The sequence below is a fragment of the Streptomyces bungoensis genome (assembly GCF_001514215.1).
In the GTDB taxonomy this organism is placed as follows: Bacteria; Actinomycetota; Actinomycetes; order Streptomycetales; family Streptomycetaceae; genus Streptomyces; species Streptomyces bungoensis.
In genome coordinates, this window is sequence record NZ_KQ948851.1 from 185,166 (window position 1) to 242,836 (window position 57,671).

39 protein-coding genes and 1 pseudogene (1 of these 40 only partly in view) are annotated in these 57,671 nt (G+C 71.4%); 25 read left to right on the forward strand and 15 right to left on the reverse strand.

Translation table 11 applies throughout. The annotated features are described in order from the left end of the window. Window positions 1-59: 59 nt before the first annotated feature. Window positions 60-1,397 carry a glycosyltransferase gene (locus AQJ66_RS00715; protein ID WP_061914775.1) on the reverse strand — a complete coding sequence of 446 codons (1,338 nt, stop codon included), beginning with the start codon at window positions 1,395-1,397 and terminating at the stop codon, window positions 60-62. A 102-nt stretch (window positions 1,398-1,499) separates the two neighbouring features. Here AQJ66_RS00715 and AQJ66_RS00720 point away from each other — a divergent pair, with 102 nt between their 5' ends. Then, on the forward strand, window positions 1,500-3,602 hold the full coding sequence (locus AQJ66_RS00720) for a glycosyltransferase family 4 protein (RefSeq protein ID WP_061914778.1): 2,103 nt from the start codon (window positions 1,500-1,502) through the stop codon (window positions 3,600-3,602). 308 nt (window positions 3,603-3,910) lie between these two features. Here the strand turns inward: AQJ66_RS00720 and AQJ66_RS00725 are convergent, their stop codons facing one another. Further along, window positions 3,911-4,729 (reverse strand): alpha/beta fold hydrolase, encoded by an 819-nt coding sequence (locus tag AQJ66_RS00725; RefSeq protein ID WP_061914781.1) that lies wholly within the window; start codon window positions 4,727-4,729, stop codon window positions 3,911-3,913. 59 nt (window positions 4,730-4,788) lie between these two features. Continuing rightward, window positions 4,789-5,247, reverse strand: coding sequence for a cupin domain-containing protein (locus AQJ66_RS00730; RefSeq protein WP_061916579.1), 459 nt, complete (start codon window positions 5,245-5,247; stop codon window positions 4,789-4,791). A gap of 156 nt (window positions 5,248-5,403) precedes the next feature. Between AQJ66_RS00730 and AQJ66_RS00735 the strand changes: the two genes are divergently transcribed. The 4 genes from AQJ66_RS00735 to AQJ66_RS36765 all read left to right on the forward strand — a co-directional run bounded on the left by AQJ66_RS00735 (window position 5,404) and on the right by AQJ66_RS36765 (window position 11,629). Beyond that, the gene (locus AQJ66_RS00735) at window positions 5,404-6,006 is read left to right on the forward strand and encodes a TetR/AcrR family transcriptional regulator (RefSeq protein WP_061914783.1); all 603 of its coding nucleotides are present in this window, start codon (window positions 5,404-5,406) and stop codon (window positions 6,004-6,006) included. Between the two features lie 159 nt (window positions 6,007-6,165). Then, complete coding sequence (locus AQJ66_RS00740; protein ID WP_061914786.1) at window positions 6,166-7,575, forward strand: non-reducing end alpha-L-arabinofuranosidase family hydrolase; 1,410 nt, start codon at window positions 6,166-6,168, stop codon at window positions 7,573-7,575. A 318-nt stretch (window positions 7,576-7,893) separates the two neighbouring features. Further along, window positions 7,894-10,248, forward strand: a complete 2,355-nt coding sequence (locus tag AQJ66_RS00745) for a SpoIIE family protein phosphatase (protein ID WP_244162704.1) — start codon at window positions 7,894-7,896, stop codon at window positions 10,246-10,248. A 283-nt stretch (window positions 10,249-10,531) separates the two neighbouring features. Continuing rightward, window positions 10,532-11,629 (forward strand): amino acid permease, encoded by a 1,098-nt coding sequence (locus AQJ66_RS36765; RefSeq protein WP_425264252.1) that lies wholly within the window; start codon window positions 10,532-10,534, stop codon window positions 11,627-11,629. 107 nt (window positions 11,630-11,736) lie between these two features. On the opposite strand, the pseudogene AQJ66_RS40910 reads toward AQJ66_RS36765, so the two are convergent. After that, window positions 11,737-12,069, reverse strand: a pseudogene (locus AQJ66_RS40910) (aldose epimerase family protein); the annotation flags it as partial. Between the two features lie 177 nt (window positions 12,070-12,246). On the opposite strand from AQJ66_RS40910, the gene AQJ66_RS00760 reads away from it, so the two are divergent. Then, window positions 12,247-12,819 carry an NADPH-dependent FMN reductase gene (locus AQJ66_RS00760; RefSeq protein ID WP_061914798.1) on the forward strand — a complete coding sequence of 191 codons (573 nt, stop codon included), beginning with the start codon at window positions 12,247-12,249 and terminating at the stop codon, window positions 12,817-12,819. A 33-nt stretch (window positions 12,820-12,852) separates the two neighbouring features. Beyond that, on the forward strand, window positions 12,853-13,527 hold the full coding sequence (locus AQJ66_RS00765; RefSeq protein ID WP_061914801.1) for an HAD family hydrolase: 675 nt from the start codon (window positions 12,853-12,855) through the stop codon (window positions 13,525-13,527). A gap of 289 nt (window positions 13,528-13,816) precedes the next feature. On the opposite strand, the gene AQJ66_RS00770 is transcribed toward AQJ66_RS00765, so the two are convergent. The 6 genes from AQJ66_RS00770 to AQJ66_RS36770 all read right to left on the reverse strand — a co-directional run bounded on the left by AQJ66_RS00770 (window position 13,817) and on the right by AQJ66_RS36770 (window position 19,464). Beyond that, a complete protein-coding gene (locus AQJ66_RS00770) occupies window positions 13,817-14,317 on the reverse strand; it encodes a cupin domain-containing protein (RefSeq protein ID WP_061914804.1) in 501 nt (166 codons plus the stop codon). Window positions 14,318-14,462: 145 nt separating this feature from the next. Then, on the reverse strand, window positions 14,463-15,407 hold the full coding sequence (locus tag AQJ66_RS00775) for an NADP-dependent oxidoreductase (RefSeq protein ID WP_061914807.1): 945 nt from the start codon (window positions 15,405-15,407) through the stop codon (window positions 14,463-14,465). A gap of 801 nt (window positions 15,408-16,208) precedes the next feature. Then, entirely contained in the window at window positions 16,209-17,093 is an 885-nt protein-coding gene (locus tag AQJ66_RS00780; RefSeq protein WP_061914809.1) for a helix-turn-helix transcriptional regulator, read from the reverse strand. A gap of 176 nt (window positions 17,094-17,269) precedes the next feature. After that, window positions 17,270-17,398, reverse strand: coding sequence for a hypothetical protein (locus AQJ66_RS40555; protein ID WP_279617302.1), 129 nt, complete (start codon window positions 17,396-17,398; stop codon window positions 17,270-17,272). A gap of 273 nt (window positions 17,399-17,671) precedes the next feature. Then, the gene (locus AQJ66_RS00785) at window positions 17,672-19,201 is read right to left on the reverse strand and encodes a helix-turn-helix domain-containing protein (RefSeq protein WP_061914811.1); all 1,530 of its coding nucleotides are present in this window, start codon (window positions 19,199-19,201) and stop codon (window positions 17,672-17,674) included. Window positions 19,202-19,266: 65 nt separating this feature from the next. Then, a complete protein-coding gene (locus AQJ66_RS36770; protein WP_079059999.1) occupies window positions 19,267-19,464 on the reverse strand; it encodes a DUF4236 domain-containing protein in 198 nt (65 codons plus the stop codon). Between the two features lie 332 nt (window positions 19,465-19,796). On the opposite strand from AQJ66_RS36770, the gene AQJ66_RS00795 reads away from it, so the two are divergent. Next, entirely contained in the window at window positions 19,797-22,592 is a 2,796-nt protein-coding gene (locus AQJ66_RS00795; protein ID WP_061914817.1) for an aconitate hydratase, read from the forward strand. A gap of 53 nt (window positions 22,593-22,645) precedes the next feature. Here the strand turns inward: AQJ66_RS00795 and AQJ66_RS00800 are convergent, their stop codons facing one another. Beyond that, window positions 22,646-25,351 carry a SpoIIE family protein phosphatase gene (locus AQJ66_RS00800; protein WP_079060000.1) on the reverse strand — a complete coding sequence of 902 codons (2,706 nt, stop codon included), beginning with the start codon at window positions 25,349-25,351 and terminating at the stop codon, window positions 22,646-22,648. Window positions 25,352-25,594: 243 nt separating this feature from the next. Between AQJ66_RS00800 and AQJ66_RS00805 the strand changes: the two genes are divergently transcribed. Further along, window positions 25,595-26,674: a lytic polysaccharide monooxygenase auxiliary activity family 9 protein gene (locus AQJ66_RS00805; RefSeq protein WP_061914818.1), complete on the forward strand. Its 1,080-nt coding sequence runs from the start codon at window positions 25,595-25,597 to the stop codon at window positions 26,672-26,674. 51 nt (window positions 26,675-26,725) lie between these two features. Here the strand turns inward: AQJ66_RS00805 and AQJ66_RS00810 are convergent, their stop codons facing one another. Continuing rightward, entirely contained in the window at window positions 26,726-30,529 is a 3,804-nt protein-coding gene (locus tag AQJ66_RS00810; RefSeq protein ID WP_244162705.1) for a GH92 family glycosyl hydrolase, read from the reverse strand. 341 nt (window positions 30,530-30,870) lie between these two features. On the opposite strand from AQJ66_RS00810, the gene ngcE reads away from it, so the two are divergent. The 9 genes from ngcE (at window position 30,871) to AQJ66_RS00855 (ending at window position 44,177) form a co-directional block, all read left to right on the forward strand. Beyond that, the gene (gene ngcE / locus AQJ66_RS00815; RefSeq protein WP_061914823.1) at window positions 30,871-32,316 is read left to right on the forward strand and encodes an N-acetylglucosamine/diacetylchitobiose ABC transporter substrate-binding protein; all 1,446 of its coding nucleotides are present in this window, start codon (window positions 30,871-30,873) and stop codon (window positions 32,314-32,316) included. A 29-nt stretch (window positions 32,317-32,345) separates the two neighbouring features. Next, window positions 32,346-33,272: a carbohydrate ABC transporter permease gene (locus AQJ66_RS00820; RefSeq protein WP_061914826.1), complete on the forward strand. Its 927-nt coding sequence runs from the start codon at window positions 32,346-32,348 to the stop codon at window positions 33,270-33,272. A 4-nt stretch (window positions 33,273-33,276) separates the two neighbouring features. After that, the gene (locus AQJ66_RS00825) at window positions 33,277-34,206 is read left to right on the forward strand and encodes a carbohydrate ABC transporter permease (protein ID WP_061914828.1); all 930 of its coding nucleotides are present in this window, start codon (window positions 33,277-33,279) and stop codon (window positions 34,204-34,206) included. Between the two features lie 1,370 nt (window positions 34,207-35,576). After that, complete coding sequence (locus tag AQJ66_RS00830; RefSeq protein WP_061914830.1) at window positions 35,577-36,776, forward strand: ROK family transcriptional regulator; 1,200 nt, start codon at window positions 35,577-35,579, stop codon at window positions 36,774-36,776. 122 nt (window positions 36,777-36,898) lie between these two features. Continuing rightward, window positions 36,899-37,999, forward strand: a complete 1,101-nt coding sequence (locus tag AQJ66_RS00835; protein WP_244162706.1) for a sugar ABC transporter substrate-binding protein — start codon at window positions 36,899-36,901, stop codon at window positions 37,997-37,999. 249 nt (window positions 38,000-38,248) lie between these two features. Continuing rightward, window positions 38,249-39,040 (forward strand): ATP-binding cassette domain-containing protein, encoded by a 792-nt coding sequence (locus AQJ66_RS00840; RefSeq protein ID WP_079060003.1) that lies wholly within the window; start codon window positions 38,249-38,251, stop codon window positions 39,038-39,040. Then, entirely contained in the window at window positions 39,037-40,374 is a 1,338-nt protein-coding gene (locus AQJ66_RS00845; RefSeq protein ID WP_061914840.1) for a sugar ABC transporter permease, read from the forward strand. Before AQJ66_RS00840 ends, AQJ66_RS00845 begins: the two co-directional genes overlap by 4 nt. A gap of 199 nt (window positions 40,375-40,573) precedes the next feature. Continuing rightward, window positions 40,574-42,502, forward strand: a complete 1,929-nt coding sequence (gene dxs / locus AQJ66_RS00850) for a 1-deoxy-D-xylulose-5-phosphate synthase (RefSeq protein ID WP_061916584.1) — start codon at window positions 40,574-40,576, stop codon at window positions 42,500-42,502. A 151-nt stretch (window positions 42,503-42,653) separates the two neighbouring features. Further along, complete coding sequence (locus AQJ66_RS00855; protein ID WP_061914843.1) at window positions 42,654-44,177, forward strand: amino acid permease; 1,524 nt, start codon at window positions 42,654-42,656, stop codon at window positions 44,175-44,177. A gap of 28 nt (window positions 44,178-44,205) precedes the next feature. Here the strand turns inward: AQJ66_RS00855 and AQJ66_RS00860 are convergent, their stop codons facing one another. Continuing rightward, window positions 44,206-44,583, reverse strand: coding sequence for an NYN domain-containing protein (locus tag AQJ66_RS00860; RefSeq protein ID WP_061914846.1), 378 nt, complete (start codon window positions 44,581-44,583; stop codon window positions 44,206-44,208). A gap of 186 nt (window positions 44,584-44,769) precedes the next feature. Here AQJ66_RS00860 and AQJ66_RS00865 point away from each other — a divergent pair, with 186 nt between their 5' ends. Next, window positions 44,770-45,891, forward strand: a complete 1,122-nt coding sequence (locus tag AQJ66_RS00865) for a PLL family lectin (RefSeq protein ID WP_061914849.1) — start codon at window positions 44,770-44,772, stop codon at window positions 45,889-45,891. A gap of 63 nt (window positions 45,892-45,954) precedes the next feature. Here the strand turns inward: AQJ66_RS00865 and AQJ66_RS00870 are convergent, their stop codons facing one another. Next, complete coding sequence (locus tag AQJ66_RS00870; protein ID WP_061914851.1) at window positions 45,955-47,058, reverse strand: LCP family protein; 1,104 nt, start codon at window positions 47,056-47,058, stop codon at window positions 45,955-45,957. 461 nt (window positions 47,059-47,519) lie between these two features. Here AQJ66_RS00870 and AQJ66_RS00875 point away from each other — a divergent pair, with 461 nt between their 5' ends. Genes AQJ66_RS00875 through AQJ66_RS00900 form a run of 6 tightly spaced genes read left to right on the forward strand, consistent with a single transcriptional unit; the run spans window position 47,520 to window position 56,964 of the window. After that, a complete protein-coding gene (locus AQJ66_RS00875) occupies window positions 47,520-49,148 on the forward strand; it encodes a stealth family protein (RefSeq protein WP_061914854.1) in 1,629 nt (542 codons plus the stop codon). A 15-nt stretch (window positions 49,149-49,163) separates the two neighbouring features. After that, window positions 49,164-50,801: a sugar phosphotransferase gene (locus AQJ66_RS00880; RefSeq protein WP_061914857.1), complete on the forward strand. Its 1,638-nt coding sequence runs from the start codon at window positions 49,164-49,166 to the stop codon at window positions 50,799-50,801. Further along, window positions 50,798-52,561, forward strand: a complete 1,764-nt coding sequence (locus AQJ66_RS00885) for a stealth family protein (protein WP_061914860.1) — start codon at window positions 50,798-50,800, stop codon at window positions 52,559-52,561. Before AQJ66_RS00880 ends, AQJ66_RS00885 begins: the two co-directional genes overlap by 4 nt. Continuing rightward, entirely contained in the window at window positions 52,558-54,654 is a 2,097-nt protein-coding gene (locus AQJ66_RS00890; RefSeq protein WP_061914862.1) for a glycosyltransferase family 4 protein, read from the forward strand. The genes AQJ66_RS00885 and AQJ66_RS00890 overlap by 4 nt, the downstream gene beginning before the upstream one ends. A gap of 13 nt (window positions 54,655-54,667) precedes the next feature. Further along, window positions 54,668-56,062 (forward strand): GDSL-type esterase/lipase family protein, encoded by a 1,395-nt coding sequence (locus AQJ66_RS00895; RefSeq protein WP_061914865.1) that lies wholly within the window; start codon window positions 54,668-54,670, stop codon window positions 56,060-56,062. 35 nt (window positions 56,063-56,097) lie between these two features. Then, window positions 56,098-56,964 (forward strand): endonuclease/exonuclease/phosphatase family protein, encoded by an 867-nt coding sequence (locus AQJ66_RS00900; protein ID WP_061914869.1) that lies wholly within the window; start codon window positions 56,098-56,100, stop codon window positions 56,962-56,964. A 58-nt stretch (window positions 56,965-57,022) separates the two neighbouring features. On the opposite strand, the gene AQJ66_RS00905 is transcribed toward AQJ66_RS00900, so the two are convergent. Continuing rightward, a protein-coding gene (locus tag AQJ66_RS00905) for a 3-hydroxyacyl-CoA dehydrogenase NAD-binding domain-containing protein (protein WP_061914872.1) crosses the window boundary here: on the reverse strand, window positions 57,023-57,671 show its 3' end. It continues 1,481 nt past the right edge of the window; only the last 649 of its 2,130 coding nucleotides appear in the window; its start codon lies off the right edge, out of view — the gene reads right to left on this strand; it ends in the stop codon at window positions 57,023-57,025.

Genomic DNA, 57,671 nt, shown 5'->3' on the forward strand with positions numbered 1-57,671 from the left:
TTTCCGCCGGGCCGCCCGGCGCACCGACCGGCCGCCCGGCGCACCGACCGGCCGCCCGGTCACCGGGCCGGGGCCCGCTCGCTCATCGCCTCCATCAGCCGGGCGGCACCCCAGCGGGGACCGCGCCCGCGCAGCGCGCGCGCCCTCACCGGCATGCGCGGGCCGACGGCCCGCCGCAGGCCGGTGAGGGCGGCCGGCACGTCCTCGGGCAGCAGCGCGTTCGGGTCCCTGACCAGGGCCGAACCGGTCCGTTCGGCGTCGGCCGCCACGGCGAACTGGTCGCTGGAGAACGGCAGGACCAGCGCGGGCACCCCGGCCCGCAGGCACTCCGTGAACGAGTTGTTGCCGCCGTGGTGCACCATCGCGTCGACGTGTTCGAGCAGCGCCTGCTGCGGCACCGACTCCACCACCACCGCCCGGTCGCCCGCCAGGTCCGCCAGCGCGTCCGTGCGCCCGCCCGCCGCGACGATCACGGCCGTGTCCGCCGTGCCGTCCAGGACACCGGACACCACGGTGCGCAGCACGTCGTCCCGGGCGGACAGGAACGTGCCGAGGGCGACCAGGACGACGCGGTCGGCGTGACCGCGCAGCCGCTCCAGCCGCTGCCGCCAGCCGGTGCCCAGCGGTTTCGGCGGGGCGGCCATGTGCCCCGCGAACAGATGGGCCGGACCCTCGGGGGGCACCGGCAGCCAGGGCAGCGGGGGATAGGCGTACAGGACCGCGTACGGCGAGGTCAGCGCGAACGCCCGGCCCGGCGCGGGCGCGGACGGGGCCCTGTCGCGGGCGAACTTGTCGAACAGCGCGGTGAAGGCGAGGTCGTTCTCCCGCGCGACGGCGTGCAGCCCGTCCAGTTCGTGCGGGTCCGGGCGCAGGGCCCGCGGCCACTCGTAGGGGACGCCGAACCAGGCGCCGGGGCCGGCCGGCACGTACGTCGGGTGCCCCGGGCAGTACGTCGCGTACGGCACGCCGAGGCAGTGCAGGGCCAGTGTGGCCGCGTAGCTGAGCTGGTCGACGACGTACCAGTCGGGCCGCAGCCGTTCGTCGAGGGCACCGAGCGCGTCGTACACGCCGTCCGGGTCGGCGAGCATGTCCGCGCGCCGGTGCCGGGCCTGAGTGACCAGCGTCTCGACGGCTCCCTTGCGGGTGGCCTCCAGGAACTCGGTCAGCCGCGCCGCCTCCGCGGCGTCCTGCCGGGTCGCCTCCGCGACGCCCGTGTTCGCGTTCCGGCTGACGAGCAGCGGCACGAAGCGGACGCGGGCCCGGACCGCCAGTTCCTCGAAGTCGGGCGCGCAGGCGAAGTACACCTCGGCCCCGCGCGCCCGCAGGGCGGCGGCCAGGGCCGACAGGGGAGTGGCGTGCGAGAGGAACGGCGGGCTGACGACGACGATGCGCGGCATGCCCCCTACTTCGCCGCCGGGCGCCCGCACGGATGCGTGCATCCGCCCGCCGCGCGACGGGCGAATCGACGGCGGCACAACCTTCCACAAGGAGGAGACCAGGTGTCCCCTGCCGCTTCCGCCCCGGCCTCGCGGCCCCCGCACGGCGCCGCCGACCGCGACCCGCTCGTCGCCGCGCGCACCGCCTTCTTCACCTGCGCACGGGCGGCCGGACCCCGCGGCGCCGCCCTGCCGCACGTCCCGGGCGGCGCGGACACCGGTGACCTCGCCCTTCTCCTGGAGGCGGAGTACGGGCTGCGGCCCCACGTCGTGACGCGGGGCCGGCCGGCCCGGCTCGGCCGCGAGGACGTGACGGTCGCCTCCCTGCGCCAGGCCTGCCGCCTCGCCGTCCCGTTCACCCCCGAGGCCCTCCTCGCCCACGCGCACGGCGGACCGCGGCTGTCCACGGTCCTGACCGAGATGTGGCCGGAGACGGTGCGCCGGTACGGAGCGGAGCACGCCGAGGACACCCTGCGGCAGGTGTTCCGGCACGGCGCGCCCGGCCCCGCCCGCGTCGCCCTCCTGCTGGAGCTCGCCGAGACGAGCGGACTGCGGCCGCTGAGTGCGCGCCGGGCCGCGCGGCTCGCCGCGGACGCCGACCGCGCCACCCGGCACGCCGTCTGGCGCTACCTGCACCGGCTGCCCTCGGGCGCCGGGCACCTGCCCCCGCCCACCGCGGCCGCCGACCCCTACGAACGCCTGCTCCTGGCCCCACCCGAGCCCCTGGCCGGCACCGCGTGGCCCGCCACCGGACTGCTCGTGGCCCAGACGATGCTGCTCGGCGCACTCGACACCCCGGGACAGGGGCTCAGCGGCGGGCTGTCCGTCCTGCTCGCCGGACTGGGCGACCGGCTGGCCACCGGCGACGGCATCGCCGCCGTGCTCACGGTCGTGCCCGCCGGCCACGAGGACCTGGCCCGCGACCCGCGCCTGCTGGCCGAACGCGGCCCCGGCCACTGGGTGCTCCGGCTGCCCGTCGACGCGCCCGCCGCCCCGCAGCAGGACGCGCTGCACACCCACCGCCCGGCCCTCGCCTGGTGGGCCGCCCGGCTGCTGGGCGGCCTGCCCCGACCGCTGGACCTGCTGCACGCGCGGTACGCCGACGACGGCAGCCTGGCCCTCGCGCAGGCCGCCGAACGGCTGGGCGCCCGCCTGGTCTTCACCGCCACACCGGACCCGCACCGGCACGTGGCCGAGCGCTACGCCGCGCACCCGGACCCCGCCGAGGCCGGGGAGCAGCTGCGCCACGACCTGCACCGCGTCTTCGTCGCCGACCGCCTCGTGGACCGCGCCGACACCGTGATCGGCATACCCGGCCGGACCGGCTCGCAGGACCTCGTCCGCCACTTCCCCGCACTCGGCGCCCGCTACGGCGACGCCGGACCCGCCGCACCGCCCGAGGGGATCGCCCCCTACACCCCCGCGGAGAACGAGCATGAACTCCGCGAGGACCTGCTGGCCGCGCTGTTCGCCGACGGTACCCGCTCCGACTCCCTCGACCCCGGCGACCGTGCGCTGCCCCTGCTCCTCTGCGTCGGCCGCCTGCATCCGGTCAAGCAGCAGCACCTGCTGCTCGGGGCCTGGCTCACCTCGGGCCTGTGGCGCCGCACCACGCTCGTCATCGTCGGGGGCGGCACGGACCGGCCCACCCCGGCCGAGCAGCGGATGAGCGCCGCCCTGCGCGCGCTGGTGGCCGGCCGGGAACCGGCCGCCCGGCGCCTGGCCCTGCTGCCCGCGATGCCCAACGACCGGGTGCGCCGCCTCGAGCGGACCCTCGCGGAGCCGGAACGGGGGATGCGCGCCTGGTACGTGTGCCCCAGTGCCAAGGAGGAGTTCGGCATCGCCGTACTGGAGGCCATGGAGGCCGGGCTGCCCGCCGCCGGGCCACGCCGGGGCGGAGTGCCGCACTACCTGCGCGACGGCGTCAACGGCATCCTGCTGGACACCGGTTCGGCCGGTGGTCTCGCGCGGGGGCTGCGCCGGCTGGTCTCCGTGCCGGAGGAGCAGCGGACACGGCTGGCCCGCGCCGGACGGCACACCGTGACGTCCCGTTACTCGCTGACCACGATGGCCGACACGCTCGCGCACGAGTACCGCGAGACGGTCCGGGCCCACCGGCCGGCCGCCGGACAGCGGCCGGGCGCGGCCGAGGTGTTCGAGGGCTGAGCGGTCCGCGGCAGTTCCCTCGGTCCGCAGGGGCGCGCCCGGGTCGCGCGGGGCCGGCGGCCCGCAACCGGTGATCCTCCAGCAGGAGGCCGGCCGTACGCCGCGGCGACCGCGGCGGCCACCCCGGCCCGGTCCGGCGGCAGACCGGAGACGGCCGTGGTGGCGACGGGCGCGTCGACGAAGCCGAAGCCGGCCCCGAACAGCGCGTACGTCACGGACGGCAGGACGGCAGGACGGCTCAGGCGGCACACGGCGAGGACCGGCACCGGCGACCCCGGCTCCCGGCCGGTCGTCGGGGGGGGCCGGGGTCACCGCATCTGCCGCTCGGCGGCGTGTTTGTCGGCGAAGTCCCAGACGGCCGGGAGGAGTTGCTCCGGTGTCTCGATCTGGGGCATGTGCCCGGTCGCGTGGAGCAGCAGGAACTCGGCGCCGGGGATGGCCTCGGCGTAGGCGCGCCCGTAGTCGAGGTCCACGACCCGGTCGCTCTCGCCCCACACGAGGCGCGTCGGCAGCGTCACCTCGGCCAGGCGCTCGCGCAGGGTGGGGTCGGCCATGAGGTGCGGGCCCGCGTAGGCCGCGATGGCGGCCCGGTTGCCGGCCATGACCGCGCGCTGCTCCTCGGACAGCGTGGCGGGGTCGATGCCGAACTTCGCGGGTTCGTGGTAGGCGAGCCGGGCCAGTTCGCCGGGCGTCAGGGTCAGCGGGTCGGCGACGGGGTGGCCGGGGACGTGGATGCCGGCGGGCCCCACGAGCACCACGCTGCTGATCCGCTCGCTGCCGAGCACCGCCGTCTCGGCGGCGATCCAGCCGCCCACGGAGTTGCCGACGACCGTGACGTCGTCCAGGCCGAGTTCGTCGAGCAGCCGTACGTAGACCTGGGCGAGGGTGGGGACGTCGGTCAGCCAGTCGGGGCGGGCCGTGCCCTGGAAACCGGGGTGGACGGGGGTGAAGACCCTCGCCGGCCGCCGCTCGGCGAGCAGTCCGGCGAACGACGCGACCGTCAGGGGCCCGCCGCCGCCGTGCAGGAGCAGGAACGGCCGGCCCTCGCCCCGTTCGTCGACGGTGAGGGTGAGATCGAGGTCGCCCTGGTCGAGGGAGAGGGTGACGTTGCGGACGGTGGTGGTCATCTGGGTTCTCCTCGGACGGGCTGGGATGAGCTGTGGGTGAGCCGTGCGGGGTTCGTGGCTCAGGCGAAGTCGGTGGCGGGAACGGTGGCGTAGCGGCTCATCACCTCGGCCGTCGCCTCGGGGGTCATCTCCCGGCCGCCGGCGATCATGTCCCGCAGGTCGCGGAAGTACTGCACGTACAGGTCGGGCGTGAAGGTGTTGACCATGACCGCCGGAACGTCGCCGAGGTTCGCGAAGGTGTGCGGGACGCCGGGCGGGATCATCGCGAGGGTGCCGGCCGGTGCCGCGTACGTCGTCCGTCCCACGGTGAAGTGCACGGTGCCGGAGACGACGTAGAAGCCCTCGTCGTGCTGGGCGTGCCGGTGCTGCGGCGGGCCCTCGGTGTGCGGGGCGAGGGTGATCTCGCCGATCCCCAGCCGGTGCCCGGTGGTGCCGCCGTCCTCGAGGATGCGCATCCGCACCCGCCCGAGCTGGATCGTCTCACCGTCGTCCGGACCGACCACGGAAGGCTCGTTCATCGACATCTCTGCGGCATCTCCTCGCCGTGCTTCGTGAGAGCTGACTCTCAGGAGAGTACGGAGGCCTGTCTCGTTATGCAAGTGCACTCTCATGAAGAGAGTGCGACGCTAGGATGGGGGAGCGCGAACAGGAAGACACCGGAGGAGGGCGTGGCGATGACGGCGCAGACCGACACCGAGACGGGCCGCAGCAACCAGAAGAAGCGCACACGCGCGGCGATCGTCGAGGCCGCCCGCCGACTCGTCGAGACGGGCGCCGAGGTGACGATGCCCGCCGTCGCCCGGGCGGCCCTGGTCTCCGAGGCCACCGCCTACCGGTACTTCCCCGACCTGCCGTCCCTGGTCGGGGAGGCCCTGGCCGGCGCCTGGCCCCCGCCCGCCGAGGCGCTGGAGCCGGTCGCGGACAATCCGGACCCCGTCGAACGGGTCGCCTACGCCTGCGAGTTCCTGCTGCGCGGCATCCTCGCCCGCCAGGGCTCCGTCCGCGCCATGATGGCGGCCACCCTCACCCGCCCCGAGGCGGCGGCCGCCCGCCCCGGCGTCCGCTTCGGACTGATCGACCAGGCGCTCCTGCCTCTGCGGGACACCCTGGCGGCGACGGATCCGGAGGCGTTCGCCCAGCTCAAGCGGGACCTCGCCGTGGTCGTGAGTGCCGAGGCCCTCTTCACCCTCACCGACCTGTGCGCCCTCGGTCCCGACGAGGCCGTCGCCAGCGCCGTGCGCACCGCGAGGACGCTGACCCGGGCCGCCCTGGGCTGAGCCTCCGAAGCGAATGTTTCGGTCCCTCTGGCGATTCATGCGAGAGGGATTGACGTCGCTTACCGCTTCCCTATCATTCAGCTGCTCGAACAGTCGACCTTTGTTCGATATCTCGAGCGTCAACTGTGGTGCCCGCTCACTTCAGGATGGGGAAGTGCCATGCGTAGACGAAGTCCCGGCCGCAGGCATGTGTCTGTGGTGCTCGCCGCGCTGGCGGCGATGCTCGTCGCCGGCCCGGCTCAGGCCGCCACCAGCGGCTCCTTACGGAACGTCGGTTCGGGCCGGTGTCTCGACGTGCCGGACGCCAGCCGGACCGACGGCACGTACCTGCAGATCTACGACTGCTGGGGCGGTACCAACCAGCAGTGGACGGCGACGGACGCCGACCAGCTGACCGTGTACGGCAACAAGTGCCTGGACGTTCCGGGCCACGCCACCAAGGCCGGTACCCGGGTGCAGATCTGGACCTGTTCCGGCGGTGCGAACCAGCAGTGGCGAGTGAACTCCGACGGCACGGTCGTCGGCGTGGAGTCCGGACTGTGCCTGGAGGCCACGGGCTCCGGTACGGCCAACGGCACGGCCGTGGAGATCTGGACGTGCAACGGCGGCAGCAACCAGAAGTGGACCGGCCTGTCCGGAACGTCGACCCCGCCGGGGGGCGGCACGTGTTCCCTTCCGTCGACGTACCGGTGGACGTCGACGGGTGCCCTGGCACAGCCCGCGAACGGGTGGGTCTCGCTGAAGGACTTCACCGATGTGGTGTACAACGGCCGGCACCTGGTCTACGCGTCGAACGTGTCGGGATCGTCGTACGGCTCGATGATGTTCAGCCCCTTCACGAACTGGTCGGACATGGCGTCGGCCGGCCAGACCGGGATGAGTCAGGCCGCGGTGGCGCCCACGCTGTTCTACTTCGCGCCCAAGAACATCTGGGTGCTGGCGTACCAGTGGGGTGCGTCGCCCTTCGTCTACCGCACGTCGAGCAACCCGACCGACCCCAACGGGTGGTCCTCACCGCAGCCGCTGTTCACCGGCAGCATCTCCGGCTCCGGCACCGGCCCGATCGACCAGACCCTGATCGGTGACGGCCAGAACATGTACCTCTTCTTCGCCGGTGACAACGGCAAGATCTACCGGGCGAGCATGCCGATCGGGAACTTCCCGGGCAACTTCGGCTCGTCGTACACGACGGTCATGAGCGACTCGACGAGCAACCTGTTCGAGGGAGTGCAGGTCTACAAGGTCCAGGGCCAGAACCAGTACCTCATGATCGTCGAGGCGATGGGTGCGAACGGCCGCTACTTCCGCTCGTTCACGGCCTCCAGCCTGAGCGGCTCCTGGACCCCGCAGGCCGCGAGCGAAGGCAACCCGTTCGCGGGCAAGGCCAACAGCGGTGCCACCTGGACCAACGACATCAGCCACGGTGACCTCGTCCGCGACAACCCCGACCAGACCATGACCATCGACCCGTGCAACCTGCAGTTCCTCTACCAGGGCAAGTCCCCCTCCGCGAGCGGCCCCTACGACCAACTGCCCTGGCGGCCGGGTGTCCTCACCCTGCAGCGCTGACCGTCCGCCGGCGTGCGGAACCCCGGCCGTGCGTCGACCGGGGTTCCCGTCGTCGGCCGCGGGCGGCCGGGGGCGGCCCCCCACCGAGGCCCCGGTCAGTGGCGGCCGAGACCCCCGGTGCGCGGACCCGGCAGGTCGGAACGGCTGGCGCGCCCCGACGGCTGGGGGCAGGCTGGAGGAGTCCGGCACCTGCCGAGCGGTGCGCGAGAGGGGAGGGGGACGGCGGTGCGGCGGCCGCGATCGGTGCGGCGGCGGCAGGGAGCCGGAGCGTGCGGCGGAGGTGATCGGTGCGTGAGGCGGCAAGACCCTCTGTTCGTCGTGAGCGCCGACGGTGTGGTGGTGGAGTGGAGCCGGGAGGCCGAAGGCCTGCTCGGCACGGCTGCCGCCCAGGCCGTGGGGCGCTCCGCCACGACCCTCTTCACCCGAAGAGCGGGGCAGGAGGGTGGCCCTCTGAAAGGGCGGGGATGCGGCGACCCGCACGGCTCCGACGGGGTAGCGGGCCCTGATCTGCGCGTACACCCGCTGATGCGCGCCGATGGGACGGTGGCCTGGGGGGTGTGGCCGGCCGGGAACCGCGGCGCCGGACCCGGCGACGAGGTCGGTTCGGCGCTGCTGGAGGCGTTGTTCACGCAAGCGCCGACCGGGCTGGTGGTCGTGGACGGGGACCTGCGTATCCAGCGCATCAACACCGCCTCCCGCGGCATGCGCGGCATCACGGCCGAAGGTCTGCTCGGTCATCCCGTGACCGACGCCCTGAACATGGCCGACCCCGCGGGCGTGGCGGCGATGACCCGCGGCGTGCTGCGTACCGGCGTACCGGTCCTCGACCGTCTCGTGCGAGGCAGGCCGTCCGCCGAGACCGGCCCCGAGCGCGTCTACTCGGTCTCCGTGTTCCGCCTCCAGGCCAGGAACGGTCGCGTGCTGGGCGCCGTGGCGTCCGTGATCGACGTCACCGAGCGCGAGCGGCGGCGGGGACGCGCGGCCGTGCGGGAAGCGGCCCGAAAGCGGATCGGCAGCTCTCTCGACGTGACCACGACCTGCCGCGAACTCGCGGACGTGGTCGTCCCGGAGTTCGCGGACACGGCGGTGGTGGACGTCCTGGACGCGGTGGTGCGCGGGAACGACCCGCCACTCGGGCCGCTCCTCGGCGACGAGCCCATGCGGCGCGCCGCCTTCAAGTCGGCAACGGGCCGGTCGCGGGCGTTCCCGGGGCGGGACAGCAGCGGGTTTCCCTTCCCCACGCCGTACACACAGAGCCTCAACGACCTCGAACCCCGCCTGGTCGCCCTGGACGAGACCACCCCGTGGCTGGCCGCGGACCCGGAACGGGGACGGGCGATGCGCGAGGGCGGAGTCCACTCCATGATCGTCGCCCCCCTCGTCCTGCGCGGAGCCGTGCTCGGCATGGCCGGCTTCTACCGCTCCACCCGGCCCGAACCCTTCACGAACGACGACTTGCTCCTCGCCGGCGAACTGGCGGCGCTCACCGCCGTATGCCTCGACAACGCCCGCCGGTTCACCCGCGAGCACACCATCGCCCTCACCCTGCAGCGCCACCTCCTGCCGCAGGGCCACGCCCCCCTGACGGCCGCCGAGGTCGCCCACTTCCACAGGCCCGCGGAGGTGAGTGGAGGCTGGTTCGACGCGATCCCGCTGTCCAGCGCCCGGCTCGCCCTCACCGTGGGCGACGTGGCCGGGCACGGCATCCACACCGCCACCACCATGGGGCAGCTGCGCACCGCGATCAACACCCTCGCCGCACTGGACCTGGATCCCGACGAACTCCTCGCACGCCTCAACGACACGGTGATCCGTCTGGCCGGCGAACGGTCCGCACTGCCGCCCGCGGACCCGCTGCGCCACGAGCCGCTGAGAGCCGCGTGCGCCTACGTGGTGTACGACCCGCTCAGCGGTGACTGCGCGATGGCGTGTGCCAACTACCCGCCTCCGGTGCTCGTCCACCCGGACGGCACCAGCGAGATCCCGGACGTCCCCCGCGGCCCGTCCCTGGGCGACGAGGAGGAGCCGTTCGCCGCCACACGGACGGTGCTCGCCTCGGGCAGCATCGTCGCGCTGTCCAACGACGGGTTCCTGGACGCCTATCGCACCACCTCCCCCGACACGGCCCGGAACCGCCTTCGCCGGGTGCTGTCCCGCCCGGACCGTCCTCTGACCGAGCTGCTCGACGACGCCGTCTACGCCATCCAGGCCGCCCAGCGCCCCGAGGCCGACGCCCTCCTCCTGCTGGCCCGCACCCGGATCCTCGACGAGGACCAGGTCGCCACCTGGACCATCCCCCCACACCCCGAGGAGGTGGCCTCGGCCCGTGACCGAGCGGTGCGACAACTCGCCGACTGGGACCTGACCGGCAACTCCCTCGCCACCGAGATCATCGTCAGCGAGCTGGTCACCAACGCCCTGCGCCACGGCACACCACCGGTGCGACTGCGCCTCATCAAGGACCGGGTCCTCACCTGCGAGGTCTCGGACGCCAGTCCCGCCGCGCCGCACCTGCGCCACGCCCGCACCCTCGACGAAGGCGGCCGCGGACTGTTCATCGTCGCCCAGCTCGCCCAGCACTGGGGCACCCGGTACACACGGTCCGGAAAGATCATCTGGACTGAGCAGGCCCTCTCCCAGCACCCGGTCCCCTCCGAGCTTCGATCGCGGTGAGGTCCGCCGGGAATCCGCCGTTCGGCGATCGCCGCGCCTGGCGTGCGCCGAAAGCCCGCCCGTCACCCCGGGCACCCGGCATGGCGCCGCGACGCGCCCCTCGGCGCCGCCCCGGCCGGCCGGTGCTTCGGCCAGGGGAGCGAACCCGCACCGGAGACGGCCGTCCACGGACGCCGCCCGAGGAACCATTCCCCGCACGAGGGCCCATCCGCCTGCAGGGGACGCGACACGTCCACGACCGGAGACCAGCGGGGCCCGCCACGGACAACCACGAGGGGTCGGCGTGACGTTCGGACTGGCCACCGGAAAGCTCCATCCGAAGATCCCGCGGTGCCACGGCGAGGGCGGCAAGTCACGTCTGACCACCGTCGAGGGGCTCGCCGCGCTGTCGTTGGACGCGCTGAGTTCGGTCGCGTACGGTCCCGAGGCCATCATGGTCACCCTGGCGGTCGCCGGGGCGGGAGCGATCACCGCGGCGCTGCCGATCACCCTGGTCATCGTCGGGCTGCCGGGCGTCCTGGTCGTCTCGTACTGCCAGGTGATCGCCGTGCATCCGGACGGCGGCGGATCGTACGCCGTGGCGAAGAAGGATCTGGGAACCCGGATCAGTCTGCTCGCCGCGGCCGGCCTCGTGGTCGACCACGTCCTGACCGTCGCGGTCAGCCTCGCCGCCGGCGCCGCCAGCCTCGCGTCGGCTTTCCCGGTCCTCGCACACCATTCCCTGGCCGTGTGTCTGGTCGGGCCGGCTCTGCTCACCGCCGTGAACCTGCGGGGCGTCGCGGACAGCGCGCGCGTGCTGATGCTGCCCATGGCGCTCTTCGTCGTGAGCGTGCTCGGCGTCGTCGTGGGCCTGTCGCGTCCGGCACCCGCCGCGACCGTCGGCGCGCCCCAGTCCCTCCACGCCACCGAGGCACTGGGACTGCTCCTGCTGCTCAAGGCGTTCTCGGCGGGATGCTCCGCGCTGACCGGGATCGAGGCCGTCGCCAACGCCGTCCCGATGTTCCGCAAGCCGCGCGTCGGGCGGGCGCAGCGCACCGAACTCCTCCTGGGCGTGGCTCCTGGCGGCGCTGCTGGTCGGGCTGACGCTGGTCATCCACCGGCACCACGTGGTCCCCCGCCAAGGCGTGACGGTCCTGGCCCAGCTGACCGCCGGCGCCTACGGCACCGGGACAACGGTGATCGCGCTCATACCTCGCCCTCCTTCACGCCCGGATCGATGCCCCACCGCGCCTCGTGCGTCTGCCCGGGCTCCAGGGTGATCAGGCCCTCACCGGAATTGAACGCGTCCGGCGCGCACGTCATCGGCTCCACGCCCAGACCGGTGCGCCGCCGATCCGCTTCGGGGAGTGTGTCGCCGGTGAAGATCTCTACGTACGGGTAGGCGTCATCGACCCAGAGGGTCACGGCCGCCCCCCCCGTCCTGAGTGAGCCGGACCCGCGCCCTGCCGTCGGCGTCGCGGGTGCCTCCGCGGTGCCCTCCAGGTACCGCCACGGCACCCACCGGGTCAGACCGTGGATCGCACCCAGCTTCTCCGGCTCACTGAGGTCGAGCTGGAAGGCCGTGCCCGCCCAGGTGTACCTCCCCCCGCGGATCCGGTTGGGCCAGGGGATCATGGAGTGGCCGCGAGCGCCCGTGCACCTCTCCTGCGGCCCGTACCCGTCCAGGATCCGGCGTCCACCCACGGTGTACGACCGCAGGCCCGCGCCGACCTCCGTGATCTCCACCAGTTGCTCGCCATGACGAATCTGGTGCTGGTTGCCCGACGGAGCCGCCATGCTCGCTCTCCGTGTCCTCAGGGTGTCTTCCATTCTCCGCCGCATCCGCGCGGCCCGCTCTCCGCGCGGCCCACCGCGGCCGACAGCCGTTCGGTGCCCCTCCGGCGCATCTCCCTGGGAGCGCCGAAAACCGGGCGTTGTGGTTTCCTGCAATGAGGGGCCCTTCGTCCCTTTGTGCCACAGGTGTCGAGAGCGTGCGCGCGCACAGCGAATCGAGGGGAAATGGCCACGTACAAGGTCGGATACATCATCGGCAGCCTGGCCGGCCGGTCGATCAACCGCACCCTTTCCAAAGCGCTGATCAGACTGGCACCCCCTGAACTGGAGTTCACCGAGATCCCCATCAAGGACCTCCCGCTCTACAGCTACGACTACGACAGCGACTATCCCGCCGAAGGAAAGGCGCTCAAGGCGGCCATCGCCGCCGCCGACGCCATCCTGTTCGTGACGCCGGAGTACAACCGCTCGATCCCCGGCGCACTCAAGAACGCCATCGACTGGGCCAGCCGTCCCTGGGGGGACAATTCGTTCACGCACAAACCGTCTGCCGTGATCGGCGCCTCACCGGGTGCGATCGGAACGGCGGTGGCCCAGCAGAGCCTGCGCAGCGTCCTCAGCTACTGCAACTCTCCGCAGATGAACGCACCGGAGGCGTACGTCAGATTCGTCCCTGAGGTGTTCGGAGACGAGGGCGAGGTGACCGACTCCGGTACGGAGGATTTCCTCCGTAACTTCATGCGGGAGTACCGGGACCACATCGTCCGAGTGCTCACCGTGCTACCACCCAGAACCTGACTCTTCGTCACCCTGTGTCGCGGGAGAACGGACATGACGGCACCCCTCGCTGTTCTCTTCGACATCGACGAGACCCTGATACACACCGGAGGCGCGGGAGCACGCAGTTGGGCCCGGGCGTTCGACCAGCTGCACGGAATACCCGCGGACATCGGAGAGCACACCTCGGCGGGGGAGACCGACCCGCAGGTGGGACGGGAGACATTCCGCGCGGTACTGGGCCGCGACCCGAGTCACGACGAGATGATGCGGCTCTACAGCGCCTACCTGTGGCACCTGGCCGAGGAAATCTGGTCGTCCGACACCTACCGCGTTCTCGACGGCGCCGAGGAGACCTTGCGCCGGCTCGGACGGGCAGGTGCCATTCTGGGCGTGGTGTCCGGCGCCATGGAAGGCGCGGCGAGGATGAAGATGGAGCCGGGCAAACTGGGCCGCTACTTCGTGTTCGGCGCCTACGGATCGGACTCCGCCGACCGGGAAGAGGTGACACGCCTGGCCGTCGCGAAGGCGGCCCGACTGCACGGACGCGCCCTCGCCAGGGCCGAGGTGTACGTCGTCGGCGACACCCCGCGCGACATCGAAGCCGCGCACGCGGCGGACGCCTCGGCCGTCGGGATCGCCAGCGGCCACTACACCGCACGGCAACTGCGCGCCGCGAGAGCCGACTACGTGCTGGAGTCGATGACAGAGCCGTTCCCCGGCCTGTGACCCCGGCACGCCCGTCGCGGCCCAGGGCGCCCCGACGGCCGGCAGCGCCCGCTCGCGCGCGCCGGGCACGGGCGCCGGCGCCCTGACGGCGGCCGCCCCCGCCCGGCTCGCCCACCGACGCGCGGCGAGCCGTACACAGGCCGTGCGCCGCTGCGAGGAGACCAGTAGGGTGCTCCTGCCACTCGCCCTGGACTGCGGCTCCTGGACCCGAACTTCCCGGTCCGGGCTGTCCAGTTCGGCGGGGGGACTCAACCCTGCCGGCCGGTGCCGGGCTTGGCGGCCCCGTGAGTCACAGGAACTCGCTTCGGTAGGCCGAGGCCAACTCGGCCGCGCGGCGGCGGCGCTCCGTGAGCTCGTCCTGCGACAGTTGGGGCGGCGGCGCGTCCTTGCCCGCGACGATATCGCCGATACGGGTGAAGTACTCGTCCTGGCCGGCGGGGGTGCACATGCACAGCATGCGGGCCGGCGCACCCGACGCGTTGCGGAAGCTGTGCGGCGCGTTGGCCGGGATGTTGATCGTGGACCCGGCCCGTACGGTGTGCTTGTCGCCGCGGAAGGTGAACTCGATCTCGCCCTCGAGGATCGTGAACATCTCCTCGAAATCGTGCCGGTGCGGCGGCGGGCCGCCACCGTCGGGGACGCGCATCTCGATCAGGCAGTACCGGCCGTTGGTCTGCTCGCCGGTGACCAGCATGGCGTACGTGTTGCCCACCAGGGAGATGTACGTCGTGCCGGGGTCGTCGGGATGCGCCACGGTCAGCGGGCGGGACGGGTCGTCGTCGGGGATCATCGGGGTCGTCTCCTTCGCATGCGGTGCGGGGCGTGGTGGAACGCCGGGTCGAGCCGGAATTCGGCGGCCACGACCATCCGGGCCGGTGCCTGGGCCATCTCCGGATCCAGGGACAGGGTCGTGGCCGCTCCCCTTCGAAGCCGTGTCAGGCGGCAGGCGCGACGATGACGACCTTGCCGTGCAGCTCGCCCGTTGCGGCCTGGGCGTGGACCGCCGGCAGCTGCGCCAGCGGCACTCGCTGCGCCACGTCGACGCGCAGGCCGCCGGAGTCGACCAACGCCACCAGCCGCGACAGCTGTTCGGCGTCGCTGTTGACGAACAGGTCGATACCGCGCACGCCGCGTTGTTCGTCGCTGGGCGCAGGCATCCACACCGTGGTGTTCACCAGCACTCCACCGGAACGGATCAGGGCGGGCAGCGCGGCCAGTCGCGCCGGGTCGATCGGCGCGAGGTTGAGCACCACGTCGACCGGCTCGGTCACTGCCGCGCTCACCTCGGTGGCGGTGTGGTCGACGACCTCGTCGGCACCCGCCGCCGCGACGTGCTCGCCGCTGCGCGGCCCGGCCGTGGCGATCACGTAGGCGCCGGCGTTCTTGGCCAGCTGCACGGCGTAGCCGCCGACCGCGCCGCCCGCACCGTTGATGAGTACGCGCTGCCCCGCCGCCAGCTTCGCGTGATCGAAGAGGGCCTGCCAGGCAGTCAGGCCGACCAACGGCAGCGCGGCGGCATCGGGCAGCGAAATGCTCCGAGGCGCCGGCGTCAGAATCCCGGCCGGAGCCACCACGTACTCCGCGGCCGCGCCGTCGCCCGTCATCGGCAGGAAGCCGACGACCGTGTCGCCGACTTCGAGGCCGGCCACGTCCTCACCCAGCGCGTCGACCGTGCCTGAGACGTCGATGCCGGGAGTGTGCGGCAACACCACCGGGATGGGGCCCTGCATGAAGCCCCCGCGGATGTTGCCGTCGACACCGTTGAACGATGTCGCGGCGACCCGGACCAGAACCTGCCCGGCGCCGGGGACGGGCTGCTCGACGTCCTCGTAACGCAGGACGCTCGGGTCGCCGTACTCGTGGAAACGCACTGCCTTCATGGGAAATCCTCGTCTTTCGATACATGCGAGGTGCTTCGCCTTCAAAGCACTCTTGGGTCCTGCCCTGCTTCATGTGCGAAGCGACAACTCATTGAGCGCGGCCACCTCCGCACGCCGCAGCCCACCGGTACGAAGCCGTGAACCGCGAGGAAGCCCGACGTCCTCCGGCCGCAGCACCTTCCGGCGTGCCCGCGGAGAATCGGCCGGCAACGCCCGGTCCATCCCGACCTTCCGTGTTCGACTGAGCAAGCGTGGCGTGCATCAGAACTCGGATGAAGGCCGTACTTATCCACGGACAAGTTGTCCGTGGCTGCCCACGCGGCGCAGATAGAGATGAGCGGCTTGTCGTCGCACAGCGGCGGAGTGTTCGTTCCGCGTCGGTCGCCGTCCGCGTCCAGTCGCGGAATGCCTTGATCGGCGCGCGGACGGCGGGCAGCGAGACGGCGAATGCCATCACTGCCGGAACCGCGGCCATGGGCGTGACGCCTCTACGGCGGTCGCCCGCCCAGTCGAACGAGAGGTCGTCATGCGGGTCTGGGCCGTGCCGATCGGCCGACAGCCGGCCGGCTCGGGAGCGAGGCCACGGACACGTTCTCGTCGATGACTCGATCAGCTGACGTACCGTCTTGAGCAGGCCTTCTGCGGGCTGTGGGGTGCCGCGGGCGGTGAGGAAGCGGTCGAGGCCGGCGGCGATGCAGCCCTTGTCCGCGGCAGATACGGGCGCCCACGCCCACCGCAGGGTCTTCGAACGGTCATCGACCTGCACGTGGAGTGCGGTCGAGAGGGTTTCCGAATCGGGCGTCACAACCCGATGTCGGGCACCCTCCCTACGCCTGAGGAGCCCGCATTCGGAACTACTCGTCCAGCGCCCACGGCGGGGAGGAGTTGAAGCTTCTCGTAGCTGGGTGAGCCGGGTGTGGCGGAGAAGACCAGCAGTTCCTGGGCCTGGTCGGGGTCGACCAGGCGCTGGCAGTACAGCTCCAGCTCGCCCAACTCGGGATGCCGGTAGCGTTTGAGGTCGTTGTGGTGGGTGACATCCACCTCGTGCAATCGCCAGACCTCGGTGAATTCCTGGCTGGCCTCCAGCAGGGCGGCGACGATGTCACCGGCCCTGCCCGTCGGGTCCGCCGTGTACGCCGCCCGAAGGTCCGCGGTGAAGACCCTGCCGCGTAGGCCGTGGTCCTCGACGGGGTAGAGGTCGCGTTGGGCCGGGTCGGTGAACCAGCGGTAGACCAGGTAGCGGGACAGTCCGCTGAAGCGGGTGTAGTCGCCCAGCAGGGCGACCGCCGGCCCGGTCTGCAGCAGCGTCTCGTGGAACCGGGACATCACCAACGCGGGTGTGTCCGCGAGCCGTTCGATGATGCGCATCATGGTGGGACTGACGTGATCGTCACGCAGAACCCGCCGCGGCGCCGAGTGCCCCGCGAGATCGAAGAGGTAGTCCCGCTCGCTCAAGGTGAGGTGCAGCCCCCGGGCGAGCCCGGCGAGCACCTGCTCGGACGGCACCGGACCACGCTGCTGCTCGATCCGGCTGTAGTAGTCCACCGACATACCAGCCAGCGCGGCCACCTCCTCACGCCGCAGCCCACCGGTACGACGCCGCGAACCGCGAGGAAGCCCGACATCCTCCGGCTGCAGCACCTCCCGGCGTGCCCGCAGGAAATCGGCCAGCAACGCCCGGTCCATCCTTCTCTCAGCCTCCGTGGACGAGACATCTGCCGATGGACTGTCCGGTCGGCGAGATCCACCGTATCGGAAGAGGTCTCACCCGGAGCGTGATCGTTCCAAGACCAACGGGTCCTGCTCGCCGACTCGTTGGGATGAGGGCCCGCTTGACCGCGCCCCCCGCCCGGCGCACCCGGTCACCACGACGTGAGGGCTTCCGGTCCCGCGAGGGCGTAGAGCGTCGTGCCGACCACCGCGAGGCACAGTGCCGTCCAGGTCGCCGCAGGCGTGCCGGTCGGCAGCAGCATCCAGGTCGCCACCCTCACGGGCACACTGGTCGCCGAGGGCGGAGCGAGGAACGCGAACGCGAGCCAGGTGAAGGGGAACGCCCAGGCGTACCGCCCGCCAGTTCTCCCGCCCGGTCTCCGGCGCCCGCACCCTGGCCACCCCCGCCGCCGTGGCCCACACCCCCGACGCCCGCACCCGCTCCTGCTCCGCGGCCAGAAGCCCCGGAAAAGTCCCAGGGATACCCGGAGGCCCCCTCCTGCCCCGCGTTTGTGCGGTTCAGGAGGGGATTCGCGCTACTTTTCCTTGGAGCTTCAGATGTCCCGGAAGATCTCGATCTGCGCCCCGATCGAGTTCAGCCGCTCCGCGAGGTCCTCGTAACCCCGGTTGATGACGTACACGTTGCGCAGCACGCTCGTGCCCTCCGCCGCCATCATCGCCAGCAGGACGACGACGGCCGGGCGCAGGGCCGGCGGGCACATCATCTCGGCGGCGCGCCAGCGGGTCGGGCCCTCGACCAGGACCCGGTGGGGGTCCAGGAGCTGGAGGCGGCCGCCGAGGCGGTTGAGGTCGGTCAGGTAGATGGCGCGGTTGTCGTAGACCCAGTCGTGGATGAGGGTCTGGCCCGAGGCGACGGCCGCGATGGCCGCGAAGAACGGGACGTTGTCGATGTTCAGGCCCGGGAAGGGCATGGGGTGGATCTTGTCGATCGGCGCTTCGAGCTTGGAGGGGCGGACGGTGAGGTCGACCAGGCGGGTGCGGCCGTTGTCCGCGAAGTACTCCGGCGACCGGTCGTGGTCGAGGCCCATCTCCTCCAGGACCGCCAGCTCGATCTCCAGGAACTCGATCGGCACCCGGCGCACCGTCAGTTCCGACTCCGTCACCACGGCGGCGGCCAGCAGGCTCATCGCCTCGACCGGATCCTCGGAGGGGGAGTAGTCGACGTCGGCGTCGATGTTCGGCACGCCGTGCACGGTGAGCGTGGTGGTGCCGATGCCCTCCACCTTCACGCCCAGCGCCTCCAGGAAGAAGCACAGGTCCTGGACCATGTAGTTGGAGGAGGCGTTGCGGATGACGGTGACGCCGTCGTGCCGGGCGGCGGCCAGCAGCGCGTTCTCGGTCACCGTGTCGCCGCGCTCGGTCAGCACGATCGGGCGGCCGGGCCGGACGGTGCGGTCCACCTGCGCGTGGTACTGGCCCTCGGTGGCCGCTACGTCCAGGCCGAACCGGCGCAGCGCGATCATGTGCGGCTCGATGGTCCGGGTGCCGAGGTCGCAGCCGCCGGCGTACGGCAGCTTGAAGTGGTCCATGCGGTGCAGCAGCGGACCGAGGAACATGATGATGGAGCGGGTGCGGACGGCCGCCTCCGCGTCGATGGCCGCCATCTCCAGCTCGGCCGGCGGCACCAGCTCCAGGTCGACGCCGTCGTTGATCCAGCGGGAGCGCACGCCGATGGAGCCGAGCACCTCCAGAAGGCGGTACACCTCCTCGATCCGCGCCACCCGGCGCAGCACCGTGCGCCCCTTGTTCAGGAGAGAGGCGCACAGCAGGGCCACGCACGCGTTCTTGCTGGTCTTCACGTCGATGGCGCCGGACAGCCGGCGGCCGCCCACCACCCGCAGATGCATCGGACCCGCGTAGCCCAGCGACACGATCTCGCTGTCCAGCGCTTCACCGATTCGGGCGATCATCTCAAGGCTGATGTTCTGGTTGCCGCGCTCGATACGGTTGACCGCGCTCTGGCTGGTACCGAGCGCCTCCGCGAGCTGCGCCTGTGTCCAGCCACGGTGTTGCCGGGCGTCACGGATGAGCTTGCCGATGCGTACGAGGTAGTCGTCTGACATGAGGCTGAGGTTATCTCACATATGAGATGGCGCCTCCTGGGGGGGGCCGTTCGGGTGACGCCCCGTCAACGGCTCCTGCTCGTACGGGTGCGACGCCACCCGAAAGGTCCGGGCAAATCCATCGATGTCGTACGACGTCCGGTGCTGCTGCTGGTGTACCGCGGGCCGTTCTTGCCGCCGGTCGTGATGGACCAGGAGTGCCGGTTGATGTTGAGCCGCACTCCGGGCAGGATCCGGAAGCTCTTGCGGAAAGTGAGCGCCATCGACGCCTCCTTCTGGGGGTTCACGGGCTGTGTGCTGCTCAACTCGCTTACCCCGTCCGCGCGTACAGATGACTCCCCGTGCCGGACCAGCGCGCGGCGGGCTCCCGCCTGTGGCGCACGCCACCGGAAAACGGCGCCGCCGGGCCCGGCCGGACATGACCAGTCGGCCCCCATGTACTAGAGTTATCTCGACATCGAGATATCTGCCGAGGCGCACCGCAGCCGCCACCCTGATAAGGGTCACCTGACTTAGCCCTGCCTCACTGGCCCGGCCGAGTCGGCGTGGCGGCACGATTGACGGTGGTACGCGCACATCAATGAAGGAGACTGTCGTGTCGGCGAACAGCTTCGACGCCCGCAGCACGCTGCAGGTGGGCGACGAGTCGTACGAGATCTTCCGGCTGGACAAGGTGGAGGGCTCGGCCCGCCTGCCGTACAGCCTCAAGGTCCTGCTGGAGAACCTGCTCCGCACGGAGGACGGCGCGAACATCACCGCCGACCACATCCGCGCCCTCGGCGGCTGGGACTCCCAGGCCCAGCCCAGCCAGGAGATCCAGTTCACGCCGGCCCGCGTGATCATGCAGGACTTCACCGGCGTGCCCTGCGTCGTGGACCTCGCGACGATGCGCGAGGCCGTGAAGGAGCTCGGCGGCGACCCCGCCAAGATCAACCCGCTGGCCCCGGCCGAGCTGGTCATCGACCACTCCGTCATCGCCGACAAGTTCGGCACCCACGAGGCCTTCAAGCAGAACGTCGAGCTGGAGTACGGCCGCAACAAGGAGCGCTACCAGTTCCTGCGCTGGGGCCAGACCGCCTTCGACGAGTTCAAGGTCGTACCGCCCGGCACCGGCATCGTCCACCAGGTGAACATCGAGCACCTGGCCCGCGTCGTCATGGTCCGCGACGGCAAGGCCTACCCGGACACCCTGGTCGGCACCGACTCGCACACCACGATGGTCAACGGCCTCGGCGTCCTCGGCTGGGGCGTCGGCGGCATCGAGGCCGAGGCCGCCATGCTCGGCCAGCCGGTCTCCATGCTCATCCCGCGTGTCGTCGGCTTCAAGCTGACCGGGGAGCTGCCCGCCGGCACCACCGCCACCGACCTCGTGCTCACCATCACCGAGATGCTCCGCAAGCACGGCGTGGTCGGCAAGTTCGTCGAGTTCTACGGCGAGGGCGTCGCCGCCACCTCCCTGGCCAACCGCGCCACCATCGGCAACATGTCGCCGGAGTTCGGCTCCACCGCCGCGATCTTCCCGATCGACGACGAGACCCTCAAGTACCTGCGCCTGACCGGCCGCAGCGACCAGCAGGTCGCCCTCGTCGAGGCCTACGCCAAGGAGCAGGGCCTCTGGCTGGACCCGAAGGCCGAGCCGGACTTCTCCGAGAAGCTCGAGCTGGACCTGTCCACGGTCGTCCCGTCGATCGCCGGCCCGAAGCGCCCGCAGGACCGCATCGTCCTGGCCGAGGCCGCCCAGCAGTTCGCCAAGGACGTCCTCAACTACGTCGAGGCCCCCGTCGCCCAGTCGCCGGACGCCGCGTCCTCCGTGGTCGACGAGGCGAGCGCCGAGTCCTTCCCGGCCTCCGACGCCCCGGCCTACGGCCACCAGGAGAACGGTGCCGGCGCTCCGCAGCACGGTCAGGGCACCGGCGCCGTCCCGTCCAACCCGGTGACGGTGACCGCCCCCGACGGCACGTCGTACGAGCTGGACCACGGTGCGGTGACGGTCGCGGCCATCACCTCCTGCACCAACACCTCCAACCCGTACGTCATGATCGGCGCCGCCCTCGTCGCCAAGAAGGCGGTCGAGAAGGGCCTGACCCGCAAGCCGTGGGTCAAGTCCACCCTCGCCCCGGGCTCGAAGGTCGTCACCGACTACTTCGACAAGGCCGGCCTCACCCCGTACCTGGACAAGCTGGGCTTCAACCTCGTCGGCTACGGCTGCACCACCTGCATCGGCAACTCCGGCCCGCTGCCGGAGGAGGTCTCCCAGGCGGTCAACGACAACGACCTCGCCGTGGTCTCGGTCCTCTCCGGCAACCGCAACTTCGAGGGCCGCATCAACCCCGACGTCAAGATGAACTACCTGGCGTCCCCGCCGCTGGTCGTCGCGTACGCCATCGCGGGCTCCATGAAGGTGGACATCACCCGTGAGCCCCTCGGCACCGACCAGGACGGCAACGACGTCTTCCTGAAGGACGTCTGGCCCTCCGAGGCCGAGGTCAACGAGGTCGTCGCCGCCGCCATCGGCGAGGACATGTTCGCCAAGTCCTACAGCGACGTCTTCGCCGGTGACGCCCAGTGGCAGTCGCTCCCGGTCCCGACCGGCAACACCTTCGAGTGGGACGCGGAGTCCACCTACGTCCGCAAGCCCCCGTACTTCGAGGGCATGGGCACCGACCCGGAGCCGGTCCAGGACATCTCCGGCGCCCGCGTCCTGGCCAAGCTCGGCGACTCGGTCACCACCGACCACATCTCCCCGGCCGGTGCCATCAAGGCCGACACCCCGGCCGGCCGGTACCTCACCGAGCACGGTGTGGAGCGCCGCGACTTCAACAGCTACGGCTCGCGCCGCGGCAACCACGAGGTCATGATCCGCGGCACGTTCGCCAACATCCGCCTGCGCAACCAGATCGCGCCGGGCACCGAGGGCGGCTACACCCGCGACTTCACGCAGGAGGGCGGCCCGGTCGCCTTCATCTACGACGCCTCGCAGAACTACCAGGCCGCCGGCACCCCGCTGGTCGTCCTGGCCGGCAAGGAGTACGGCTCCGGCTCGTCCCGCGACTGGGCGGCCAAGGGCACCGCGCTCCTCGGCGTCAAGGCCGTCATCGCCGAGTCGTACGAGCGCATCCACCGCTCGAACCTCATCGGCATGGGCGTGCTCCCGCTGCAGTTCCCGGAGGGCCAGTCCGCCGAGTCCCTCGGCCTGACCGGCGAGGAGACCTTCTCCTTCACCGGCGTCACCGAGCTGAACGACGGCACCACGCCGCGCACGGTCAAGGTCACCACCGACACCGGTGTCGAGTTCGACGCGGTGGTCCGCATCGACACCCCCGGTGAGGCCGACTACTACCGCAACGGCGGCATCATGCAGTACGTGCTGCGCAGCCTGATCCGCAAGTAGGCCGCACGGCCACGTCGAGGGCCGCATCCCCGGAACCGGGGGTGCGGCCCTCGTCACATGTCCGGCACCTCCAGGGGCAGCGCCTCCGTGAGGTCCGGCAGCGCCAGTTCCGCCCAGATGACCTTGCCCTGCGGGGTGTAGCGGGTGCCCCAGCGCTCGGCCAGCTGGGAGACCAGGAACAGGCCGCGCCCGCCCTCGTCGGTCGTCGCGGCGTAGCGCAGGTGCGGCGAGGTGCTGCTGCCGTCGGCGACCTCGCAGATGAGCGTGCGGTCGTGGATCAGCCGGACGTGCACCGGGTCGCTGCCGTAGCGGATGGCGTTGGTGATCAGCTCGCTCAGCACCAGTTCCATGCCGAAGCCCAGCTCGGCCAGGCCCCACTGCTCCAGCCGCTCGGAGACCGCCAGGCGCATCCCCGACACGGCGGCCGGCTCGCGGGGCACGTCCCAGTCGGCGACGCGGTCGGCCGGCAGCGCCCGGGTCTCGGCGACGAGCAGGGCGACGTCGTCCTTGGGGCGCTCGGGCAGCAGCTCCCCCAGCACCGCCCGGCAGCTCTCCTCCGGCGACCGCCCCGGATGACCGGCCAGCGCCCGGCGCAGCAGCTCCATGCCCTCGTCGAGGTCACGTCTGCGGTCCTCGACGAGGCCGTCGGTGTACAGCACCAGGCGGCTGCCCTCGGGGATCTCCGCCTCGGCCGTCTGGAACGGCATGCCGCCCAGTCCCAGCGGCGGCCCGGCCGGCAGGTCGAGGAACTCGGCGGTGCCGTCGGGAAGGACCAGCGCGGGCGCCAGGTGCCCGGCCCGCGCCATGACGCAGCGGCGCGTCACCGGGTCGTAGATCGCGTACAGGCAGGTCGCGCCCACGATCTCCGCGGCCGGCTCCGCGCCCGCCTCGTCCTGGTCGATGCGGCCGACCAGGTCGTCCAGGTGGCCGAGCAGCTCGTCGGGCGGCAGGTCGAGGGTGGCGAAGTTGTGCACCGCGGTGCGCAGCCGGCCCATCGTCGCGGCGGCGTGCAGGCCGTGCCCGACCACGTCGCCGACGGCCAGCGCCACCCGGCTGCCCGGCAGCGGGATCACGTCGAACCAGTCGCCGCTCACCCCCGACTGGGCGGGCAGGTAGCGGTAGGCGACGTCGAGGGCGCTCTGCTCGGGCAGGGCCCGCGGCAGCAGGCTGCGCTGCAGGGTGACGGCCAGGGCGTGCTCGCGGGTGTACCGGCGGGCGTTGTCGATGCTGACCGCGGCCCGGGCCACCAGCTCCTCGGCCAGCGACAGCTCCTCCGCGTCGAAGGGCTCCCGTTTGGAGCGCCAGAAGTTGGCGATGCCCAGGACGACACCGCGGGCCCGGATCGGGGCCGCGATGAGCGAGTGGATGCCGAAGTCGAGGATCTGCCGGGTGCGCTGCGGGTCCTGCGCGAACCAGCCGTCGGCGGTCGTCAGGTCGGCCACCAGCTCGGACCGGCCGCCGTAGCCGCGGGCCTGCGGGGTGGAGGGCACGAAGTCGATCAGCCGGCCCTTCTCGTACAGCGGATGGTCGTCGCGGATGCCGCTCACGGCGACGCGTCTGAGGTCCGTCGCCGTGGGCGCCGGCTCCTCGCCGTGCAGCACGGCGTCGGCCAGGTCCACCGTGACGAAGTCCGCGAACCGCGGCACGGCGACCCGCGCCAGCTCGTCGGCGGTGCGGACCACGTCCAGGGTGGTGCCGATGCCCAGCCCGGCGTCGTACAGCAGCTCCAGCCGCTCCCGGGTGACCTCCGCCCGGCCGGAGACCGCCTGGAGCTCGGTGGAGTCCCGGAGGGTCATCACAATGCCCTGAGGGCATCCCGGGCGCTCCGTGGGCCGCTGGTTCACCGCCAGCAGCCGTCCCCCGGCGAAGTGGACCTCGTCGGTGGCCGTCCGCCCGGAGTCCAGCAGCTCCACCATGTCGGCGTCGAGACCCGACAGCTCCCGCACGTGACGGCCCTCGGCCTCCGGGGGCAGCTCCAGCAGGCGCCTGGCCTCGTCGTTGGCGAGCAGCAGCCGCCCGTCCTCACCGACGATGAGCACGCCCTCGCGCACCGAGTGCAGCACCGTGTCGTGGTGCTCGTACATGCGGGTCATCTCGTCCGGGGCCAGGCTGCGGGTCTGCCGCCGCAGCCACCGGCCCACCAGGATCGTCACCCCCGACGCCACCACGAGCGCCACCGCCCCCGCGGCCAGGATGAGCGGCAGCTGCCGGTCCATCTCGCTGGTCACGTTCTTCACCTTGAGCCCGGCGGAGACCAGGGCGACGACATGGCCCTGCGCGTCGTCGATGGGCACGGTCGCCTGCACCTCGTGGCCGAGGGGGCCGTGGACGCTCTCGGTGTAGACCTTCCCGGCGAGCGACGGGCCGATCGTGCCCACGAACCGTTTGCCGATCTTGCTCGGCATGGGGTGGGTGTAGCGGATGCCTTTCGTGTTCATGACCACGATGAAGTCGACGCCCGCCGACCGGCGCCCGGCCTCGGTGAGCGGCTGGAGCACCTTCGTCGGATCGGGGGTGCGCAGCGCCTGCACGACACCGGGGGAGTGCGCGAAGGTCTGCGCGACGGCTATGGACCGCCGCTTGGCCTCCGTGCTGGTGTCGCGGTCCGACTGCATGACGAGGGCGATGACCGCGCACACGACGAGCAGTGCCACCAGGGCCAGCTGGAGCAGGAAGACCTGCCCGGCGACGCTGCGCCGGCTCCTGCGGATCAGGGACCGCCAGGAGGGGCGCTTGAATCGGGCGAATGGGTCCGACATGCGACATTTCTAGCACTGGCCGTTCCCGGGTGGCTACGGCCTCGCGGTTCTGTCACAGCAGTCGCGGTGAGCGTTTACAGTCCGCGTTGGGCGCGCTAACTTCTGTGGCCAAGGGGTGGGAGCGCTCCCACATGTCAGTGCCGCGGTCCCGGTGGACCGGAACCCGCCGGGGTCGCACGGGTCCGCTCCCGCCCCCCTCCCCCCACGGCATCCGGAGGACAAGCTGTCATGTCTACGACAATCATGGCCGGCGGGGCGGCACGACGCCCGCGATTACCGCACCGCTCTCCCCGCAGAGCCCTCTTCCTCACCCTCCTGGCCCTGCTGACCGCCCTGCCCGCACTCGGGCTGGTCCTCGCCGCGAGCACCCCGGCAGCCGCCCACGGCACGCCTGTGAAGCCGGGCAGCCGCACCTTCCTGTGCTGGCAGGACGCGCTCACCGACACCGGCGAGATCAAGCCCGTGAACCCGGCCTGCAAGGCGGCCCAGCAGGCCGGCGGCACCACGCCGTTCTACAACTGGTTCTCGGTGCTCCGCTCGGATGGCGCCGGCCGCACCCGGGGCTTCGTTCCGGACGGTCGGCTGTGCAGCGGCGGCAACCCCAACTTCGCCGGCTTCGACCTCGCCCGCGACGACTGGCCGGTCACCCACCTGACCGCCGGCGCCACGACGGACTTCTCCTACAACGCCTGGGCGGCGCATCCCGGCTCGTTCCGCGTCTACGTCACCAAGGACGGCTACGATCCGACCAAGCCGCTCACCTGGAACGACGTGGAGGACCAGCCGTTCCTCACGGTCGACCACCCGCCGCTGAACGGCACGCCGGGCACGGTCGAGGCCAACTACTCCTGGTCGGGCAAGCTGCCGTCCGGCAAGTCGGGACGGCACATCATCTACATGGTGTGGCAGCGCTCGGACAGCGCGGAGACCTTCTACTCCTGCTCCGACGTGGTCTTCGACGGCGGACACGGCGAGGTCACCGGCGTCCACGACCCGGGCAACCCCACCGAGCCCCCGCCCGGCGCCTGCACCGCCACCCGGACCACGACCGGCACCTGGCCGGGCGGCTACCAGTCCGAGGTGACGGTGACCAACACCGGTGACGTGCCCATGCTCGGCTGGATGGTGGACTGGACGCTGCCCGCGGGACAGGCGGTGGACAGCGTCTGGAACGGCGACGCCACCTACACCGGGCAGGACGTGATGGTCCACAACGCCGACTGGAACGGCTCGCTGAGTCCGGGCAGGAGCACGACCTTCGGCTACACCGTCCGCGGATCGGGCGGCGACGGCACCACCGGCCTGCCCTGCCGGGTCGGCTGAGCCGCGCCGGGCGTGACCCGGTGGCGCACCGGGTCACGCCCGACGGGGTCCTCAGGCCAGCAGCTCCACCTCCGCCAGCGTGGACCTGCCGTCGAGGACCAGGCGGTACCTGGCGTACGTACCCGGCGCCGCGATGGTGAAGGCGCGGGTCTGCCGGTCCCAGCGGAACGACTCCCCGGAACGGCGGTCCAGCGTCTTCCACGCGTGGCCGTCGACGGAACCCTGCAGCTTCCAGCCGGCCGGCGCCCCGGTGCGGTCGGCCGACGAGGTCAGCGTGTACTGGACGGGCCTGACCGGGCGGCCGACCGGCAGGCGCACCCGGCGGACCGTGGCGGCCGTGGCCGACGTGTCGTCGAACAGCGGGCCGTCCCCCCGCAGCACGTCCGCGCGCGGCTCGGGCACCTCGTCGTCCTGCGTGACGGACACCGGGGCCGCGCCCCGGCCCGTCCCCCAGGCGGAGGGCTTCGGGCCCATGGCGAACTCCACCACCCCGCCCTCGGCCAGCAGCGCGTGGGGCAGGGACGTCGACGTCCAGGGGCGGCCGTTCACCTTCACGCCTTGAACGTAGACGTTCGCCGCGCTGTTGCGAGGGGCCCGGACGACGAGGGAGCGGCCGTTCTCCAGGTGCACGGTCGCCTTCGTGAACAGCGGGGAGCCGATCGCGTACTCGCCGCTGCCCATGACCAGCGGGTAGAAGCCGAGCGAGGAGAAGAGGTACCAGGCCGACTGCTCGCCGTTGTCCTCGTCGCCGTGGTAGCCCTGCCCGATCTCGCTGCCCGTGTAGAGGCGGGAGAGCACCTCGCGGACGCGGGCCTGCGCCTTCCAGGGCTCGGCGGCCGCGTCGTACATGTAGATCACGTGGTGCGCCACCTGGTTGGAGTGGCCGTACATGCCCATGCGGACGTCCCGGGCCTCGGTCATCTCGTGGATGACACCGCCGTAGGAGCCGACGTGGTCCGGGGAGGCCGTCTCGGGGGTGGCGAAGTACGCGTCGAGCTTGTCGGCCAGGCCCCGCCGGCCGCCGTACAGGTTCGCCAGGCCCCGGCTGTCCTGCGGGACGGAGAAGGCGTAGCCCCAGCCGTTGGTCTCGGTGTAGTCGTAGCCCCACACCCGCGGGTCGTACGCGGCGGAGTCCACCCGCCAGTTCCCGTCCGCGTCGCGGCCCTGGAAGAAGCCCGCCTTGGCGTCGAACAGGTGTACGTAGTTCCGGGCGCGGTCGAGGAAGTACGCCGACTCCTCCCGGTAGCGCTTCTCACCGGTCCTCCGGTACAGCGCCTCGCCCATCTTCGCGATGCCGTAGTCGTTGACGTAGCCCTCCATCGCCCAGGACAGGCCCTCGTGGGTGTCGGTGCCGGTGTAGCCGAGGAAGGGCGAGGTGCTCATGCCCTTGCGGCCCACGCCGGAGGACGGCGGGACGACGGTCGCGTTCTTCAGCGCCGCGTCGTACGCCGCCTTCGCGTCGAACCGCACGCCCTTGACGTACGCGTCGGCGAAGGCCACGTCCGAGGAGGTCCCGGTCATCAGGTCGGCGTACCCGGGGGAGGACCAGCGCGAGATCCAGCCGCCGTCCCGGTACTGCTGCACGAACCCGTCCGTCATCTCGCCCGCCTGAGCAGGTGTCAGCAGGGAGTACGCCGGCCACGTGGTCCGGTAGGTGTCCCAGAAGCCGTTGTTCACGTACACCTTGCCGTCGACGATCTTCGCGCCGGTGCGGGTCGGGGTGTCCGGGCCCGGCATGGGGGAGAACGGCGATGCGTACCGGTCCCGGCCGTCCACCTTCTCGAAGCCGGAGTTCGGGTACAGGTACAGCCGGTACATGCTGGAGTACAGCGTGGTGAGCTGGTCCGGGGTCGCGCCGTCGACCCGCACCTTGCCCAGCAGCCGGTCCCACACCCGCTGGGCCCGGTCCCTGACGGTGTCGAAGGAGGCCGTCGCCGGGATCTCCCGGCGCAGGTTGTCCTCGGCCTGGTCCACGCCGACGAGGGAGGTGGCCAGGCGCAGGGTGACCGTGCGGTCCTTCCCCGCGTCGAAGCGGAGCCAGCCCTTCACACCACCGGCGCCGCCGCCCGTCACCGGCTTGTCGAACTCGCCGTAGACGAAGAGGCGGGTGGCGCCCGTGGACAGGCCGGACTTCACGTCCGAGTAGCCGGTGACGACGCCGTGCTCCCGGTCCAGGGTGAGGCCCGCCTGCTCGGTCACGTTGTCGAACAGCACGCTCGCGTTCGCGCCCGGGTAGGTGAAGCGCAGGGCCGCCGCGTGGTCGGTCGGGGCTATCTCCGCCTTCAGGCCGTTCTCGAACCGGACGCCGTAGTAGTACGGCCGCGCGGTCTCGTTCTCGTGCCGGAACGGCAGCGCGCGCGCCTCCCGGCCGGTGTCCGGGGTGCCGGCGGCGGCCGACGGCATCACCTGGAAGGTCTGCCGGTCGCCCATCCAGGGGCTCGGCTCGTGGCTCGCGCTGAACGCCTGGAGGGTGGGCAGGTTGTCGTCGTTGTTCGCACGTGCGTACTCGTACAGCCAGCTGAGTGAGGACGCGTTGGTCACCGGCGTCCAGAAGTTGAAGCCGTGCGGGAGCGCGGTCGCCGGGAAGTCGTTGCCGCGGGAGAAGCTGCCGCTGGAGTTGGTGCCGCGGGTGGTGAGCGCGTAGTCCGACAGGTGCGCCTTCGGCCTCTCGGGTGCCACCGGCCGCAGGCTCACGTCGTCGATCCAGCCCCGGAACTCCGCCGGGCCGTCGGGGGAGTCGTACGCCACCAGGATCCGGTCCACCGTCTTCCCGGCCGCCACCGAGCCGATCCGCGAGGCCACGTCGTTCCACTGGTTGACGTACAGCACCTTCGCCGCGCCCTGCCCGCGCGGCGAGAGCGGGAACCCGTGCTGGTCCGTCGCGCCGAGGTCGCTGAGGTACGTGCCGTCGGTGAAGGCCAGGTCGACGGAGACGTTCGTGGCGTCGTAGTCGCGGTCGCCGTCGGCCATCGAGGGGAAGACCCGATAGGCCAGTCGGGTGTCGCGGCCGACGCGCACGTCGACGTCGAAGACCTTGTTGTACGAGTACGCCCGGCCGCCCGCGGTGTGCCGTCCGGCGTACCTGAGGGCCCGCTGCCCGGTGAAACCGGCCCGTGCCTTCGCCGTCGGCGAGCCGCTCGGGCCCCGGTCGACCAGCGTCAGCATGTCCTGCGGCACCGGACCGCCCGCGCCGCCGGTGGAGAACTGCACGTCGGCGATCTGCAGCACGCCCGTGGCGCCGTTGTTGCGGGTCACCTCGAGCCGGAAGTGCTGGTACTCGGCCGGCCGGGCGACGTCGAACGACCGCGTCTCGAACCGCCCCGCGAACGACTCGTCCGTACGGGTGTCGACGGGTTTCCAGTCCTTGCCGTCCGCCGACCCCTCGAGCGTCCAGTCCCTCGGGTCGCGCTCGTCGAAGTCGTTGGCCGAGGTGAGCGCGTACGTGACCACCTTGACGGGCTTGTCCAGGTCGAACTCCACCCAGCCCGTGGGCCGGAAGGTCAGCCATTTGGTGCCGGGCTCGCCGTCGACGAGGTTCTCCTTCACCTCGCCCGCGCCCGCGTTCTCCCCGCTCGCCCGGACCTCGGTCACGTGGTCGGAGAGATTCCCCGGGATGCCCGAGGTGTAGCCGCCGTCCACGCCCGAGGCGCGCCGGCCGCCGTCGGCTCCCGTGTCGACGGTGTTCAGCCAGTCGGGTGCCGGCTCACCCGGTTCGAACGAGGACGCGAACTCCTGGCCGGCGGCCGGAGCCCGCTCCGGCAGGGCGACCGCGGCGCCCTGCGCGCCGGCGGCCATGACAAAGGCGGCCGTGAGGACGACCGCCGGACCGAATCTGTGCCGAGTTCTCCGCTGCATCTACGGATTCCCCTCCTGCGACCGCGGTGGACAACGTTGTCTATCTCGGTGCGCAGGAACCAGTAAGTGGTCAAGTGGCCGTTGATGTCAAGGGTGTTGGGTGTGGCATTCAGGGTCTTATGTCGGAAATTCTTCCGGTCGGCCGTCCGCGGGGCGCTCATATTTCCGGCAGGTCTCAACTCGGAAAAGACCCATGGCCAACCTTGCATTCGATCTTGCTCCGTCGGCCGGAAGTGGACTATACCTGTCGGCGTTTCCCGTACGACCCTGCACTACCCGACCGCGGTGCCGGGGAGGATCCGGTTCACCGCCTGAGTCCTGGAGAAGGCGAGGACTTGAGCATGGGATCCACTGAGCACCACGGTGGCGAAGGTGTCGGTCGCCGCGATCTGATCAAGCGCTCCGCCGCGCTGGGCCTGGTCGCCGCCCCCGGAATGGGCCTGCTGTCCGCCTGCGCGAGCAGCGGCGGCAGCGGGCAGGACAAGGCGAAAACGGGCAAGAAGACCGCCAAGAACCCGCTCGGCGTCAACGAGACCGCGAAGATGGAATTCGTCCTCTTCGACGGCGGCTTCGGCAAGGAGTACGCCCAGGACGCGGTGAAGGTCTATCAGAAGGACTTCCCCAAGGCCACGGTGAAGTTCTCCGCCACCCAGAAGATCCAGTCCACCCTGCAGCCCCGCTTCAACCAGGGCAACCCGCCGGACCTCATCGACAACTCCGGCGCCGAGCAGATGGACATGGGCGTGCTCGTCGGCAAGAACCAGCTCGCGGACCTCACCCCGCTGCTCGACGCGCCGTCGTACGACGACCCGAACAAGAAGGTCCGCGACACGCTGCGCCCCGGCATCGTGGAGATGGGCCAGTTCGACGGCAAGCCGGTGTGGATCCTGTACTACGCCTACACGGTCTACGGCGTGTGGTACTCGCAGAAGGCCCTGGACTCGCTCGACGCGACGTACCCGGAGACCTGGGACGAGATGCTCAAGGTCTGCGAGAAGGCCAAGAAGAAGGGCATGGCGGGCTGGACGTACGCGGGCAAGTACCCGTACTACGTCCCCTTCTCGCTGTACCCGATGATCGGCAAGGTCGGCGGCCGCGAGGTGCTCGACGCCATCGACAACCTGGAGCCGAACGCCTGGAAGCACCCGGCGGTCAAGGCCTGCTTCGAGGCCTACTACGAGCTCTACAAGAAGGGCTACATCCTCAAGGGCACCCCGGGTCTGGACCACATCCAGTCCCAGACCGCCTGGGCCAAGGGCAAGGCGCTGTTCATCCCGAACGGCTCCTGGGTGGAGAACGAGTCGGCCAACGTCATCCCGGCCGACTTCGACCTCGCCGTCTCGGCGCCCACCGGCATCGACTCCTCCGACAAGATGCCGTTCGGCACCATCTGGGCCTCCGGCGGCGAGCCCTTCATCGTGCCGGCCAAGGCGGCGAACGCCGAGGGCGGCATGGAGCAGCTGCGCATCATGCTTTCGGAGGCGTCCTCGAAGAACTTCACCGCCAAGGTGAAGTCGCTGACCGCCTACAACGGCGGCACCTCCGGCATCAGCCTCACCCCGGGGCTGAAGTCGGGCGTGGCGGCGCTGCAGAAGGCCGGGTCCAACGTGGTGAATCCGCGCATCCAGGACTGGTACGTACAGCTGCAGAAGGAGAAGATCGGTGTGGCCGGTCTCGGCGAGATGATGGCCGGCCGGCTCACCCCCGCCGAGGCCATCAGGAAAATCCAGGGATTCGCCGACGAGGCCGCCAAGGACACCTCGATCAAGCACTACAAGCACCAGTGACCAGCACCCCCTGACGCACCGGAGTGGCGATGCAGCACGGCAAGTACCGGTTCATTGTGGGGTTTCTGGCACTGCCCCTCGGACTGTACGCGCTTTTCGTGGTCTGGCCGTTCATCCAGTCCATCTACTACTCGTTCACGGACTGGACGGGCCTCAGCCCCGAATTCAGGATGGTCGGCTTCGACAACTACAAGAGGATGCTCGACGACGACATCTTCTGGAAGTCGCTCCAGCACAGCCTGCTCTTCGCCCTGGTGCTGCCTCTGGTGACACTCGGTCTGGCGCTGTTCTTCGCCTTCATGATCAATGTGGGCGGACGGCACAGGAGGGGCGGCCCCGTGATCTCCGGGGTCCGGGGCTCGTCCTTCTACAAGATCGTCTACTTCTTCCCGCAGGTGCTGTCCATCGCGATCGTCTCCCTGCTGTTCGCCTTCGCGTACAACCCGGACAGCGGTGCGATCAACTCGCTGCTGCGCGGGATCGGGCTCGACAGCGTGCAGCCGCTGTGGCTGGGGGACCCGGACCTCGCGCTGTGGTGCGTGATGGCGGTGCTCGTGTGGTCCACGGTCGGGTTCTTCGTGGTCCTGTTCTCCGCGGGCATGGCCTCGATCCCGGCCGAACTGTACGAGGCGGCGCTGCTGGACGGCGCGAGCCGCGCCGCCACGTTCTTCCGCATCACCCTGCCGCTGCTGTGGGACACCGTGCAGTCCGGCTGGGTCTACATGGGCATCCTCGCGCTCGGCGCGGAGTCCTTCGCGGTGGTCCAGATCACGACGACCGGCCCGGGCGGCCCGGACTACTCGACGACCGTGATGGTCCTGTACGTGTACCAGAAGGCGTTCCGGGACGGTCAGGCCGCCTACGCCACCACCATCGGCGTCGCCCTGCTCGTCGTCACGCTCGCGTTCGCGGCGATCGTGATGCGGCTGGGCCGTCGCGAGCGGCTGGAGTTCTGAACCGATGAAGACGACCGAGACCCCCGCCCCGCTGCCGGCCGAGTCCGGGGGCCAGACCGTGTCGAAGGTGGAGGTGACGCCCGCCGCGCGCCCCTCCGGGCAGAAGAGCGAGGGCACCGTCCTCAACGTCTTCTCCCACGGCATCCTGGTCATCTGGGCGATCATGGTGGTGACGCCGCTGCTGTGGGCGGTGATGACGTCCTTCAAGGACGACAGCTCCATCTTCGGCTCACCGTGGTCGCTGCCGGACCGGCTGCACTTCGACAACTGGGCGCGGGCCTGGACCGACGCCAACATGAGCGACTACTTCCTGAACACCGTGCTGGTGGTCGGCGGCTCGCTCATCGGCACCCTGGTCCTCGGCTCGATGGCGGCCTACGTCCTCGCGCGCTTCGACTTCCCCGGCAACCGGTTCATCTACTACCTGTTCATCGGCGGCATGAGCTTCCCGATCATGCTGGCGCTGGTCCCGCTGTTCTACGTCGTGAACAACATGGGCCTGCTCAACACGATCCACGGCCTGATCCTGGTCTACATCGCCTACTCGCTGCCCTTCACGGTGTTCTTCCTGACGGCGTTCTTCCGCACCCTGCCCACGTCGGTGGCGGAGGCGGCCTTCGTGGACGGCGCCTCCCACACCCGCACGTTCTTCCAGATCATGCTGCCCATGGCGAAGCCGGGCCTGATCAGCGTGGGCATCTTCAACTTCCTGGGCCAGTGGAACCAGTACATGCTCCCCACGGTCCTCAACACCGACCCCGACAAGCGCGTCCTCACCCAGGGTCTGGTCCAGCTGGCGGTCAGCCAGGGCTACAAGGGCGACTGGTCCGGCCTGTTCGCGGGTCTGGTGATGGCGATGCTCCCGGTGCTGGCGGCGTACATCGTCTTCCAGCGCCAGGTGGTCGCGGGGCTGACGGCGGGTGCGCTGAAGTAGCGTCCGGCCTACCCGGGCCGGGGCGGGCCGCCCCGGCACCCCTCACGGGCCCGGGGTGCGGGGGAGCCGGGCCCGGTGTGGCCGTGGTCCCGCGCCGCCTGGGCCTTCTGCGCCATCGGGGCCCGGCGAACCATCGGCCCTCGCGTCACGCGGCAGGCGGCTGGTGCGGTGGCCGCCGGCCCCCCGCCGCGGCCGGCCGGGCGGCGGCGTATCGGGCCACCCAGGCGCCGGGAGCGCGCCGGCCTTCCGGCCCCGGTGACCCGACGGGACCACCCGTCACGCCTGGGCCTGTGGCCGTTCGCGCCTCTGAGCCGCGGGGGTCTGCGGTCGCCCTCGGTGAACTCGGCGACCGGAGCGGCTCCAGGCCGACCGCACTCTCTCGCGCCTCTCGGGCCGCCGGGGCCTGTGGCCTCCGGGCTTCCGGGGCACGGGGGTCTGCGGCCCTCTCGCGCCTCTCGAACCACCCGGGCATCGGGCTGTCCGCGCCTCCGAGCCGCCCGGGGTCGCCCGAGCCCCCTGGCCCCTGGCCGACCGCCCACCGCGGCCACCCTGGCCACCGGGCCGCTGGGACCACCTGGCCACCGGAACCCTGGGCGGGTGGCCCGCAGCTCGTGAGGGCCTGGCTCCGGCGACCTCCGCCTCGGCGCCCCGGCAGCACGCCGCTTTGCACAAGTGATTCGCGTTCGAGCCCTTCGGTCACGCGCCCGAGGATCATCACGACCCTCTGTCCGGATGTCCCGGCCCCCCTGTCGCGCGGATCTCCGCCACTGCCGCCCGCCGGCGCGCCGCGCGCCCGGCCACCCGTTCGCCGCGGCACGGGGCTCGGGGTTCCCGGTTCCGCGTCGTCCGGCCGCGGGCGCCGCATCCCTTCCGCGGCTGAACGATCGCGCCGCGTCGTCGGCCAGGGACCTCACCTTCGCCAGGTGGCCGGGCGGACCCGCGTCCGCGGTGCGCCCCGGACAGCCCTGCCCGGCTCCCTTCCGGCCCGCCTCTCTCGCGTCCCGGACCCCGGACCCGCCGGGCCGAGCGGCCTCCGCCCGGCCGCCCCGGCCCGGCACCCCGCCGCGTACCTTCCACGGCTGAACGATCCGGCCGAGCCCGCCTCACCCCTTCCGGTACACCTCGGACACCCGCCCCGCGGACCCCCGGTCACCCGCCCCCGCCTGCGTCGAGGTGGCGCGGAGGTGGCCCGCGGGTGTCGTCGGCGGAACCACGGAAGTGACAGCGATTTCCGTCAAGGACTTGACTGCGGTAACCCGTACAGCCGAGCTTGGAGTTCATAACTTGTAAGTGGCCCGGTTCCGCGGATGTGACCTGGGCCACGGGCGGCGACAGGGGCCGCCCGTCCGATGGCGGGAGTGGATGGGTCGATGGAGACTCCGGGGTCGCAGTCGTCGCTGCACCGAGCCAACCTGGAAAGAGTCGTGCGGGCCGTGCGGCTGGCCGGGTCGCTCACGCAGGCGGAGATCGCGCGGACGACCGGCCTGTCCGCCGCGACGGTCTCCAACATCGTGCGCGAACTGAAGGACGGCGGGACCGTCGAGGTCACGCCCACGTCGGCGGGCGGGCGGCGGGCCCGCAGCGTCTCGCTCAGCGGGGACGCCGGCATCGTGATCGGCGTGGACTTCGGCCACACCCACCTGCGCGTCGCGATCGGGAACCTCGCGCACCAGGTGCTCGCCGAGGAGTCCGAGCCGCTCGACGTCGACGCCTCCTCCACCCAGGGCTTCGACCGGGCGGAGCAACTGGTCAACCGCCTGATCGACGCGACCGGGGTGGACCGGACCAAGGTGGCGGGCGTCGGGCTCGGCGTACCCGGGCCGATCGACGTCGAGTCGGGCACCCTGGGCTCCACCGCGATCCTCCCCGGCTGGGGCGGCACCAAGCCCGCCGAGGAGCTGCGCGAGCGGCTCGGCGTGCCCGTGCACGTGGACAACGACGCCAACCTCGGCGCCCTCGGCGAGCTGGTCTGGGGCAGCGGCAAGGGCGTACGTGATCTTGCTTACATCAAGGTCGCCAGCGGTGTCGGCGCCGGTCTGGTGATCAACGGGCACATCTATCGCGGCCCGGGCGGCACGGCAGGAGAAATCGGGCATATTACACTCGACGAATCCGGCCCGGTCTGCCGTTGCGGGAACCGCGGCTGCCTGGAGACCTTCACGGCCGCGCGCTACGTGCTCCCGCTGCTCCAGCCCAGCCACGGCACCGACCTGACGATGGAAGGCGTCGTACGGCTGGCCCGGGACGGGGATCCGGGCTGCCGTCGGGTGATCGCCGACGTCGGCCGTCACATCGGCAGCGGGGTGGCCAACCTGTGCAACCTCCTGAACCCGAGCCGGGTCGTGCTCGGCGGCGATCTCGCCGAGGCCGGAGAGCTGGTCCTGGGGCCCATCAGGGAGTCCGTCAGCCGCTACGCCATCCCCAGCGCGGCGCGTCAACTCTCCGTGCTCCCAGGGGCGTTGGGTGGCCGTGCGGAGGTGCTGGGGGCGCTCGCCCTGGCGCTCAGCGAGATGGGCGATTCGACCCTTCTGGACGGAGCTGCACCCGTCTCCGCCCTCGCCTTCACTTAGAGAACGCATGACGCCGTTGCCATCTCGTTAAGTATTTACTTCTTGACGTCGCACGTGTGGCCGAGTTGACTTCCAGCCACCTCGGCCGCAGCGCTGCGGCCCTGTCAGGGAGGCACCCCCAAATGAACGCAACGATGCGTAGAGTCGTGATCGGAACCGCGGCGGTTTCGATGGCCCTGTCGATGGCCGCCTGTGGCAAGGCCGGCGACAAGAAGGACGACTCCGGCAGCAGCTCCTCCGGTGGCGGCAAGACCATCGGTCTGCTGCTTCCCGACAGCGTGACCGCGCGCTACGAGAAGTTCGACAAGCCGTACTTCGAGGCCAAGGTCAAGGACCTGTGCTCCGACTGCAACGTCGAGTACGCCAACGCCGCCGGTGACGCCGCCAAGCAGGCCCAGCAGGTCAGCAGCATGATCACCAAGGGCGTCAAGGTCATCGTGGTCAGCGCCCAGGACTCCGCCGCGATCAAGTCCTCGATCCAGACCGCCGTCAACAAGGGCATCAAGGTCGTCGCCTACGACCGCCTCGCCCAGGGCCCGGTCTCGGCCTACGTCTCCTTCGACAACGTCAAGGTCGGCGAGCTGCAGGGCCAGGCGCTGCTGGACGCCCTCGGCTCCAAGGCGACCAAGAAGTCCAAGGTCGTCATGATCAACGGTGACGACGCCGACCCGAACGCCGGCCAGTTCAAGAAGGGCGCCCACCAGGCCCTCGACGGCAAGGTCGACATCGCCTACGAGCAGTCGGGCCTCTGGAAGGACACGGTCGCCGCCCAGAAGATGAAGGCGGCCATCACCCAGCTCGGTGCCAAGAAGATCGCGGGCGTCTACTCCGCCAACGACGGCATGGCCGGCGGTATCGCCACCACGCTGAAGGGCGCCGGCATCTCCGGCATCCCGCTGACCGGTCAGGACGCGGAGCTCGCGGGCATCCAGCGCATCGTCGCCGGTGTCCAGTCCAGCACCGTCTACAAGGCGTTCAAGCCGGAGGCCGAGGCCGCCGCCCAGCTCGCGGTGAACCTGCTCCAGGGCAAGGACATCAAGTCCCTCGCCAACCAGACGCTGACCAGCGGCTCCGGTGACAAGGTGCCCTCCCAGCTGCTGGTCCCGGTGTCGGTCACCAAGGCCAACATCAAGGACACGGTGATCAAGGACAAGCTGTACACGGTCCAGGACATCTGCACCGCCGACTACGCCAAGGCCTGCAAGGCCGCCGGCCTCCAGTAGTCACCCGCTCGCAGTAGCGCCCCTCCGCCGGAACCGGCCGCCCAGGCGGCCGTGACCGACCGGCGGACCCGCGAAGCCCCTCCGACGCCCGTCCCGGCTTTCCTACCCCGCTGCCGGGCGGGCGTCGGACGGACCCGTTGCCAAGGGCAGCGGTTTCGCGCATGTTCATCTTGTAAACCACGTGCCTAGCACGTCCCTCCGCGCCTGTCCCCCAAGCGCGGCATCCCCGCCGGTCAGGCGGCGAAGGAGATGGTTCACGTGTCCGCTACGCCCGTGCTGGCGTTGCGCGGAGTCTCCAAGCGATTCGGTGCGGTCCAGGCCCTCACCGACGTCGAACTGGAGGTCCACGCCGGAGAAGTCGTCGCCCTGGTGGGCGACAACGGCGCAGGAAAGTCCACCCTGGTCAAGACGATCGCGGGTGTCCACCCCATCGATGAGGGCGTCATCGAGTGGGAAGGCCGGCCCGTCAGCATCACCAAGCCGCACGACGCCCAGGGACTCGGCGTCGCGACCGTCTACCAGGACCTCGCCCTGTGCGACAACCTCGACGTGGTCGGCAACCTCTTCCTCGGGCGTGAGCTGCTGCACCGGGGCGTCATCGACGAGGTGTCGATGGAGAAGCAGGCCCGCGAGCTGCTGAGCACCCTCTCGATCCGCATCCCGAGCGTGCGCATCCCGATCGCCAGCCTCTCCGGCGGTCAGCGCCAGGTCGTCGCGATCGCCCGCGCCCTCATCGGTGACCCGAAGGTCGTCATCCTCGACGAGCCCACCGCCGCCCTCGGCGTCGAGCAGACCGCCCAGGTCCTCGACCTCGTCGAGCGGCTGCGCGAGCGCAACCTCGGCGTCATCCTCATCAGCCACAACATGGCCGACGTCAAGGCGGTCGCGGACACCGTCGCCGTCCTGCGCCTGGGCAAGAACAACGGCTCCTTCCCCGTGAAGAGCACCAGCCACGAAGAGATCATCGCCGCGATCACGGGTGCCACGGACAACGCCGTGACGCGTCGTGCGGAGCGTCGCACCACGGAGGCGGCCAAGTGAGTGACACATCGAACGTCGTGAAGGGCGAGGACACGCCCAAGAGCGAGAAGATCGGCGCGCAGGACACTGTGGCCCCCGCCGACGACCCCACCGCCGCTCCGGTGCCGGTGGTCGACCCGCGCCTGCTGGTCCGCGAGGAGGGCCTGAAGGGCTACGTCACCGAGTTCAAGCGGAAGATCAAGGGCGGTGAGCTCGGTTCGCTGCCGGTCTTCATCGGCCTGATCGTCATCTGGACCATCTTCCAGTCGCAGAACAGCCGGTTCCTCAGCGCCGACAACCTGTCGAACATCAGCTACTTCCTCTCGGCCACCGGCATGCTCGCCATCGGCCTGGTGTTCGTGCTGCTGCTCGGCGAGATCGACCTGTCGGTCGGTTCCGTGAGCGGTCTGGCCTCGACGGTGTTCGCCGTGTTCGTGGTCAACCACGGCATGAACGGCTGGCTGGCCCTCGTCCTCACCATCGTGACCGGTGTCGGCATCGGCGCGCTGCAGGGCTGGTTCTTCGCGAAGATCGGCGTGCCGGCCTTCGTGGTGACCCTGGCCGGCTTCCTCGGCTGGAACGGCCTGATGCTGTGGCTGCTGGGCTCCAGCGGCACGATCAACATCCCGGACGACTCCGGCCCGGTGCACCTGTTCGGCCAGAACTCGTTCTTCATGGACCAGGCCATCGTCGGCGCCTACCTGCTGGCCGGCCTCGCCGTGGTGCTCTCCCTCGTCGGCAACCTCGGCGAGCAGCGCCGCCGCAAGGCCGCCGGCGTGCCGTTCCGGCCGACCAGCGAGATCCTGCTGCGCGTCGGCGCCCTCGCCGTCGCCGCGTTCGTCGCCGCCGCGGTGCTGAACAGCTCCGCCGGTGTCTCCAACGCCCTGGTGATCTTCCTCGCGGCGCTGGTGATCGTGGACTTCGTGCTGCGCCGGACCACGTACGGCCGCAAGGTCTTCGCGGTCGGCGGCGGCATCGAGGCGGCGCGCCGCGCCGGTATCAGCGTGCCGATGGTGCGGATCACCGTGTTCGCCATCTCCGGCGGCTTCGCGGCCCTCGGCGGCATGTTCTTCGCCGGCCAGACCGCGAGCGCCACGCTCAACGCCGGCGGCGGCAACACCCTGATGCTCGCCATCGCGGCGGCCGTCATCGGTGGTACCAGCCTCTTCGGCGGCCGCGGTTCGGTGTGGTCGGCGCTCCTGGGCATGCTGGTCATCCAGTCGATCCAGACGGGCCTGGACCTGCTGAACATGAACACCTCCATCCAGTACATGATCACCGGCGCGGTGCTGCTGGGTGCGGTGGTCATCGACTCGGTGTCCCGCCGCAGCCAGAAGGCCGCCGGGCGCGCGTAAACGATTCGCCCGCTCGCCGCGAGGGGCGCGGTGGTTCCGCCGGACCGGTCCGTCAGGGCTGGTCAGGCGGCACCCCGCGCCCCTCGCGGCTGCCCGGCGCCCGAAAGGTGCCGGGCGCTGTCATGCGCGCCGAAGCCGGAACATTAGACTCGTCAGGCCCGGCAACAGCTCGATCAGCTCTACTGCAAGGAGGCACGTGGTGCCGCTGCTGACCCGCATCAGGGGACCGCGCGATCTGGACCGGCTCAGCCTGGAGGAGCTCGACCAGCTGGCAGAGGAGATCCGGACCTTCCTCGTCGACGCGGTGTCCAAGACCGGCGGCCACCTCGGCCCGAACCTCGGTGTGGTGGAGCTGACCATCGCCCTGCACCGGGTCTTCGAGTCGCCGAAGGACAAGGTGCTGTGGGACACCGGCCACCAGTCCTACGTGCACAAGCTGCTCACGGGCCGGCAGGACTTCTCCCGGCTGAAGATGAAGGGCGGCCTGTCGGGCTACCCCTCGCAGGCCGAGTCCGAGCACGACGTCATCGAGAACAGCCACGCCTCCACCGTGCTGGGCTGGGCGGACGGCATCGCCAAGGCCAACCAGCTGCTGAAGCGGGACAGCCACGTCGTCGCCGTCATCGGCGACGGCGCGCTGACCGGCGGCATGGCCTGGGAGGCACTGAACAACATCGCCGAGGCCAAGGACCGCCCGCTGGTCATCGTCGTCAACGACAACGAGCGCTCCTACGCGCCGACCATCGGCGGCCTCGCCAACCACCTGGCGACCCTGCGCACGACCGACGGCTACGAGCGCTTCCTCACCCGCACCAAGGAGATCCTCGACCGGACCCCGGTCGTCGGCAAGCCGCTGTACGAGACGCTGCACGGCGCCAAGAAGGGCCTGAAGGACTTCATCGCGCCGCAGGGCATGTTCGAGGACCTGGGCCTGAAGTACGTCGGCCCGATCGACGGGCACGACATCGAGGCGCTGGAGTCGGCGCTGGCCCGGGCCAAACGGTTCGGCGGGCCGGTGATCGTGCACTGCCTGACCGAGAAGGGCCGCGGCTACCAGCCCGCCCTCCAGGACGAGGCCGACCGCTTCCATGCCGTCGGCAAGATCCACCCCGACACGGGCCTGCCGATCGCTTCCTCCGGCGCCGACTGGACCAGTGTCTTCGGCGACGAGATGGTCAAGCTGGGCGAGGAGCGCGAGGACGTCGTCGCCATCACGGCGGCCATGCTGCAGCCGGTCGGCCTGGACCGGTTCGCCAAGCGCTTCCCCGACCGCGTGTACGACGTCGGGATCGCCGAGCAGCACGGTGCCGTCTCGGCGGCCGGCCTGGCCCACGCCGGGGTCCACCCCGTCTTCGCCGTGTACGCCACCTTCCTCAACCGCGCCTTCGACCAGGTCCTGATGGACGTGGCCCTGCACAAGTGCGGCGTGACCTTCGTACTGGACCGCGCCGGCGTCACCGGCACCGACGGCGCCTCCCACAACGGCATGTGGGACATGTCGATCCTTCAGGTCGTGCCCGGGCTGCGGCTCGCCGCCCCGCGCGACGCCGACCAGGTGCGGGCCCAGCTGCGCGAGGCCGTCGCCGTCGAGGACGCGCCGACCGTGGTGCGCTTCTCCAAGGGCGCCGTCGGCCCCGCCGTACCGGCCGTGGGCCGTGTCGGCGGGATGGACGTGCTGCGCGAGCCGGGCACCGACCGGCCGGACGTGCTGCTGGTCTCCGTGGGCGCCCTCGCCCCGATGTGCCTGGAGATCGCGGGCCTGCTCGACCGGCAGGGAATCTCCACCACCGTCGTCGACCCCCGCTGGGTCAAGCCCGTCGACGAGGCCCTGGCCCCGCTCGCCGAGCGCCACCGGGTCGTCGTCACCGTCGAGGACAACTCGCGCGTCGGCGGCGTCGGCTCGGCCATCGCCCAGGCCCTGCGCGACGCGGGCGTCGACGTGCCGCTGCGCGACTTCGGCATCCCGCCCCGCTTCCTCGACCACGCCTCGCGCGCCGAGGTGCTCGCCGAGATCGGCCTCACCGCGCCGGACATCGCCCGCCAGGTCACCGGGCTGGTCTCCAGGCTGGACGGCCGGTTCGACCGTACAGCCGAGGACGTGGACTCCGTGGAGCCCGCGCGCGACTAGCGGAAAGCCGCCCCACGGGCCGGTTCCCTCCCGTCCTCCGGGTGGCGGAACCGGCCCGATTGCGTGAACCTGCCCTTGCCGGGCATACGCATCCCGGCCCTCTCGATCATGTCGAGCCATGTCGAGGACGACAAGCGTGGGAGGTAGGCACGTGAGCAGCGCGCTCTTCCGGACGAAGAACGTCGAGCAGTCCATCCAGGACACCGAGGAACCCGAGCATGCGCTCAGAAAGTCCCTCTCCGCCCTCGATCTGACCGTCTTCGGCGTCGGTGTCATCATCGGCACCGGCATCTTCGTCCTCACCGGACAGGTGGCCAGGAACAACGCCGGTCCGGCGGTGGCCCTGGCCTTCGTGGTGGCCGGCGTGGTCTGCGCGCTGGCCGCCCTGTGCTACGCCGAGTTCGCCTCCACGGTCCCCGTCGCGGGCTCCGCGTACACCTTCTCGTACGCCTCCCTCGGGGAGCTGCCCGCCTGGATCATCGGCTGGGACCTCGTCCTCGAGTTCGCGCTGGGCACGGCGGTGGTGGCCGTCGGCTGGTCCGGCTACATCCGCTCCCTGCTCGACAACGCGGGCTGGCACCTGCCCGCCTACCTGGCCGGGCGGGACAACGCGAGCGGCTTCGGCTTCGACATCCTCGCGGCCGCCCTGGTGCTGGGGCTCACCGCCATCCTCGTCCTCGGCATGAAGCTCTCCGCCCGGATCACCTCGATCGTCGTCGCGATCAAGGTGGCCGTCGTCCTCGTCGTGATCATCGCCGGCGCGTTCTTCATCAAGGGCGGCAACTACCAGCCGTTCATCCCCAAGCCGCAGTCGGTGGCGGCGGCGGGCAACCTCAAGGCCCCGCTGATCCAGCTGATGTTCGGCTGGGCACCGGCCAACTTCGGTGTCATGGGCATCTTCACCGCCGCCTCGGTGGTGTTCTTCGCGTTCATCGGCTTCGACATCGTGGCCACGGCCGCCGAGGAGACCCGCAATCCGCAGCGCGACATGCCCCGCGGCATCCTGGGCTCGCTGTTCATCTGCACCGTGCTGTACGTCGCCGTCTCCGTCGTGGTCACCGGCATGCAGAAGTACAGCCGGCTGTCCATCGAGGCCCCGCTCGCCGACGCGTTCAAGGCCACCGGCCACCCCGGGTACGCGGGCGTGATCAGCTTCGGCGCCGCCATCGGCCTGACCACCGTGTGCATGATCCTGCTGCTCGGCCAGACCCGGGTGTTCTTCGCGATGAGCCGCGACGGGCTGCTGCCGCGCTTCTTCTCCCGCGTCCACCCGCGGTTCAAGACCCCGCACCGGCCCACCATCCTGCTCGGCGTGGTCATCGCGGTCGTCGCCGGCTTCACCAGCCTGAGCGAGCTGGCCGAACTGGTGAACATCGGCACCCTGTTCGCCTTCGTCGTCGTCGCGATCAGCGTGATCATCCTGCGCCGGACCCGCCCCGACCTGCCCCGCGCCTTCCGCACCCCCTTGGTCCCGGTCCTGCCCATCCTGTCGGTGTGCGCCTCGCTGTGGCTGATGCTCAACCTGCCCGCCGAGACCTGGCTCCGGTTCGCCATCTGGATGGTGATCGGCTTCCTGGTCTACTTCTTCTACGGCCGCACCCACAGCCGTCTCGCCCAGCGGGCGACGGAGCCGGCGGGGGAGGTGCCGGGGCCGCAGTCCGGGAACGTCGCCTAGGGCCTCCCGCTCCGGGCCTCCGCGCGGCTCAGTCGCGACCGCGGACCGCGCGGGGCCCGGTCACCTCGGCGCCCCGCTCGGTCACCCGGCGCCGCAGCTCGCGGTCCGCCGTGACGACCAGGACGGCGCGGTCGCCGGCCCGCTCGACCAGCTCGACGACGCGGTCGTCGCCGCTGCCGGGCGCCGCCTCGACCCGTACTCCCGGCACCGGCTCCACACCACGCGCCGCGCCCTCGACCACGAGGACGATCTCGGCCGGTCCGGGCAGTCCGGGCACGCCGTCCGCCGCCAGCCGGTCCCGCAGCCGCTCGGCCGCGCCCCTGCGGTCCCGCCACCAGCCGTCGGGCACCGACCCGACGACGTTCGCGCCGTCGACGATCACGAGCAGGGCGGGTGTGTCGTCCATGGGATCAGGTTCGCACGTCTCCCGGGTCCGTCGTGCCCTCCCGGGGCGGGCACGCGCACACGGCCGCCATGCGGTGTTCACCGGACGCTCGCCTATGATGAGCCAGCCCGGCAGCCCGTACACAGGTTCGGGCCGGGCGGATCAGCCGGGCCGGGGTCATGTCAGGGGAAGGGGACGGGTCAGCTCATGCGGACCAGATCCGGGCGCGGCGCCGCCCGCGGCCGAGTGGATGCCGAAGCGCACCGCGTGGCCGAGGTGGGGCACACCGCGAAGGGCACCGTCGGCGGCCGCTGGCTCCTCCTCGGCAGGGACGGCAGGCTGACGGCGTACGCGCGCACCGGCGAGGGGCTGCTGCGCTGGACCGAGTCGCGGCGCGGCGGCCCGGAATGGACCGGACCCGACTTCTTCCCCGTGGCCGGCCTGACGCATCTGACGGTCGCTCAGGGAGCGGATACCTACGTCCACTTCCTGGGCCGGCGCGAGGTGCGCCGGGCGGACGGGCCGCCCGTCGTCGACATCGTGCACGCGATCCAGTACCAGACCGGCCGTGCGGTCACGGAGTGGCGCTCGCTCGGCAACGCGCACAAGGACCGTGAGAAGGCGGCCCGCTTCGGCGTTCCCGTCGCCGCGGTCAGCGGTTCGGGCCGGGTGCACGTCTTCACGCGCAACGCGGGCGGTGGCGTCATGCTGCGCCGGGAGGGTTCCACCGGGAAGTGGGAGCCGTGGCAGGACCTCAAGGGCAGCGGAGTGCGGGACGGGATCGCCGCCGTCGCCCACCCCTCCGGGTGTATCGAGGTCCTGGCCGCCGGCGAGACGACCGCCATGCGATGGCGGCAGGGTGAGGCCGACGGCGACTTCCGGCAGCAGCCGAACATCCCCGTGCGAGTGGTGCCGGGCACGGCGTCGGCCCTGCCGAGCGGTCCGGAGCGGGCGACGTTCTACTGGGCCGATCCGGATGTCGGCGGCCTGGTCGCGCACCGGCCGGGGCAGTGGGCGATCCCGCTCGGCGGTGTCCCGGACGGGGAGCCCGTCGCCGTGCTGCGCGCGGGGCTGGACGGCTACGACTGCACGGTGCTGGCGCACCGGGACGTCGACGGGCAGGTCATGCTGGCCGTCTGCGGCACCGAGAACGAACAGGCCGGGCTGTGGTGGGCGCCGACGGGCGAACGCTCTCTGGGCGCACCGGCGTTGGCGCTGGACGGCCACGGGCGTGTGGCGCTCGCCGTCATCGACCCGGCCGGGATGCTGTGCGTCGCCCGTCAGACCGACGAGCCGGGCCTGTCCCTGACCCCGTGGGCGCGCGTCTGACGGTGCGGTGCCGGGAGGCACGGACGCGGGTGTGTCGTACCCCGGCGCCGTGCCGCCCGTCCTTCAGGAACTCTGGCCGCCCTTGGCCGGCGACTTCTTCGCCGACTCGGGGATGGCGGAGTCGGTGCGGATCGCCTTCCACAGCCGCGTCGCCTGGGGCTCCGCCGCGACCACGCGGTTGGGGTCGACCTTGTCGTACGCCACGGGCAGCATGATCGTCTCCATGGTGGAGGGATCGATCCCGTTCAGACTGCGCCCGAAATCCGCCAGCTTGGTGAGCGAGGCGAGGTCGGAGTCGGTGGTGAGGGCCGCGGTGAGCTTGTCGGCGATCTTGAAGGACTTGGCCGGGCTGCCCAGCAGGTCCTGCTTCTTGATCTCGCTCAGCAGGTCCAGCATGAACTGCTGCTGCAGGCCGATGCGCCCGAGGTCGCTGCCGTCGCCGATGCCGTGCCGGGTGCGGACGAACTGCAGCGACTGCGTGCCGTCGAGCCGGTGGGTGCCGGCGGACAGGTCCAGTCCGCTGGACCGGTCGTGGATGTCCTGCGGCACGTGGACCTCGACCCCGCCTATGGCGTCCACCAGTTCCTTGAAACCGGCGAAGTCTATTTCGACGTAGTGGTCCATCCGGACGCCGGAGATCTGCTCGACCGTCTTCACCACGCACGCCGGACCGACCTGCGAGTAGATGGAGTTGAACATCACGCGCTTCGCCGAGGGCACGGTGGTGCCGTCGGACTTGGCGCACCCTGGCCGGGTGACCAGCGTGTCGCGGGGGATGCTGATGGCGACGGCCTTGGTGCGGCCCTCCGGTATGTGCATCACCAGCGCGGTGTCGGAGCGGGCGCCGGAGACGTGCCCGGTGTTCAGTGCCGCGTTGGCCCCGGCCCTGGAGTCGGAGCCGAGGATCAGGATGTTCTGACCGGAGGTCGGCAGTCTCTGGGGCCGGTCGTCGCCGATCGCCGTGTCGATGTCGACGCCCTTGATGTTGCCGTCGAGGTCGCTGTACAGCCAGTAGCCGACACCGCCGGCGGCCAGCACCACCACGAGGGCGCCGAGGGCGACCCAGCGCCAGATCCGGCGTCCGCGGCCGCGCGGGGTGGCCGCCCGGCCGCCCGTCGTCTTGCGCCTCGATCTGCGGGGGCCCGTGTCCGTGGGCGCATGCGTCATGCCTCAGTCCTCTCTCACTCGTGGCTCGATGCCTTGAACCGTTGCGTGGTGCAGGGCACGAGTGGGGGGAGGAACCGGGCCCGCGCGGCGCCTGAGGGCGCCGTGGTGTGCTCGAACTATAGACCGACTTCCGGGCACGGCACGGCGAACCCACGTCTTACCCGCTTACCTCTTCCTCACTGGCCGTTCACCTGCGCATCGGCGAAATGCTCGACTTTGCCCGTTGTGTCGGACAGGTTGACAGGAGTGTGGGCCCTGATGATGATGTAGATGGCATGTGAAGGTTAAATTATCGTGTGAGTAGCGTGGCTCCATAGCCAACGCGTGGTGGTGCGGTCGCGGTTCGAGCCCGGGGGGGCACGAGGGCGCGCGGCCGTGAGTGCCCATCGGCTTCTGGCCGGTGGGAAACGAGGGAGGGTGGCTGGCGATGCTGCGTGCGTCTGCCCGGGAAGGGTGGCGGCGTGACGGCCGTATCTGATCATGCGGTCGGCCGGATTCCGGATGCGGCCACTCACTTCGCACGGGAGCGCCCCGCGCCGCGGAGCGCCGCGGACACCGGCCCGACGACGTTCTCGGCGGAGCACGGCGACGTCTACGTCGAGCCGGGACTCACGCCCCTCGCGGCCCGGGAGGCCAATCGCTCCGCGCTGTCCGCGCTGCTCGACGCCGTCGGCGTACCGCACTTCGCCGTCCGCGGCACGGCCGACCACGGCACCGTGATCGCCGTCGCCGAGGAGGACCGGGAGCGGGTGCTCTCCGTGGTGTTCCGCGGGCTGAGCCAGTTCCCCGGCCACCTGAGCGTGGTGGACCCGGACGCGCCGCGGCCGGCCAAGCCCGTCTCCTCGCGCGACCCCAGAGCCTGGCGGGACGCACCCGGCGCACGGATCCTGCAGGTCAGCTGGTACCGCACCGATCCCGGCCGGCACCTGCTGCTCGGGCACGAGTACGGCTGCGCGATCGAGTTCTGGCAGCGGCACGGCACCCACCTGGTCGCCCCGCGAGCCAACCGCGCCACCTGGGCCGTCGCCGCCGAGGGGCCGAACGTGCTGGGCGCCGGACGGCTGTTCAGCCGTTTCGTCTCCGACTGGACCCCGGCCCCGCTGGCGCCGGCGCTGGCCACCCGCCCCGAGTTCCTCGTCAACTGCGCCGACGACATCGCGTTCCCCGTCGACGCCGTCTACACCTGGGTCGACGGCAACGACCCGGTCTGGCAGGAGCGCAAGGCCCAGGCGAAGGGCGAGGTCTACCACGCCGAGTCGGCCAGCGACGCCCGCTTCATCAGCAGGGACGAACTGCGCTACTCGGTGCGCTCGCTGCACCTGTTCGCCCCCTGGATCCGCAACGTCTACATCGTCACCGACGACCAGGTGCCGGACTGGCTGTGCGAAGGCCTGCCCGGGCTGCGCATCGCGACGCACCGGGAGATCTTCCGCGACCCGGCGGACCTGCCGGTGTTCAACTCGCACGCCATCGAGAGCCAGTTGCACCGGATCGAGGGCCTGGCCGAACACTTCCTGTACTTCAACGACGACATGTTCATCGGCCGCCCGGTGAGCCCGCACGCCTTCTTCACCCCCACCGGCACCGCGCGCTACTTCCCGTCCCGCAACCGCATCCCGCAGGGCCCCGTGGCGCCGACCGACACCCCGGTCGACGCGGCGTGCAAGAACAACCGCGCCCTCCTGAAGGAACGGTTCGGCAGGGTGATCACCCAGCCCATGGAACACATTCCCTACGCACTGCGCCGCTCGGCGATGGAGGAGGCCGAGCGCGACTTCCCCGAGGCCTGGGCCCGCACCTCGGCCAGCAGGTTCCGGGCGATGACCGACCTGTCGCCGACCTCGTCCCTCGCCCTGTACTACGCGGCGCTGACGGGCCGGGCGCAGCCGGGTTCGATGCCCTTCACCTACCTCCAGCTCGCCGTGCCCGACCTCGCCGAACGGCTGCAGCGCCTGCTGGACTCCCGGGACCAGGACACCTTCTGCCTCAACGACGCCTTCTCGACCCCGGAGGACATCGAGGCCCAGCAGGAGCTGCTGGACGGCTTCCTCAACTCCTATTTCCCCACTCCCAGTCCGTACGAGCGATGAAGCGGAGTTCATGACGTGCCGGATCCGACGTCGATGAGCTCAGCGGGGCACGTCTACAAGCGGTTCGTTCCCCAGCCGGTGCGCTCGGCGGCCGCCACGACGGTGCCCGCCGGCGTACGACGCAAGGTCAAGGGGCAGCTGGCCCGCACCCTGCGGCGCCGTGAGGCCCGGCTGCACCGCCGGGCCCTGCGCCGCGTGCGCCGAGCCGGGCTGGGCAGCTCCGAGCGGCGGACCACCGCCTACGACGGCCGCGTGGGCCACGTGCACACCGGTCTCACCGCCGACCTGGCCCGCCGGTTCGACCACGACCTGGTCACGCAGGCCCTCGACGCCGCGGAGATCCCCTGGTTCGCGGTCCCCGCGCTCGACGACCGCCGCATCTGCCTGGCCGTCGAGCAGCGCAACAAGGGGGCCGTGCGCCGGGTGCTGCGCGCCCTGCTGGAGGAGCACACCGGCTACGTCGTGTCGGTCTCGCCCGCCCAGGGCGACACCAAGGAGATCCCGGGCAGCCACCTGAAGGCCTGGAAGCACTACGGCAAGGCCCGGGTGATACGCCTCGTCTGGCTGCGGACCGATCCCACGGAGAACCTCTGGGTGGGTGAGGACCAGGGCATCGAGATCGAGTTCTGGACCGCGGACACCGCGCTGGGCACCGAGCGTCTCATCGGCCCGCGCCCCAACCGCGTCCAGCGCGCCGTGCCCAGCGACGCGCCCGGGGTCGAGATCGGCCTCGACCGGCTTTCCGGTTACTGCGACATCGACGGCGACCTCGAGCCCACGATCACGCTGGAGACCTTCGACGTCATCCGGCTGGAGGAGATCGACTTCCCCGTGGACGCCGTCCTGCTGTGGCAGCACCCCACAGCCTGGGGCGAGGAACTGCTGCGGGCCGCGCTGCGCTCCCTGCACCAGTACGCACCCTGGGTGGACGTGGTCCACGTGATCGCCGAGGCCGAGCCGCCGGCCTGGCTGCGTACCGGGGAACGGCTGACCGTGGTGCGCGCCCGGCCGGGCGCCGAGTGGCAGCTGCACCTGCTGCCGGACGTGGCGGAGCACTTCCTGCTGCTGCGCCCCGGCGCCGTGCTCGGCCGGCCGGTCCGGCCCTTCGACTACTTCACCCCGAACGGCCAGAGCCGCCCGCGGCGCGGCCCCTGGAACGCCCAGGAGTCCTTCGCCCCGTGGTCGAGCGCCGCCTACTCCGCCACCGGGCGGATCACCGCGCACGGCTACGCGCACGGCTCCCAGCCGTACCGCGTGCAGACCTTCGCCCGGCTCGCGGCGACCGGGTCGGCGCCCCTCCACCTGCCGGACGGGCAGCACGCCCCCGCCGTACCCGGCACGCATCCCCTGGACGGCGTGGCCCACCACCTGGCCCACACGAACGGGCTGGCCGAACCCTCCGGTGAGGCGTCGACGGCGCTGCACGCCGCCCTGCCCGGCATCCGTCCCCACCTGGAACGGCTGCTGGTGCGCCGGGACACCCAGCAGATCCACCTCTTCGGGCTCGGTTCCGACGAGGCGCACGCCCGGGGCGGAACGAGGGCGGTGGTCGACTTCCTGCACCGCTACTTCCCCGTGACCAGCCCGTTCGAGCACGAGCAGGCCACGGTGGCGAGCGCCGTGCCGTCCGGCGAGGCGGTCGGCCGGCGATGAGCATGAGCAATCCCGAGGCGTCCGCCGCGGTCGGGGCGTACCGCCGCCTGGTTCCGGCGCGGCTCAGACGCCGTGTCGCGCGCGGTGTCCCGGTGCGGCTGCGCGCGCTGATCAAGCACGTGCTGCGCCGCCTGCACGCACTCGGCGCGGGCGCCCGCTTCTTCCGCGGCGTCCGGGCCCGCCGCCGCTGGCCGCACCTGTTCGGCGGCGGTGAGCGGCTCGCCGCACTGGCCGGGCACGGTGGCCGGATCGCGCTCGTACGCCCCACCGTCTCGCCGCTCGGCCTGCGGGAGGCCAACCTCGAACTGGTCGTGACGGCACTGGAGGAGGCGGGCGTCGACTACTTCGCCGTCCGCGGAGCCACCGACTACCGCTCGTGCCTGGCCGTCGCCGCCTCCCAGCGCGACCAGGTCGTCCAGGTGCTGGCCCGCCTCTCCGAGCAGAGCCCCGTCTATCTGCGCGCCTGCCGGGGCGAGGCGGCCCAGGGCCGGGCCGTGCTGTGCGGGTCGGGGCCCGGCCGGCACCTGGCCCGCGAGGCGGCCGTGCTGCGCGTCGGCATGGTCTGGAGCGATCCGGCCGGCTCCCTCGTGCTGGGCCTGGAGTACGGCTGCGACCTGGAGTTCTGGCAGCCCCAGGAAGGCCGTCTGATCGCCCCACGTCCCAACCGCGTCACCGAGGACGTCGCCGTCGACGCACCCCGGGTCACCGTTCCGGTCAGCCTGCTGACGGGCTTCGCGGCCCTGCACACCCGCCGCACCCGCGCGGTGCGCACCATCCGGCCCTGCGCCGAGCCCCTGCCCGAGGACGTCCGCTTCCCCATCGACGTCGTCTACACCTGGGTGGACGGCAGCGACCCGGCCTGGCAGGAGCGGCGTGCCGCCTACGGCACCGGCGGCTACCACACCGAGGCCGCGAACGCGGCCCGGTACATCAGCCGTGACGAGCTGCGCTACTCGCTGCGCGCCCTGGAACAGAACGCCCCCTGGGTGCGCCACGTCTACCTGGTGACGGACCGTCAGCGCCCGGGGTGGCTCAACGACAGCCACCCACGGCTCACCGTCGTCGACCACTCCGAGATCTTCGACGACCCCGCCGCCCTGCCCACCTTCAACTCGCACGCGATCGAAAGCCGCCTGCACCACATCAAGGGCCTGGCGGAGCACTTCCTCTACTTCAACGACGACATGTTCCTCGGCCGGCCCGTCGTCCCGCAGGACTTCTTCCTCTCCAACGGCATGACCCGCACCTTCTTCTCGCCCTCCCAGGTACCCCGCTGGGACCTCACGCCCCTCGACCGGCCGGTGGACGCGGCGGGCAAGAACAACCGGCGACTGCTGATGGAACGATTCGGCACCGCCCTCGTGCAGAAGCTGCGGCACGCCCCGTACGCACTGCGCCGCAGCGTGCTGCAGGAGATCGAGCAGACCTACGCCGAGGAGCACCTGCGGACCTCCTACAGCCGGTTCCGCAGCGCCACCGACATCTCCATCCCGTCCTCGCTGTACCACTACTACGCCTACCTGACCGGCCGCGCCGTGCCGTCCCAGGTCTCCTTCGCCTACCTCGACCTCGCCAAGCCCGAGATCCAGCGCCGGCTCGGCATCCTGCTGGCCCGCCGCGACCGGCAGGCGTTCTGCATCAACGACACCCTCTCCGACGGTCACGACGTGGCCCGCCAGACGGCCATGCTCGGCACGTTCCTGCGGGCCTACTACCCCGTGCCGAGTCCTTTCGAGCGGAAGGAGCGTGAGGTCCGGTGAAGATCTCCTTCCTGATCAACAACATCTACGGCATCGGCGGCACCAACCGCACCGTCATCAACCTCGCCGAGGCGCTCTCCGTCCACCACGACGTCGAGATCGTCTCGGTGTTCCGGCGTGCGAACGCCACCAAGTTCGAGATCTCCCCGCGCGTCACCGTCCGCGCACTGATCGATCTGCGGGCCGGCAGCGCCGACCGCGGGGCCCCCGGCAGCGACGAACCCAGCGAGGTGGTGCCGCGGCAGGAGGAGTTCTACGCCCAGTACAGCAAGTTCACCGACCGGCGGATCATCAGGGAACTGGAGAGGACCACCGCGGACGTCGTCGTCGGGACCCGGCCCAGCCTCAACCTGTTCGTCGCGGCGCACACCCGCGACGGCGCCCTGCGCGTCGCGCAGGAGCACATGACCCACCTCGCCATCCCACCCGCCGTACGCGCCGAGATGGCCCGCGTCTACCCGCGGCTGGACGCGGTCACCACCGTCACCGAGGCCGACGCCCGCTCCTTCCAGGAGAACACGCCGATCCCCGGACTCCCCGTGACCGGCATCCCCAACAGCGTCCCGGAGCCGTCCGTCGCGCCCTCCGACGGCACCCGCAAGGTCGTCGTCAGCGCCGGCCGCATGCACCACGTCAAGCGCTACGACCTGCTGATCCGGGCCTTCGCCGCACTCGCCGAGGACTTCCCCGACTGGCAGCTGCGCATCTACGGCGACGGCGGCGAGGCGGGCAAGCTGCGCGCCCTGGTCACCGAACTCGGCCTCAACGGGCGGGCGCTTCTCATGGGCGGTTTCTCGCCCCTGGAGTCCGAGTGGGCCAAGGGCTCCGTCGCCGCGGTGACGTCGAGCGCGGAGTCCTTCGGCATGACGCTGGTGGAGGCGATGCGGTGCGGGCTGCCGGTGGTCTCCACCGACTGCCCGGTCGGGCCACGGGAGATCCTCCGCGACGGCGAGGACGGCTTCCTCGTGCCCAACGGCGAGGTGGAGGGCATCGCCTGGGGCCTGCGCCGGCTGATGGCCGACGAGCACCTGCGCCGCACCATGGGGGCCGCCGCTCTGCGCAACGCGGCCCGCTACGATCCGTCGGCCGTCGCGGGCCGGTACCTGGAACTGTTCGCGGACGCCGCCCGCCGCCGCGCGGCGAAGGAGCGCGGCTACCGCGCTCCGGCCGGCGCCCGGAAGGCCGGGCCGGACCGGCTCACCGAGCCGCCCGTGGCCCTCGGCGCGGCCACGGTCGACGTCACCGCCGAGGACGCGGGCCGGCTGCTGCTCTCCGCCGAGGGCCCGGGGGAGGGCCGCAGACGCTGGCAGTTCGTGCTGCGCCACAGGCCGTCGGACGGCGAAGCCCGCCCCGACGTCCCCCTGCGCACGTCGCGTACCGCGCTGGACAACGGCGGTACCGGCTACACCGCCGTGGTCACCGCCGAGACCGCCGCAGAACTGGGCGACGGACGCTGGCAGGTGACCATGCGGACCGCCAAGTCCAGCGGCGTGCACATGAAGGCCGGACTTCGCGACACCCGCGCCCTCATCGACGCGCGGGTCCGCCTCGTGACCCGCCCGCCGTCCGGCTCCGTCGTCTGGAACCTGCCGTACGCCCAGCCCAACGGCCGGCTGATGCTGCGCACGGTGCTGCGCGAACAGCACGCCGAGTGCACCGGCGTCGAGGTCCGCGACGGGCGGATCACCCTGCGGGGCGTGCTGTGCGGGGCCGGCCGGATCGAGCCGGGGGCCCTGTTCGTCGTGAGTCGCCGGGGCCCGCACGCGCACAACGTGACGGTGCCCGTCGAGGTGCTCGGCCGTCAGGCCTTCCGGGCCGAGGTGCCGGTGCGGACGGTGGTCGACCAGCGGCTGGAGCGCTGGGAGGACTGGGACTGGTGGCTGCAGCCCGCACCGTCCGACCGGCGCAAGGTGCGCGTGTGCCACCTGCTGGAGGACTTCCCCGACGTCAAGGGCGCCTACGCCTACCCGTCCCTCCCGGTGGTCGGCGACGAAGCGTCCGACTACGCCGTGGTCCACCCGGCCCGCCCGGTCTGGGTACGGCCGTACTGCTCGGCCTCGGGAGCCATGGCCATGAACGTGGTCGACCGCTAGGGAGGGACCGGACGTGAACCGGACCATATTCGTGCTGGGGGACTCCGTGGCCGCTCCGCGCACGGAGGACGAAGCCCCCATGGCGGGCTGGGGCCAGAAGATCGAGGACCTGCTCGCGGGCCCCGTCGAGGTCGCCAACTACGCGCGCAGCGCCATGACCACGCGGAAGTACTTCACCGAGCGCTTCCCGGCGATGCTCAACCGCATGAAGCCCCAGGACATCGTGCTGATCGGCTTCGGCTGCGTGGATCACATGATCCACAACGGCACGCGCTACGTCCCGGTACCCGAGTACCGGGAACTGCTGCGGCTGTTCGCCACCTACGTGCACCAGGAGGGCGGTGTACCGGTCCTGGTCACACCCATGGCGCGGTACGCGTTCTCCGCCGGCGGAGAGGTGGTCAACACGCTGGGCGACCACCCCCGGGCCATGCGGGAGGTCGCCGGCCGGCTGGGTGCGCCCCTGATCGACCTCAACCGCCGTACGGCGGAGCTGTGGGCCGAGATAGGCCCGATGCGACTGCGCCAGTACTTCAGCTGGGTGGATGCCGGCGAACACCCCCTGCATCCCGACGGCAGCATCGACTCCACCCATGTCAACCACCTCGGCGCCTTCGAGGTGGCCCGCATCGTGGTGGCCGGGCTGTGCGGCCTCGGGGTGCTCGACAAGGCCGACGTGTACCTCGACCGGCTCATGGAACCACCGGTGCTGCCGCCGGTGTCGGGCGAGTTCACCGTCCAGTCGCCCGACGCGGCCCTCTACGCCCAGCCCCTGGGCGCGGCACCGGCGATCACCCAGCCGGTTCCGGACGTCCCGGTCGGCCCCATGGTGAAGCTGACCGGCGTCTGCGCACCGGGCACCCACTACCTGCTCTTCTTCGAGCAGGGCCACTACCTCGGCGGCACCGGCGTCGGCAGTGCCGGCCAGTGGAGCTGGCGGCGGTCGGTGAGCTGGACGGCCGGAGAGCACCACGTGAGTTGCGTGGGGCTGCGCTCCGACGGTGGCTGCTCACCCGTGCTGGAGCACCGCTTCACCGTGCTGACCGAGGTCCCGCCGCCGGTGGTCCACGGGCCGGCCGACGGCGCGTTCGCGGGGCCGCGGCCCCGTTTCTCCGGAACGGTGCAGCGGGGCGTGACGAAGGTCGTCCTCATGGAAGGGGACGTGCTCATAGGGGCGACGGGGGTGAACGACAACGGGGAATGGGCGTTCACGCACGCCCATCCCTGGCGTTCCGGCGCCCATACGGTGGACGTGATCGCCCTGTTCGGAGCGGCCGAGTCCACGCCCACCCCGCGCACGTTCAAGGTCGTCGGCATCCCCGAGGACAGCCCCGTGCGAGCGCTGGGGTCCTCACGGCACGCCTGCGGCGAGGTGTGCGGGCACCGGCCGTTCACCGGGGACTGGTGACGGCCGGTCGTGCCGCGCCGGAAGGGGCCGCACGGGTGCGGCACCGGCTGGGCGCGTGGCTGTCCGCGGGGGTGGTCGCGGTGGCGGTGCTGCTCGCGGCGTCCTCCCACCCCGGAACGGACGACGACAGACCCGCGCCGGCCGGGCGGCCGGCGCTCCGCGTGCTGCAGTACAACCTCTGCGGAGCGGCGGCGCACTGCTGGTGGAACGCCGGACGGTCCGGGCCCGGCACGTCGGTCGCGCGGCTGGCGGAGGAGGCGTCGAGGCTGCGGCCGGACCTGGTCACCGTCAACGAGATCTGCCTGACGCAGTACGCCCGGCTGAAGGAGCGACTCGCCCGGGCGGGCTGGCGCATGGACGGCACCTACGCCTCGTCCCAGGACAACGTGCCCGCCTGCGGACGGACCGGCGGGTTCGGATCGGCCGTGCTCAGCCGCGGCGACGTCCCGGACGGCCGGCGGGACTACCTCCGCTTCACCCACACCGGCGGCGAGACCTACACCAACGCCGGCCGCACCGTCGCGGTGCGCAGGGGGCTGCTGTGCGCACACACCGTGTTCCACGGGCATCCGCTCATCGCGTGCACGGCCCACACCAACGCCAGGGCCCCGGAACAACTGCGGGAGATCAGGGACCGGCTCGACGCGTTCCCCGGAGGCACGCCGGTGGTGCTCGCCGGGGATCTGAACCTCCCGCCCGAGGCGCCGGCCCTGTCGTACCTGAGGGACCGGTTCGTGGAGGGACGCACGGCTCCCGGGGAGGCCACGGCCGGCGGCCGGACGATCGACTACGCGTTCGCCACCAGGCGCCACTTCGCCGTGCGGAGCGCGGGCGTGCGCACGTACCCCGAGTCCGACCACGCCCTGCTGCGGGTGGAGTTCACCCTCCGGACCGGGGGATGAGACAAGGGCCCCCGCCGGGGCGGGGGCCCTTGTCACACACGCTCGCACACGTCCGGGACTACGCCGGGACGCTCGCCACACCCGGCGCCAGGAACGGCTTCCCGTTCACCCGCTCCGAGACGCCCTCGCGGTCCAGGTACGGCGTGATGCCGCCCAGGTGGAAGGGCCAGCCGGCGCCGGTGATCAGGCACAGGTCGATGTCCTGGGCCTCGGCGACGACGCCCTCCTCGAGCATCAGGCCGATCTCCTGCGCCACCGCGTCGAGCACCCGGGCCCGCACCTGCTCCTCCGTCAGGGCGACGTCGCCCTGCTTCAGCAGCGCCGCGACCTCCGGGTCCAGCTCCGGCTTGCCGCTGTCGTAGACGTAGAAGCCGCGCTTGCCCGCCTTGACGACGGCCGCGAGGTTCGGGGAGACCGTGAAGCGGTCCGGGAAGGCCCGGTTGAGGGTCTCCGAGACGTGCAGGCCGATGGCCGGGCCGACCAGCTCCAGCAGGACCAGCGGGGACATCGGCAGACCGAGCGGCTCGACCGCCTTCTCCGCGACCTCGACCGGGGTGCCCTCGTCGATGACGTTCTGGATCTCGCCCATGAAGCGGGTCAGGATGCGGTTCACGACGAACGCCGGGGCGTCCTTGACGAGGACCGCGGTCTTCTTCAGCTTCTTGGCCACCGCGAACGCGGTCGCGAGCGACGCGTCGTCGGTCTGC

Excerpts from the sequence above, each read along its gene's own strand:
- AQJ66_RS00715 (WP_061914775.1), bottom strand. The coding sequence starts at position 1,397 with ATGCCGCGCATCGTCGTCGTCAGCCCGCCGTTCCTCTCGCACGCCACT.
- AQJ66_RS00725 (WP_061914781.1), bottom strand. The coding sequence starts at position 4,729 with ATGACCACCACCGTCCGCAACGTCACCCTCTCCCTCGACCAGGGCGAC.
- AQJ66_RS00730 (WP_061916579.1), bottom strand. The coding sequence starts at position 5,247 with ATGAACGAGCCTTCCGTGGTCGGTCCGGACGACGGTGAGACGATCCAG.
- AQJ66_RS00735 (WP_061914783.1), top strand. The coding sequence starts at position 5,404 with ATGACGGCGCAGACCGACACCGAGACGGGCCGCAGCAACCAGAAGAAG.
- AQJ66_RS00740 (WP_061914786.1), top strand. The coding sequence starts at position 6,166 with ATGCGTAGACGAAGTCCCGGCCGCAGGCATGTGTCTGTGGTGCTCGCC.
- AQJ66_RS00760 (WP_061914798.1), top strand. The coding sequence starts at position 12,247 with ATGGCCACGTACAAGGTCGGATACATCATCGGCAGCCTGGCCGGCCGG.
- AQJ66_RS00765 (WP_061914801.1), top strand. The coding sequence starts at position 12,853 with ATGACGGCACCCCTCGCTGTTCTCTTCGACATCGACGAGACCCTGATA.
- AQJ66_RS00770 (WP_061914804.1), bottom strand. The coding sequence starts at position 14,317 with ATGATCCCCGACGACGACCCGTCCCGCCCGCTGACCGTGGCGCATCCC.
- AQJ66_RS00775 (WP_061914807.1), bottom strand. The coding sequence starts at position 15,407 with ATGAAGGCAGTGCGTTTCCACGAGTACGGCGACCCGAGCGTCCTGCGT.
- AQJ66_RS00780 (WP_061914809.1), bottom strand. The coding sequence starts at position 17,093 with ATGGACCGGGCGTTGCTGGCCGATTTCCTGCGGGCACGCCGGGAGGTG.
- AQJ66_RS00785 (WP_061914811.1), bottom strand. The coding sequence starts at position 19,201 with ATGTCAGACGACTACCTCGTACGCATCGGCAAGCTCATCCGTGACGCC.
- AQJ66_RS36770 (WP_079059999.1), bottom strand. The coding sequence starts at position 19,464 with ATGGCGCTCACTTTCCGCAAGAGCTTCCGGATCCTGCCCGGAGTGCGG.
- AQJ66_RS00800 (WP_079060000.1), bottom strand. The coding sequence starts at position 25,351 with ATGTCGGACCCATTCGCCCGATTCAAGCGCCCCTCCTGGCGGTCCCTG.
- AQJ66_RS00805 (WP_061914818.1), top strand. The coding sequence starts at position 25,595 with ATGGCCGGCGGGGCGGCACGACGCCCGCGATTACCGCACCGCTCTCCC.
- AQJ66_RS00810 (WP_244162705.1), bottom strand. The coding sequence starts at position 30,529 with ATGCAGCGGAGAACTCGGCACAGATTCGGTCCGGCGGTCGTCCTCACG.
- ngcE (WP_061914823.1), top strand. The coding sequence starts at position 30,871 with ATGGGATCCACTGAGCACCACGGTGGCGAAGGTGTCGGTCGCCGCGAT.
- AQJ66_RS00820 (WP_061914826.1), top strand. The coding sequence starts at position 32,346 with ATGCAGCACGGCAAGTACCGGTTCATTGTGGGGTTTCTGGCACTGCCC.
- AQJ66_RS00825 (WP_061914828.1), top strand. The coding sequence starts at position 33,277 with ATGAAGACGACCGAGACCCCCGCCCCGCTGCCGGCCGAGTCCGGGGGC.
- AQJ66_RS00830 (WP_061914830.1), top strand. The coding sequence starts at position 35,577 with ATGGAGACTCCGGGGTCGCAGTCGTCGCTGCACCGAGCCAACCTGGAA.
- AQJ66_RS00835 (WP_244162706.1), top strand. The coding sequence starts at position 36,899 with ATGAACGCAACGATGCGTAGAGTCGTGATCGGAACCGCGGCGGTTTCG.
- AQJ66_RS00840 (WP_079060003.1), top strand. The coding sequence starts at position 38,249 with ATGGTTCACGTGTCCGCTACGCCCGTGCTGGCGTTGCGCGGAGTCTCC.
- AQJ66_RS00860 (WP_061914846.1), bottom strand. The coding sequence starts at position 44,583 with ATGGACGACACACCCGCCCTGCTCGTGATCGTCGACGGCGCGAACGTC.
- AQJ66_RS00865 (WP_061914849.1), top strand. The coding sequence starts at position 44,770 with ATGCGGACCAGATCCGGGCGCGGCGCCGCCCGCGGCCGAGTGGATGCC.
- AQJ66_RS00870 (WP_061914851.1), bottom strand. The coding sequence starts at position 47,058 with ATGACGCATGCGCCCACGGACACGGGCCCCCGCAGATCGAGGCGCAAG.
- AQJ66_RS00885 (WP_061914860.1), top strand. The coding sequence starts at position 50,798 with ATGAGCATGAGCAATCCCGAGGCGTCCGCCGCGGTCGGGGCGTACCGC.